40 protein-coding genes, 1 tRNA gene and 2 pseudogenes are annotated in these 43,128 nt (G+C 53.7%); 30 read left to right on the forward strand and 13 right to left on the reverse strand.

What is annotated here, in order from left to right; translation table 11 throughout:
• Positions 1-159 precede the first annotated feature (159 nt).
• Positions 160-1,461 carry a valine--pyruvate transaminase gene (locus IGQ16_RS03630; RefSeq protein ID WP_024124788.1) on the reverse strand — a complete coding sequence of 434 codons (1,302 nt, stop codon included), beginning with the start codon at positions 1,459-1,461 and terminating at the stop codon, positions 160-162.
• Positions 1,462-1,606: 145 nt separating this feature from the next.
• Between IGQ16_RS03630 and IGQ16_RS03635 the strand changes: the two genes are divergently transcribed.
• From IGQ16_RS03635 to uvrC, 11 genes are all read left to right on the forward strand, one after another.
• Complete coding sequence (locus IGQ16_RS03635; RefSeq protein WP_297060287.1) at positions 1,607-2,893, forward strand: efflux RND transporter periplasmic adaptor subunit; 1,287 nt, start codon at positions 1,607-1,609, stop codon at positions 2,891-2,893.
• A 3-nt stretch (positions 2,894-2,896) separates the two neighbouring features.
• On the forward strand, positions 2,897-3,322 hold the full coding sequence (locus IGQ16_RS03640; RefSeq protein ID WP_024124790.1) for a VOC family protein: 426 nt from the start codon (positions 2,897-2,899) through the stop codon (positions 3,320-3,322).
• Positions 3,323-3,377: 55 nt separating this feature from the next.
• Positions 3,378-4,871 carry a leucyl aminopeptidase gene (locus tag IGQ16_RS03645; RefSeq protein WP_024124791.1) on the forward strand — a complete coding sequence of 498 codons (1,494 nt, stop codon included), beginning with the start codon at positions 3,378-3,380 and terminating at the stop codon, positions 4,869-4,871.
• Between the two features lie 7 nt (positions 4,872-4,878).
• On the forward strand, positions 4,879-5,607 hold the full coding sequence (locus IGQ16_RS03650; RefSeq protein WP_041429090.1) for a 16S rRNA (uracil(1498)-N(3))-methyltransferase: 729 nt from the start codon (positions 4,879-4,881) through the stop codon (positions 5,605-5,607).
• A 56-nt stretch (positions 5,608-5,663) separates the two neighbouring features.
• Positions 5,664-6,068 carry a 30S ribosomal protein S12 gene (gene rpsL / locus IGQ16_RS03655; protein ID WP_011057584.1) on the forward strand — a complete coding sequence of 135 codons (405 nt, stop codon included), beginning with the start codon at positions 5,664-5,666 and terminating at the stop codon, positions 6,066-6,068.
• 69 nt (positions 6,069-6,137) lie between these two features.
• Positions 6,138-6,608, forward strand: a complete 471-nt coding sequence (rpsG, locus tag IGQ16_RS03660) for a 30S ribosomal protein S7 (RefSeq protein WP_024124792.1) — start codon at positions 6,138-6,140, stop codon at positions 6,606-6,608.
• Positions 6,609-6,682: 74 nt separating this feature from the next.
• Positions 6,683-8,758 (forward strand): elongation factor G, encoded by a 2,076-nt coding sequence (gene fusA / locus IGQ16_RS03665; protein WP_297060289.1) that lies wholly within the window; start codon positions 6,683-6,685, stop codon positions 8,756-8,758.
• Between the two features lie 17 nt (positions 8,759-8,775).
• Complete coding sequence (tuf, locus tag IGQ16_RS03670; protein WP_024124794.1) at positions 8,776-10,005, forward strand: elongation factor Tu; 1,230 nt, start codon at positions 8,776-8,778, stop codon at positions 10,003-10,005.
• A 101-nt stretch (positions 10,006-10,106) separates the two neighbouring features.
• Positions 10,107-10,421: a 30S ribosomal protein S10 gene (gene rpsJ / locus IGQ16_RS03675; RefSeq protein WP_024124795.1), complete on the forward strand. Its 315-nt coding sequence runs from the start codon at positions 10,107-10,109 to the stop codon at positions 10,419-10,421.
• A gap of 30 nt (positions 10,422-10,451) precedes the next feature.
• On the forward strand, positions 10,452-12,227 hold the full coding sequence (locus IGQ16_RS03680) for a M61 family metallopeptidase (protein ID WP_297060292.1): 1,776 nt from the start codon (positions 10,452-10,454) through the stop codon (positions 12,225-12,227).
• 12 nt (positions 12,228-12,239) lie between these two features.
• Positions 12,240-14,120 carry an excinuclease ABC subunit UvrC gene (gene uvrC, locus IGQ16_RS03685; RefSeq protein ID WP_297060294.1) on the forward strand — a complete coding sequence of 627 codons (1,881 nt, stop codon included), beginning with the start codon at positions 12,240-12,242 and terminating at the stop codon, positions 14,118-14,120.
• A gap of 55 nt (positions 14,121-14,175) precedes the next feature.
• Here the strand turns inward: uvrC and IGQ16_RS03690 are convergent.
• The 3 genes and pseudogenes from IGQ16_RS03690 to IGQ16_RS11720 all read right to left on the reverse strand — a co-directional run bounded on the left by IGQ16_RS03690 (position 14,176) and on the right by IGQ16_RS11720 (position 15,409).
• Positions 14,176-14,247, reverse strand: a tRNA-Gly gene (locus IGQ16_RS03690).
• A gap of 147 nt (positions 14,248-14,394) precedes the next feature.
• Positions 14,395-14,625 (reverse strand): annotated as a pseudogene (locus tag IGQ16_RS11715) (hypothetical protein).
• Between the two features lie 398 nt (positions 14,626-15,023).
• Positions 15,024-15,409: pseudogene (locus IGQ16_RS11720) on the reverse strand (YnfA family protein).
• Here IGQ16_RS11720 and IGQ16_RS03710 point away from each other — a divergent pair.
• The 5 genes from IGQ16_RS03710 to IGQ16_RS03730 all read left to right on the forward strand — a co-directional run bounded on the left by IGQ16_RS03710 (position 15,410) and on the right by IGQ16_RS03730 (position 20,348).
• Positions 15,410-16,417: a succinate dehydrogenase/fumarate reductase iron-sulfur subunit gene (locus IGQ16_RS03710; RefSeq protein WP_297060297.1), complete on the forward strand. Its 1,008-nt coding sequence runs from the start codon at positions 15,410-15,412 to the stop codon at positions 16,415-16,417.
• A gap of 53 nt (positions 16,418-16,470) precedes the next feature.
• Positions 16,471-16,629, forward strand: a complete 159-nt coding sequence (locus IGQ16_RS03715) for a chlorophyll a/b-binding protein (protein ID WP_024124800.1) — start codon at positions 16,471-16,473, stop codon at positions 16,627-16,629.
• Positions 16,630-16,632: 3 nt separating this feature from the next.
• Complete coding sequence (locus IGQ16_RS03720) at positions 16,633-17,706, forward strand: ABC transporter ATP-binding protein (protein ID WP_024124801.1); 1,074 nt, start codon at positions 16,633-16,635, stop codon at positions 17,704-17,706.
• A 94-nt stretch (positions 17,707-17,800) separates the two neighbouring features.
• Positions 17,801-18,772, forward strand: a complete 972-nt coding sequence (sds, locus tag IGQ16_RS03725; protein ID WP_011057594.1) for a solanesyl diphosphate synthase — start codon at positions 17,801-17,803, stop codon at positions 18,770-18,772.
• 286 nt (positions 18,773-19,058) lie between these two features.
• Positions 19,059-20,348 (forward strand): LCP family protein, encoded by a 1,290-nt coding sequence (locus IGQ16_RS03730; RefSeq protein ID WP_297039842.1) that lies wholly within the window; start codon positions 19,059-19,061, stop codon positions 20,346-20,348.
• Positions 20,349-20,370: 22 nt separating this feature from the next.
• Here the strand turns inward: IGQ16_RS03730 and IGQ16_RS03735 are convergent, their stop codons facing one another.
• Positions 20,371-21,027 (reverse strand): ATP-dependent Clp protease proteolytic subunit, encoded by a 657-nt coding sequence (locus tag IGQ16_RS03735; RefSeq protein ID WP_024124803.1) that lies wholly within the window; start codon positions 21,025-21,027, stop codon positions 20,371-20,373.
• 106 nt (positions 21,028-21,133) lie between these two features.
• Between IGQ16_RS03735 and IGQ16_RS03740 the strand changes: the two genes are divergently transcribed.
• From IGQ16_RS03740 to IGQ16_RS03770, 7 genes are all read left to right on the forward strand, one after another.
• Entirely contained in the window at positions 21,134-21,979 is an 846-nt protein-coding gene (locus tag IGQ16_RS03740) for a prohibitin family protein (protein ID WP_024124804.1), read from the forward strand.
• A gap of 73 nt (positions 21,980-22,052) precedes the next feature.
• Complete coding sequence (gene lysA, locus IGQ16_RS03745; protein WP_024124805.1) at positions 22,053-23,405, forward strand: diaminopimelate decarboxylase; 1,353 nt, start codon at positions 22,053-22,055, stop codon at positions 23,403-23,405.
• Positions 23,406-23,425: 20 nt separating this feature from the next.
• The gene (gene cdaA / locus IGQ16_RS03750) at positions 23,426-24,304 is read left to right on the forward strand and encodes a diadenylate cyclase CdaA (protein WP_024124806.1); all 879 of its coding nucleotides are present in this window, start codon (positions 23,426-23,428) and stop codon (positions 24,302-24,304) included.
• A gap of 22 nt (positions 24,305-24,326) precedes the next feature.
• Positions 24,327-25,076, forward strand: a complete 750-nt coding sequence (uppS, locus tag IGQ16_RS03755; protein ID WP_024124807.1) for a polyprenyl diphosphate synthase — start codon at positions 24,327-24,329, stop codon at positions 25,074-25,076.
• Positions 25,077-25,135: 59 nt separating this feature from the next.
• A complete protein-coding gene (upp, locus tag IGQ16_RS03760) occupies positions 25,136-25,798 on the forward strand; it encodes a uracil phosphoribosyltransferase (protein ID WP_024124808.1) in 663 nt (220 codons plus the stop codon).
• A gap of 3 nt (positions 25,799-25,801) precedes the next feature.
• Positions 25,802-26,707 (forward strand): homoserine kinase, encoded by a 906-nt coding sequence (gene thrB, locus IGQ16_RS03765; protein ID WP_024124809.1) that lies wholly within the window; start codon positions 25,802-25,804, stop codon positions 26,705-26,707.
• Between the two features lie 48 nt (positions 26,708-26,755).
• Positions 26,756-27,826 (forward strand): RuBisCO accumulation factor 1, encoded by a 1,071-nt coding sequence (locus IGQ16_RS03770; RefSeq protein ID WP_297060301.1) that lies wholly within the window; start codon positions 26,756-26,758, stop codon positions 27,824-27,826.
• Positions 27,827-27,833: 7 nt separating this feature from the next.
• Here IGQ16_RS03770 and IGQ16_RS03775 read toward each other — a convergent pair whose 3' ends face one another.
• Positions 27,834-30,044, reverse strand: coding sequence for a polysaccharide biosynthesis tyrosine autokinase (locus IGQ16_RS03775; protein ID WP_024124811.1), 2,211 nt, complete (start codon positions 30,042-30,044; stop codon positions 27,834-27,836).
• Between the two features lie 16 nt (positions 30,045-30,060).
• The gene (locus IGQ16_RS03780) at positions 30,061-31,197 is read right to left on the reverse strand and encodes a polysaccharide biosynthesis/export family protein (protein WP_297060304.1); all 1,137 of its coding nucleotides are present in this window, start codon (positions 31,195-31,197) and stop codon (positions 30,061-30,063) included.
• A gap of 160 nt (positions 31,198-31,357) precedes the next feature.
• Between IGQ16_RS03780 and IGQ16_RS03785 the strand changes: the two genes are divergently transcribed.
• Positions 31,358-32,080 carry an ABC transporter ATP-binding protein gene (locus IGQ16_RS03785; RefSeq protein WP_297040594.1) on the forward strand — a complete coding sequence of 241 codons (723 nt, stop codon included), beginning with the start codon at positions 31,358-31,360 and terminating at the stop codon, positions 32,078-32,080.
• 32 nt (positions 32,081-32,112) lie between these two features.
• Positions 32,113-32,397: a DUF427 domain-containing protein gene (locus tag IGQ16_RS03790; protein WP_297060306.1), complete on the forward strand. Its 285-nt coding sequence runs from the start codon at positions 32,113-32,115 to the stop codon at positions 32,395-32,397.
• Here IGQ16_RS03790 and IGQ16_RS03795 read toward each other — a convergent pair.
• Positions 32,351-33,310 carry a methylenetetrahydrofolate reductase gene (locus IGQ16_RS03795; RefSeq protein ID WP_297060308.1) on the reverse strand — a complete coding sequence of 320 codons (960 nt, stop codon included), beginning with the start codon at positions 33,308-33,310 and terminating at the stop codon, positions 32,351-32,353. The two genes, IGQ16_RS03790 and IGQ16_RS03795, sit on opposite strands and share 47 nt — an antisense overlap.
• A gap of 28 nt (positions 33,311-33,338) precedes the next feature.
• Positions 33,339-34,709, reverse strand: a complete 1,371-nt coding sequence (glmM, locus tag IGQ16_RS03800) for a phosphoglucosamine mutase (protein ID WP_024124816.1) — start codon at positions 34,707-34,709, stop codon at positions 33,339-33,341.
• 165 nt (positions 34,710-34,874) lie between these two features.
• Between glmM and rfaE1 the strand changes: the two genes are divergently transcribed.
• Complete coding sequence (rfaE1, locus tag IGQ16_RS03805; protein ID WP_024124817.1) at positions 34,875-35,897, forward strand: D-glycero-beta-D-manno-heptose-7-phosphate kinase; 1,023 nt, start codon at positions 34,875-34,877, stop codon at positions 35,895-35,897.
• Here rfaE1 and IGQ16_RS03810 read toward each other — a convergent pair.
• Positions 35,894-37,627: an N-acetylmuramoyl-L-alanine amidase gene (locus IGQ16_RS03810; protein WP_297060310.1), complete on the reverse strand. Its 1,734-nt coding sequence runs from the start codon at positions 37,625-37,627 to the stop codon at positions 35,894-35,896. The genes rfaE1 and IGQ16_RS03810 overlap by 4 nt on opposite strands.
• 399 nt (positions 37,628-38,026) lie before the next feature.
• Between IGQ16_RS03810 and IGQ16_RS03815 the strand changes: the two genes are divergently transcribed.
• Together IGQ16_RS03815 and IGQ16_RS03820 are read left to right on the forward strand one after the other, a co-directional pair.
• Entirely contained in the window at positions 38,027-38,251 is a 225-nt protein-coding gene (locus IGQ16_RS03815; RefSeq protein WP_024124819.1) for a hypothetical protein, read from the forward strand.
• Between the two features lie 68 nt (positions 38,252-38,319).
• Positions 38,320-38,598: a hypothetical protein gene (locus IGQ16_RS03820; protein WP_297060312.1), complete on the forward strand. Its 279-nt coding sequence runs from the start codon at positions 38,320-38,322 to the stop codon at positions 38,596-38,598.
• Here IGQ16_RS03820 and IGQ16_RS03825 read toward each other — a convergent pair.
• A complete protein-coding gene (locus IGQ16_RS03825; protein ID WP_297060314.1) occupies positions 38,595-39,797 on the reverse strand; it encodes an anion transporter in 1,203 nt (400 codons plus the stop codon). The two genes, IGQ16_RS03820 and IGQ16_RS03825, sit on opposite strands and share 4 nt — an antisense overlap.
• Positions 39,798-40,088 (reverse strand): hypothetical protein, encoded by a 291-nt coding sequence (locus IGQ16_RS03830; protein ID WP_071823297.1) that lies wholly within the window; start codon positions 40,086-40,088, stop codon positions 39,798-39,800.
• A 117-nt stretch (positions 40,089-40,205) separates the two neighbouring features.
• Between IGQ16_RS03830 and IGQ16_RS03835 the strand changes: the two genes are divergently transcribed.
• Positions 40,206-40,511, forward strand: a complete 306-nt coding sequence (locus IGQ16_RS03835) for a DUF3155 domain-containing protein (RefSeq protein ID WP_041429094.1) — start codon at positions 40,206-40,208, stop codon at positions 40,509-40,511.
• A gap of 646 nt (positions 40,512-41,157) precedes the next feature.
• Positions 41,158-42,003, forward strand: coding sequence for a transglutaminase family protein (locus tag IGQ16_RS03840; RefSeq protein ID WP_024124823.1), 846 nt, complete (start codon positions 41,158-41,160; stop codon positions 42,001-42,003).
• On the opposite strand, the gene cax is transcribed toward IGQ16_RS03840, so the two are convergent.
• Entirely contained in the window at positions 42,000-43,067 is a 1,068-nt protein-coding gene (gene cax / locus IGQ16_RS03845) for a calcium/proton exchanger (protein ID WP_297060316.1), read from the reverse strand. The two genes, IGQ16_RS03840 and cax, sit on opposite strands and share 4 nt — an antisense overlap.
• Between the last annotated feature and the right edge of the window lie 61 nt (positions 43,068-43,128).

The raw sequence follows: 43,128 nt of genomic DNA on the forward strand, positions 1-43,128 counted from the left end.
ATTGGCAAACTTACCTCAACCAGAAACAGCAAGACACTGCCCAGCATAGGCTAAGCGCCACCCCTTGCCCAGGGGTTGAATGTTACCCCAGAAGATTTAAGGGGATCTAGGGATAAGTTATTGGCCCATCAGTGCTATAACGACACGATAAAAAGACAACTACGCCAACATCTCAGAGTAGAAACAGTTAGGAGATGCTTGGTAAACCTGGGTAATGGTGGCGGCCAGTCGTTGCATGCCAAGGGCAATTTCCTCATTACTGGCGGTGAGACTAATGCGTAAGCACTCCTGTTTGTGGCGCCACGGCTCCGTTAAGCCGGGGAAAAAGGAACTGCCGGGAACAACAATCACACCTGCTCGTTTCAAGTGTTGATACAATTCCCAATCCGTCATGGGTAAATCCCGTAGCCACAACCACGCAAAAATCGCCCCTTCACCGCGATGCAAAAACCAAGGAATGTCGTTGGGTAAAGCACTGCGTAGGGCGTCTTCGAGAATTGTAAACTTGCGCTGATAGAAGGGGCGAATGACATTGACAGACACTTCGGCGAGGGCACCGTTGGCAATGGCTAAAGCGGCGATCGCCTGACCGTAGCGGGAGGCATGAATGCAGGCATTGGTTTGAAAGGCTTCAAGGACACTCAAAATCTCGCGATCGCCAATGGCAATCCCCACCCGTTCCCCCGGCAGCCCTGCTTTTGAAAGGCTGAGGCAGTGGACAATGTTCCCGCCAAAAACGGGCGCTAGTTCGGTAAAATTCAAACTGGGGTAGGGTGGCCCATAGGCAGCATCAATCAGCACCGGCACGCCATAGGGCACAGCCAAATCGGCAATTTGGCGCACCTCTAGGTCTGTGAGTACATTTCCCGTTGGATTGCAGGGACGGGAGAAGATTACACAGCCCGTGGTGTCGTCAATGTGCAGTTGTTGAAAGTCTGGACGATACTTAAAGGTGTGATCCGCTTCAAAAACCTCAAGGCGCGGACGATAGGCAACAACGGTATTGGGGGTAAGGCTGACGCCACCGTAGCCTGTGTATTCGGGACTTAAAGGAAGAACGACTTTCTTTAATTGACCGTTGGCGCTCAAGCCCCCAAAGGCATTGGCAGCAAAGAAGTAGAGGGCCTGACTGCCGGGGGTGACAAGGACGTTGCGCTCCGTCAGGTTCAAACCATAGCGGCGATTAAAATCATCGACAACAGCAGCAATCAACGGTTCATACCCTTGGCTGGCACCATAGCGGCAGACCACTTGGCCAAATTCTGGGCTGGCCATCAGTTCGTGGGTACAGTCACGCCACAGTTGCTCGACCTCAGGGAGAATGAGGGGGTTGCCTGCACTCAGGTTAATGAGGTCTTGGCCGCGATTCAGGCGCAGCGTCTCGATAATATCCTTCATGATTGCCCGGACTCCCGTCAGTTGGGACATTTGCTGGCCAATCTGGGAGAGTGCAGGATTCATAGGCAAAGGACATAGACAGTATTGGTTAGGATAGCATCTGCGCTTCTATTCAGGGACAGATAGAACCAATAGACACGGTCAATGCTGCTCTGCGGTAGGTCACTGTAACATAACGTTAGAATAGGTCAAGAACTGTAAGGGATTCATGGCAGCCTTTATCCCCTTCGTCGGCAAAGCTTCATCCCCGGGGCGATCGCTCGTGATTGGGGTGATTGCCGCGGGCCTAGTGGGCGGTGCTGGACTATTTCTCTGGCGATCGCGCCAAACGCCCCTTGACCTAGATCGCTACACCGTCTCCGTTCAAGACAGTCGCGATTTAGTTGCTCGCATCGCGGCCACGGGCAAAGTAGTGCCTGTGCAAACTGTCAATATCAGTCCAAAGCGAGCGGGTCTTTTGGCAGAACTGTACGTCGAACAGGGGGATCGGGTGAAAGCGGGTCAAATCATTGCCCGTATGGACAACCGCGATGAACAAGCGCAACTCGCCCAAGCCCAAGCCAACCTAGCGGACGCCATTGCCCGTCGCGATCGCATCGTTGCCGGGAACCGGGCTGAGGAAATTGCCCAAGCCGCAGCCCAAGTGCGAGCCGCCACCACCCGCGCTCAATTGGCAGAAGAACGCCTGAAACGCAATGAATTCTTGGCGGCGGAGGGGGCGATTCCCCGCGATACCTTGGATGAACTAAGAGCGAATCGCGATAGTGCGATCGCCAACCTCAATGAAGCCCAAAAGCGTTTGCAACTCTTACAGCGTGGCTCCCGCAGTGAAGACATCCGTCAAGCAGAAGCCGCAGTGGCTGCCGCCCAAGCCCAAGTCCAAGCCGCCCGTGCTGCCCTCGAAGATACCGTGATTCGTGCTCCTTTTACGGGGATCATTACCCAAAAGTACGCCAATCCAGGAGCCTTTGTAACCCCCACCACCACAGCCTCGGCGACAACCTCTGCCACTTCCACCTCCATTGTGGCGATCGCTGAGGGGTTAGAAATTCTTGCCGAAGTACCAGAAGTGGATATTGGCCAAGTGCTCGTGGGGCAACCCGTTGAAATCCGTGCCGATGCCTATCCAGGGGAAACCTTTCAAGGGCGGGTGCGGCTAGTAGCTCCCGAGGCAGTGGTGGAGCAAAATGTCACCTTCTTTCAGGTGCGGGTTTCCTTGGTGACAGGGCTAGAAAAGCTGCGTTCTGGGATGAATGTGGACTTAGATTTTCTGGGGCAAAAAATTAACAACGCTCTCTTGGTACCCACAGTGGCTATTGCCGTTGAACGGGGCCAAACGGGTGTTTATGTGGTGGGTGCAGACAAACGACCAAAATTCCGCCCCGTCACCATTGGCAGTAGCTGGCAAGATCAAACCCAAATTATCCGTGGTGTCAGTGTCGGTGAGCGCGTCTTTATTGACTTTCCTGAGCGGCTACGTCCGAAACAGGAGTAGCCTATGGCCTTCCACCATGTTTCAATTCGCACAGCCAATATCCAGCGGGCGATCGCCTTCTATGAATGCCTAGGCTTCACGATGGAGGTCCGCTTTACCACGGGCTATACCCTCGCCTGTTGGCTCAAGGGCTGGCACACCCGCCTTGAGCTTCTGCAAGTCCCTCAACCGAAGCCGGCGGCGGATTCCTTCCACGATGAGCACTACGTCGGCTACTACCATCTTTCCTTTGATCTCAGTGACCATCCTGACCCCCTTGAAACATGGCTCAATCAGGTGGGAGAAACCCTAAAGGCCCAGAGTTTACCCTTTCAGCTATTGCTGAAGCCAACTCAGCAAGTGATTGGTTCATCCCTTTATCACGTCGCCTTTATCCGCGATTGTGATGGCTTGCCCCTTGAATTTTTGCAGTGTCTGGGTTCCTGCTGAGGCCTAAGCGCCGATAAAATAAGGGGGCTGAGAGATTTTTGGGTCGTAGATAGGCATGCAACTGCAAACGGTTACTACAGCAATTCCCGACTGGTCGGGGGATTTACTGGCGATCGCTGTGTTTCAAACGGAAGGCACCCTCACCCTCACCGACCCCTACACGACCCTCGATCAACGCCTCAATGGCCTATTGCAGGAACTCATCAACGAAGGGGAATTTCAAGGTAAGTCTGGTACCTCCCTCCTGATGCGCCTATTACCCAACTTTCCCCTTAAAAAACTCCTGCTTGTTGGCCTTGGCAATCGCGAAGAATTTAACTTAGAAGCCCTCCGTCGCACTGGCGCCACCATTGCCCGCACTGCCCGCCGTGAACGCGCAAAAACCCTAGGCATAGCACTGCCCCATGAAACTTTAGAGGCGGCTGATGCCGCCCAAGCCGTTGCCGAAGGGGTTATCCTTGCCCTCCACAGTGATGTCCGCTTCAAGACTGACCCGGAAGCGCGCAAACTCTTACCCTATCCAGAAGTCGTGACCCTTTTAGGGCTAGGGGAACAAACTGCCGCCTTGACCCGGGCGCAGCGGATTTGCGATGGCGTGATTCTGGCGCGGGAACTGGTGAACGCCCCTGCCAATGAAGTGACTCCCGTCACCCTTGCAGAAACTGCTCAGCAACTGGCAGCCACCTATGGCCTGAGAGCCAAAATTTTGGAGCGCGATGAATGTGCTGCCCTTGGCATGGGTGCCTTTTTGGGCGTGGCCCAAGCCTCTGATTTGCCGCCAAAATTTATTCACCTTACCTACACTCCCCTCGGCAACGTACAGAAGAAAATTGCCCTCATTGGCAAGGGGTTAACGTTTGATTCCGGCGGCCTCAACCTCAAAACCCAAGGGGGCATTGAAACCATGAAAATGGACATGGGGGGAGCTGCAGCCGTTTTGGGAACGGCCAAGGTCATCGGTCAACTCAAACCCGCTGGCATTGAAGTCCACTTTATTATTGCTGCCACTGAAAACATGATTAGTGGCCGGGCGCTGCATCCGGGGGATATTCTCACCGCCTCCAACGGTAAAACCATCGAGGTCAACAACACCGATGCTGAAGGCCGCCTCACCCTTGCTGATGCCCTTGTCTATGCCGAAAAACTGGGCGTAGATGCGATTGTGGATTTAGCCACCCTGACAGGTGCCTGTATTGTTGCCCTGGGAGACAATATTGCCGGTCTTTGGAGCAATAACGCCGAATTAGCCCAGGCGCTGCAAAAGGCCAGCGATCGCTGCGGGGAAAAATTCTGGCAAATGCCCCTTGAAAATAAATACTTTGAGGCCATGAAGTCCCAAGTGGCTGACATGAAAAACACGGGCCCGCGCTCGGCAGGGTCAATTACTGCCGCCCTATTCCTTCAGCAATTTGTCGACCATACCCCTTGGGCACACCTTGACATTGCTGGACCAGTCTGGACGGAAAAAGAAGATGGCTACAACAATCCCTGTGGAACTGGCTACCCCGTGCGCACCCTGGTGGAGTGGCTATGCAGTCTCAGTGCCTAGGAACTAAATGCGATCGCCCCAACGGCTCATTGTTAAAGGTAGCCAAATTCTAGATCAGTGCGTTACCTTGACTGCCGAGCAGCAGCATTATCTATACCATGTGTTGCGTCTCAAAGGGGGAGATGAACTCTGGATTCTTGACGGTCAGGGTCAGCGGTGGCTTGGAGAACTCCAAGGGCACACCGTCAAGCTGTTACGCCCTGATTGCCGTGAGACGGAACTGTCCACTGAGATTATTCTCTGTCTGGCTCTACTCAAGGCAGCGAACTTTGAGCAGGTGTTGCAACAGGCAACGGAATTGGGAGTCAAGCACATTGTGCCCATTCAAACAGCGCGATCGCTCCTGCAACCCAGTATCAATAAATACCAGCGCTGGCAGCGCATTCTCCAAGAGGCCGCCGAGCAAAGTGAGCGTCTTTATGTGCCTACCCTCAGTGAGCCCCTGTCGGTTGCCGAAATGGTCAGTCTCACCCCCAAGGGCTACATTGCAAGTTTAAGTGCCCCGCAACTCCTGTGGAATTGCTTGCCCCAGATGAATCTTTCTGGGCCCATTTATCTAGCGATCGGGCCAGAGGGCGGATGGACAGCCTCGGAACTAGAGCAGGTCTTAGTTGCTGGGTGGCAAGCATTTTCCTTGGGTCGGCGTACCCTGAGAGCCGTCACCGCCGCGATCGCCAGCCTGAGTGTGGTGAGCCATTATGCTGAGAGACACTGCGTCAGCCCACAACAGCATTGACAACACAACAGCCACCTCGATACACTAGAGTTTCGGTGAAATTAACGTAAGCCCCAATGCCCACCATCCAGCAACTGATCCGCCAAGAGCGGGAACTGTTGAAAAGAAAAACAAAATCTCCTGCCCTCAAAGGCTGCCCTCAACGGCGTGGGGTATGCACACGGGTCTACACAACAACGCCCAAAAAGCCCAATTCTGCCCTGCGCAAAGTGGCACGGGTACGCCTGACCTCTGGCTTTGAGGTGACCGCTTACATTCCGGGAATTGGCCACAACTTACAGGAGCACTCCGTGGTCATGATTCGCGGCGGTCGTGTTAAAGATTTGCCCGGTGTGCGCTACCACATTATTCGTGGCACGCTGGATACTGCCGGTGTCAAAGATCGCAAGCAAGGTCGCTCCAAATATGGAGCCAAGCGTCCCAAGCCCGGTGAAGCTGCTGCTACCGGTAAGAAAAAATAATTTCCGTTCTCTTCCATCTTCTTGAGTCCATCCTTGAAACCTTAAACTTCACTAGAAAACAAAGCACCTATGTCTCGTCGCACTCGCGCTCAAAAACGGCCTACTGCCCCTGATCCGGTTTATAACAACGTGCTGGTGAATATGTTGATCCAGCGGGTCATGCGCAATGGCAAAAAATCCCTTGCCAGCCGCATTGTCTATGACGCAATGAAAACCGTCCAAGAGCGCACTGGTGAGGACGCCGTGCAAGTTTTTGAGCGTGCAGTAAAAAATGCAACGCCCTTAGTGGAGGTCAAAGCCCGTCGTGTGGGGGGTGCCACCTACCAAGTCCCGATGGAAGTTCGTCCCGATCGCGGGGTTTCCTTGGCCTTGCGCTGGTTAGTGCAATTTTCCCGCAAACGAGCCGGTCGGTCGATGTCAGCTAAGCTGGCCAATGAATTGATGGATGCTGCCAACGAAACAGGCAGCACCATCCGCAAACGGGAAGAAACCCACAAAATGGCAGAAGCCAACAAGGCCTTCGCCCACTATCGCTACTAAACCGTCACACGATCCAAGAGTTGGATACAATTACTTAAGAATTCTAACGTAATGCAACAAACAAGGAGGTAGCTGTGGCACGGACGACCCCGCTAGAGCGAGTGCGAAATATCGGGATTGCCGCTCACATTGATGCGGGCAAAACAACCACAACTGAACGTATTCTGTTCTATTCCGGTGTGGTGCACAAAATTGGTGAAGTGCACGAGGGTACCACGGTTACCGACTGGATGGAACAGGAGCGAGAGCGGGGCATCACCATTACAGCAGCCGCCATTAGTACCTCCTGGAAAGAACACCAAATCAACATTATTGACACCCCCGGCCACGTGGACTTCACGATTGAAGTGGAGCGCTCTATGCGCGTTCTCGATGGGGTGATTGCGGTATTCTGCTCCGTTGGTGGTGTGCAGCCCCAATCAGAAACCGTGTGGCGGCAAGCCGATCGCTACAGCGTCCCGCGCATCGTCTTTGTCAACAAGATGGATCGCACGGGGGCAAACTTCTACAAAGTCTATGACCAGATTCGCGATCGCCTGCGGGCGAATGCCGTGCCGATTCAGTTGCCCATTGGTGCCGAAGATCAGTTCAAGGGCATCGTTGATCTGGTGCGGATGCGCGCCAAAATCTACAAAGACGACCTTGGCAAGGAAATCGAAGACACTGAAATTCCTGCCGAAATGACTGAACTGGCGCAGGAGTATCGCACCAAGCTTATCGAGGCTGTTGCCGAAACCGACGACGCCCTCATGGAAAAATACTTTGAGGGGGAAGAGCTCACAGAAGAGGAAATCCGCGCCGCCCTACGCAAAGGGACGATCGCTGGCACCATTGTGCCCATGCTCTGCGGTTCCGCCTTCAAAAACAAAGGTGTGCAACTGCTCCTTGATGCCGTTGTAGATTATCTGCCCTCTCCCATTGATATTCCTGCTATTAAAGGTCACCTCCCCGACGGCACGGAAGTGGAGCGGGCTGCCGATGACGATCAACCCCTGGCAGCACTAGCTTTCAAGATTATGTCGGATCCCTATGGCCGCCTTACCTTCGTACGCGTTTATTCTGGCGTTCTGAAAAAAGGCAGCTATGTGCTCAATGCCACCAAAGGCAAGAAGGAACGCATTTCTCGTCTGATCGTGCTTAAGGCCGATGAACGGATCGAGGTAGATGAACTGCGAGCCGGCGATCTAGGAGCTGCCTTAGGTCTCAAAGAAACCTTCACAGGGGATACCCTCTGCGATGAAAGCTCGCCCGTGATTCTGGAGTCGCTGTACATTCCAGAGCCAGTCATTTCCGTGGCTGTGGAACCCAAAACTAAGCAGGACATGGAAAAACTCTCCAAAGCCCTGCAAGCCCTCTCTGAGGAAGACCCCACCTTCCGCGTCAGCGTTGATCCTGAAACGAACCAAACCGTGATTGCCGGAATGGGAGAGCTGCACCTCGAGATTCTTGTGGATCGGATGCAGCGGGAGTTCAAAGTGGAAGCCAATGTTGGCCAACCCCAAGTGGCCTACCGCGAAACCATTCGCAAGCCCGTCCGGGCCGAAGGCAAGTTTATCCGTCAAAGTGGCGGTAAAGGCCAGTATGGTCACGTTGTTATTGAAGTAGAACCGGCTGAACCCGGTACCGGGTTTGAATTTGTCTCCAAAATTGTTGGTGGTGTCGTACCCAAGGAGTACATTCCACCCGCTGAGCAGGGGATGAAGGAAGCCTGTGAATCGGGGATTTTGGCAGGGTACCCAGTGATTGACCTCAAAGTCACACTAGTGGATGGCTCCTACCACGAGGTTGACTCCTCAGAAATGGCCTTCAAAATTGCTGGCTCCATGGCCATTAAAGAGGCCGTGATGAAAGCCAATCCGGTACTGCTGGAGCCAATGATGAAGGTTGAGGTCGAGGTTCCAGAAGAATTCCTTGGGACAGTGATGGGAGACCTAATTGCCCGTCGCGGTCAAATCGAGGGACAAACCGTGGAAAATGGCATTGCCAAAGTGACGGCAAAAGTCCCTCTCGAACGGATGTTTGGTTATGCCACTGACATTCGCTCGAATACCCAAGGTCGGGGAATTTTCTCGATGGAATTTAGCCATTACGAGGAAGTCCCCCGTAATGTGGCTGAGGCGATCATTGCCAAAAATAAAGGGAACGCATAGTCTATACGAGGAACAACATGGCACGCGCTAAATTTGAACGAACCAAACCCCACGTTAACGTTGGTACGATTGGTCACGTTGACCACGGTAAAACAACCCTAACCGCGGCTATCACAATGGTATTGGCTGCCCAGGGGAAAGCCCAGGCTCGCAAATATGACGAAATTGATGCTGCGCCTGAGGAAAAAGCCCGTGGCATTACCATTAACACTGCCCACGTGGAGTATGAGACAGAAAAACGCCACTATGCCCATGTGGATTGCCCCGGCCACGCTGACTATGTGAAAAACATGATCACCGGTGCTGCCCAAATGGACGGCGCCATTCTGGTGGTGGCCGCAACCGACGGTGCAATGCCCCAAACCAAAGAGCACATTCTCTTGGCACGTCAGGTGGGTGTGCCCAGCATCGTTGTCTTCCTGAACAAAGTGGACATGGTAGATGACGAAGAACTGCTGGAGCTGGTGGAACTAGAACTGCGGGAACTGCTCAATGAGTATGAATTCCCCGGTGACGAAGTGCCCATCATCCGTGGTTCGGGTCTGAAGGCCCTCGAAGCCATGACCGCCAATCCGAAAACCCAGCGCGGCGAAAATGAGTGGGTGGATAAAATCTACGAGCTAATGGATGCTGTGGATAGCTACATTCCTACCCCTGAGCGGGATGTGGATAAACCCTTCCTGATGGCCGTAGAAGATGTGTTCTCTATTACTGGTCGCGGTACGGTGGCCACCGGTCGGATTGAACGGGGTCGCATTAAGCTTAATGAAACCGTTGAACTTGTTGGCCTGCGGGAAACTCGGACAACGACGGTCACCGGTATTGAAATGTTCAAGAAGAGCCTCGAAGAAGGGATTGCCGGTGACAACGCCGGTTTGCTGCTGCGGGGTTTGAAAAAAGAGGATGTGGAACGGGGGATGGTGATTGCCAAGCCCGGTTCTATTACGCCCCACACCAAGTTTGAAGGTGAAGTGTACGTGCTCACTGAAAAAGAGGGTGGCCGCAAAACCCCCTTCTTTGCCGGTTATCGTCCTCAGTTCTATGTGCGTACCACTGATGTGACTGGCACGATTACCTCCTTCACTGCGGACGATGGTAGTGCTCCTGAAATGGTGATGCCCGGTGACCGTATCAAAATGACCGTGGAACTGATCCAGCCCATTGCCATTGAGCAGGGGATGCGCTTTGCGATCCGTGAAGGCGGTCGTACCATTGGTGCGGGGGTTGTCTCCAAAATCATTGAGTAGTTGATGCTTGAGGCCGTTAGCCCGCTTGTGGGGTTAGCGGTCTTTTTTTGTCTTAATTTTTGTTTGGTGTTTTTGAACCTTGACAAGTAAGGAAGATTCCTATGGCTGCTTTACAACAGAAAATTCGTATTCGCCTTAAGGCCTTTGATCACCGATTGCTCGATACCTCCTGCGATCGCATTGTGGAGACTGCGAAAAGAACCGGTGCTTCCCCGGTAGGTCCGATTCCCCTACCTACACGCCGTCGAATTTATTGCGTCCTGCGATCGCCCCACGTGGACAAGGACTCACGGGAGCATTTTGAAACCCGTACCCACTGCCGTATTCTCGATATTTACCAACCTTCGCCGAAAACAATTGATGCCCTGATGAAGTTGGACTTGCCGGCGGGCGTGGATATTGAAGTGAAATTGTAAGCCTCGCCAAAGTTCACTACACTGAGGGATATGACGCATACGATCATCCATCCCTCCCCCTCTAGGTCTTCTTTTCAGCCCCCTGCCATGGCCTACCGCATTAACTGCCAGCAGGGGCAGACGCATCTTTTATGGGTGACGCTGCGGCTAACGGCACCCCAAACCGATGTCCTTGATCTGCATTTACCGGTGTGGACGCCTGGATCCTACCTCGTGCGCGAATATGCGCGGCATCTTCAGGACTTTACGGTGGGGACTGCCGATGGCATCCCCCTTGAGTGGTGGAAGTGTGCTAAGAATCGGTGGCAGGTGGCCTGCACGCCGGGTCTAGAACTTGAAGTGCGCTATGCCATCTATGCCCACGAACTCTCGGTACGCACGAACCATGTTGATGGGAGCCACGCCTATTTCAATCCAGGAGCGGTCTGCCTCTATGCGCCGGAGTATCGCGATCAGCCGCTTACCATCACGATTGAAGCACCACCAAACTGGCGGGTGACAACTCCCCTTGAGGTCTGGGGTGAGGATGGCTACACCTTTTGGGCTGCCAATTACGATCGCCTTGTGGATAGCCCCTTTGAGGTGGGTACCCATGGGATTTACACCTTTGAGGTGGACGGTAAACCCCATGAATTGGCGGTGTGGGGCAAGGGAAATTTTGATCCAAAGCGGGCGATCGCTGACATACAGCGAATTATTGAGACGGCGGCTAGTCTTTTTGGCGGACTGCCCTACGATCGCTATGTCTTTATTTTGCACCTTACCCACAAAGGGTATGGTGGTCTTGAGCATTTGAATAGCTGCTCGTTAATTTTTCATCGTTTTGGCTTTCAGCAGGCAGAGCACTATTGTCGTTTTCTCTGTTTAGTGGCTCACGAGTTTTTTCATCTCTGGAATGTCAAACGCATCCGTCCTCAAGCCTTCGAGGTCTTTGACTACGACAGTGAGAATTACACCACCAGCCTCTGGTTTGTCGAGGGGGTGACCAGTTATTTTGACCAGCTCATTCCCCTGTGGGCGGGGCTATTTGATGCACAGACCTATCTGAAACTGCTGAGCGACAGCCTCAATCGCTATTTCCACACACCGGGCCGCTTTGTCCAATCCCTGAGTGCCGCTAGTTTTGATGCTTGGATTAAGCTCTATCGTCCCGATGAAAATAGCATTAATTCCCAGATGTCCTACTACCTCAAAGGGGAGTTGGTGGCCCTACTGCTGGATTTGCGGATTCGCTTGAACTTTAATCACCAGCGATCGCTCCTTGATGTCCTGCGGCGGCTGTGGCAGCAGTATTGTGAAACGGGTCAAGGCTATACCCCCGATGAGTTGTGGGAAACAATTGAAACTGTTGCCGATGAAAACCTCAGCACCTGGCGCGAGCAATTCATTGAAGGAACGGTGGAGCTTCCCCTTCAGGAGTGGCTGACCAAAGTCGGGCTGGAACTGGTTCCCCAAGACGCACTGCCCTATACGGGACTTCAGTTTCAGCAGGAACATGGTTCTCTTCAAATCAAGGCCGTCCTGCGCGACTCCCCCGCCGAACAGGCAGGCTTAGGGGCTGGGGATGAAATCATTGCCCTCAATGGTTGGCGCGTCAAGGCAGAAGACTGGTCAGAGCAATTGCGGGAATACACAGCGGGAGAGATAATTCATCTGACATGGTTCCATGATCAGCAATTGCAGTCAGGGGATTTGATTTTGGGAGAACCCCAACCCCAGTATCGGTTGCAGTGTCGAGCCGATGCCACGCCGAGCCAGCGGGCACATCTGGAAGCCTGGTTGGGAGCAACCGCTACTCAGCTCTAGGGAAGTAGCCGCATGCTTCAGCCCTTAATTCAAGATCGCGATCGCTTGGAACAGGTCCTGCGGCAGTTGCCTTTGGCACCGGGGGTCTATTTCCTTAAGGATAAGACGGATCAAATTCTTTACATTGGCAAGTCCAAACGCCTGCGATCGCGGGTGCGTTCCTATTTTCGTGAACCCGCTCAACTGGGACCCCGCCTTGAGCTAATGGTCTATCAGGTGGCAGATATTGAGTTCATTGTCACCGATACGGAAGCGGAGGCGCTGGCTCTGGAAGCCAATTTAATCAAGCAGCATCAGCCCCACTTCAACGTTCTCCTCAAGGATGACAAGAAATACCCCTACGTTTGTATTACGTGGTCCGAACCCTATCCCCGTATTTTCATTACTCGCAAACGCCAATTTGGCAATGGGGGTGATCCCCGCAGTGATTCTGCCAAGGATCGCTACTATGGCCCCTATGTGGATAGCTTTCGCCTGCGCCAAACGCTAGCCCTGGTGAAGCGGCTTTTTCCGCTGCGGCAACGTCCCCGCCCCCTGTTTAGGGATCGCCCTTGCCTCAACTATGATATTGGGCGCTGTCCGGGGGTCTGCCAAGGTCTGATTTCTCCCCAAGAGTATCGGCAAACGCTACAAAGGGTAGCGATGATCTTTCAGGGACGCACAGGGGAACTGGTAGCACAGTTGCAGGCACAAATGGCACAAGCGGCAGCGGATCTCAATTTTGAATTGGCAGCCCGACTGCGAGATCAAATTCGCGGCCTGGAACATTTAGGCGTGGATCAAAAAGTTTCATTGCCTGATGACACTGTCTCTCGAGATGCCATTGCCCTTGCGGTGGGCGATCGCCACGCAGCCATCCAACTGTTTCAAATTCGCGCTGGTCGCTTGGTGGGGCGTTTAGCTTTCGTCGCCGATGCCCAAAGTGGCAGTGCCGGCACAATTTTGCAGCGGGTTCTTGAAGAGCACTATGCCCAAGTGGAGGATGTAGAAATTCCCAGTGAAATTTTGTTACAGCATCCCCTCCCCGAACCAGATTTCCTACGCAGGTACCTCAGTGAAAAGAAAGGTTGCGCTGTTAGCCTCACCGTCCCCCAACGGCAGGCAAAAGCAGAACTCATTGCCATGGTGCAACGAAATGCAGAATTAGAATTGGCACGGCTACAACAGGCTAGCGATCGCACCCAAACTGCCCTTGAAGATTTAGCCCAGCTCCTTGGCCTTGACACCCTGCCCCACCGCATTGAGGGCTACGACATTTCCCACATTCAAGGGTCTGACGCGGTGGCCTCACAGGTTGTCTTTATTGATGGCCTGCCTGCCAAGCAGCACTATCGCCACTACAACATCCGCAACCCCGAGGTAAAGCTTGGGCACTCCGACGACTTCGCCAGTCTTGCTGAGATTCTACGCCGCCGCTTTGCCCCCTACCTTGAGGGCAAGGGTGACCCCCTCGATGATTGGCCCGATGTGATCCTCATTGATGGCGGCAAGGGACAACTGTCCGCTGTGGTTCAGGTTTTGGAGCCACTCTTGGGCGATCTCACCCTTCTTAGCTTGGCTAAACAGCGGGAGGAGATTTTCCTACCCCACCACCGCCAACCTCTCCCCACAGATCCAGAGCAGCCAGGGGTGCAATTACTGCGCCGCGTGCGGGATGAGGCCCATCGCTTTGCCCTTAACTTCCACCGTCAGAAACGTGCCCAACGCCAACGGCGATCGTACCTCGACCAAATCCCCGGCTTAGGCTACCAACGTCAAAAGGAACTCCTCGCCACCTTTCGCTCCATTGACTATATCCGTATGGCCACCCCTGAACAGTTGGCACAGGTGAACGGGGTCGGCCCCCGCCTGGCGGAAAGAATTTACCGCTATTTTCATGCGGATACTGATTAGGGAAAAGCGAGCCGTTGGCCAGTTTTCCAAGGAGGAAGTTGCTTGCGACCTTAAGAGCGGGTAACGCGATTCGAACGCGCGACATCAACCTTGGCAAGGTTGCGCTCTACCACTGAGCTATACCCGCAACAGATTTTTAGTTTAAAAAATCAGGAGGCGTCTTGTCAAGCCCCATCAAAGTTACTACCCAATACATCCTTAAAAAGAGGGGATCACGCTGTGTTTGCCCCCCCGAGTTGTTGGTTTGCTGGTTAGGCCCCCTGCGCAGAGGAGTTCAGCAGCCCTCTGGACCAAAAAACTGTGGGCGTAGAGCACTTCGGCATCGTAGATGTAGGCAATGCCTGCATAGTCGTTGAAAAACTTGACTGCAACCCGATCCACAATTTTTTTCAGCCATTTCGCGGGTCTGGGTGAGTACCTCAAGCTTGACGTTGGCTTGGGTAGGGGAAATGTGGGGTTGAGCAGGGGAGCGCATATTGCGACGCCCTTTGGGGCCAGTTTCCATCACAGTGGAGCCGGTTATCCCCGCCTCTTTAATGACTTTAATAATTTGGAATGATTTGGACAATTTTTTTCAGGTGAACTTATAGATTAGATGGCATCAGAAATCTGGCGTTGACTGCCCAGAGCCCCCATGACTATGCCACCCGGCAAGAAACCAAGGGTGGGCGACTGTAATTACCTGACACAATCCTCCGAAACTGACCGAGAAAAGCCACAGTATTACTCCTCCTTAACCATCATGTGCTCATGTGCTGTCCAGCGGGCTGTACAGGCTGAAGTTGATAGAAGCTTATTGGGCGATCGCCCCCGCTGCATCCGTTGGTCTTTGATAAATATTACTTTCGAATAAATTAGATTAAGTCCAGCTTACAGAACAATTTTGGGGCGATCGCGATGCCGTCAATGGTTTCTTGGCGCATACATGATAATCAGCGTTCCTAGGAGGGCAACCCCGGCACCGAGCAGATCAAACTTATCGGGGCGCACTTTATCAATTCCCCAACTCCAGAACATAGCCACCAGCAGGAAAATGCCACTATAGGCGGCTTGAACACGACCGAAATGCGCGGGTTGAAGCGTCGGTACCATGCCATAGATAAAAAGTAGGGTTGCCCCCCTAAGGCATACCAAATGCTTTTATGCTCTCGTAGCCAGAGCCACACAAAATAGGCTCCCCCAAGCTCGAGGAGACCTGTGATGAAAAAGTAAATTAGGGATTTTGCAACTTTTATCATCACCGCAGTGCTTAGTATAGACTGGAAACTAGATTGGGCCAACACCAGCATATGACAATTCAGTTGAGGATTCGTCGCCAAGCGCCCGACAAGGGCGCCTATTGGCAAACCTTTGAACTAGAGATTGATCCTTCCCTGACGATCCTGGATGCCCTCATTCAAATCAAGGAATACCAAGATGGCACTCTTAGCTTTCGCAAAAATTGTCGCAACACCATCTGCGGCAGTTGCGCGATGACGATTAATGGTCGTTCTGCCCTTGCCTGTCAGCAAAGTATTCTTGCCGAGCTAGCCAACAGCCCTGTGCCCAACCAAATTGCGATCGCCCCTTTGGGGAATTTGCCTGTCCTCAAAGACCTTGTCGTAGACATGAGCAATTTTTGGCAAAAACTTTCAGCCGTCAATCCTTATGTGAGTGCAGCGTCACGGCAAGTACCTGAGCGGGAGTTTCTCCAATCCCCCAGCGATCGCGCCAAGCTCAACGCCGCCGGCAACTGTATCCTCTGTGGCGCCTGCTACGGTGCCTGCAATGCCGTGGAAGTGAATCCCGCCTTTGTCGGTCCCCATGCCCTTGCCAAGGCCGCTCGCCTTGTGGCTGATACCCGCGATAGCGAAACTGAGCAACGCCTAGACAAATACAACACCGCTAGCAGTGGCGTGTGGGGCTGTACCCGCTGTTTTAATTGCAATACGGTGTGCCCTGTGGGCGTGCAACCCCTTGATCGCATTAGTGAGATCAAGCAGGCGATCCTCGCACGCTCAACCCCAGCATCCCGCAATCAAGACCGTCCTTTGCGTCATCGTCAAGTGCTCTTGGAATTGGTGAAAAGAGGCGGCTGGGTGGATGAGCGGCAATTTGGCCTACGGGTGGTGGGCAATGGTCTGCGGGATGTCGTTGGAGTTATGAGCCTTATCCCTTTAGGGTGGCGGTTATTGCGGCGCGGCAAGTTTCCGCTGCGGTTTGAAAAGTCTGCCGGTCAAGCACAAATCAAGGCGGTCATCACAGCCTTACAGCAGAAACAAACCTATCCTAAAATAAAAGACCCAAAAAGGGGATGAAATGCTCAGGACCCTATGCCAATCTAAAGAAGTGGTTTTGCATTCCTAACACCATGAGTGAACCGACGCCCGATGATTTGACCCCCCAATTTGGCTGGTCGCGCTATGCAGAGCTGATCAATGGCCGCTTTGCGATGATTGGCTTTATCGCCCTGCTCGTGCTCGAGTGGGTGACTGGTCAAGATTTCTTTACGTGGCTGGGCTTGCGATAGGTTGTGACGGCAACACTGCGCCTAGAGGGAGTCACGCGACGATTTGCGCCGGGGGTGGAGATCGGCCCCCTATCTTTAACGGTACCGGCAGGGGAGTTTTGGGTGATTGTTGGGCCTTCTGGTTGTGGTAAATCCACCCTATTGCGGCTCATTGCCGGCTTGGAGCAACCCACTAGCGGCGACATCTATATTGGGGAGACCTGTGTCAATGGCCGCAGTGGGCGCGATCGCGATGTGGCCATGGTCTTTCAGAACTATGCCCTCTATCCCCACATGACCGTGGCCGAAAACCTTGGCTTTGGTCTGAAAATGCGCGGTGTTGATCCGACAACACGGCAGCAGCGAGTACTGCAAGTGGCAAAGCTACTGGGGATCGAGTCCCTGTTGCAGCGTAAACCACGTCAACTTTCTGGTGGTCAGCAGCAGCGGGTGGCCCTAGGACGAGCCTTGGCGCGATCGCCCCAAGTGTTTTTGCTCGATGAACCCCTCTCTAACCTCGATGCTCAATTGCGGGAGCAAACCCGTGCTGAACTGAAACAATTGCATCAACAACTGGGCATTACCACCCTCTACGTCACCCACGATCAGGTGGAGGCCATGACCCTTGGCGATCGCATCGTGGTGCTGGACCGCGGCCAAATTCAGCAAATTGGCACCCCTGCTGAGCTCTATGGCAGACCGGCTAATACAATGGTGGCGCGATTTTTTGGCACGCCACCGATGAATTTACTGCCCGCTCGCTGGGATGGCCGCCGTCTTTGGATCGCGCAGCAGTCCTTGTCCTGTCCCCATACCCCCCATTGGCCGCTGAACAATGAACAGAGCCTCACCATAGGCATTCGCCCAGAGCATTTGCATCTCGGCGAGCAGGGTTTGGGGGCGATCGCCACCCTCGTTGAACCCCTAGGCCGCGAAGCCATTGTCCGCTGTCGCCTCATGGATAGTGCTCAGGAACTGCTGTGGCTAGCCCCCAGTCACCAAATCCCTCAAAGGGGTGACCCTCTCCAGTTGCAGGTCAGCCATCTTTATCTGTTTGATTCCACGACCGGGGCGGCTCTCAATTCTAAGGCTTCCTGAAAATTCATCGGAACCCTTACCCAAGATTGGAGGGTTCGCTTAGAATACAACTAGGATTCTGTAAAATTTCGTAACTTATGCGGCCAGCCCGTCCATGACTTCGGTAACCTCTCTTTTTTCACCTGTCGAAGCGGATCTCTGTGTACTCACGGAGAACCTGAAGGCACTAATTGGAGCCCAACACGCCGTACTCTCTGCTGCCGCCGAACATCTTTTTGCCGCCAGTGGCAAGCGCATCCGACCTGCCATTGTCTTTTTGGTGTCGCGAGCCACACTCCCCGATCAGGGGATTACCCCCCGGCACTGCCGCTTGGCAGAAATTACGGAAATGATTCATACTGCCAGTCTCTTTCACGATGATGTGGTGGATCAAGCGCAACTGCGGCGCGGTGTGCCCACGGTCAACAGCGTCTTTGGCAATCGGGTGGCCATTCAAGCCGGAGACTTTCTCTTTGCCCAAGCCTCTTGGTACCTAGCGGATTTGGATAACCTGCAAGTGGTGAAGCTCCTCTCCCAAGTCATCAAGGACTTTGCTGAAGGGGAAATTCGCCAAGGCTTTAACCGCTTTGACACCAGCATTACCCTAGATGACTATCTGCTGAAAACCTACTACAAGACAGCCTCCCTCATTGCCAACAGTGCCAAGGCCGCCGCGGTTCTCAGTGAAGCGCCCCCAGAAACCATCGAAGCCATGTACACCTACGGCAAAAATTTGGGCTTGGCCTTTCAAATCGTGGATGACATCCTCGACTTCACCCGCTCAACGGCAGAACTAGGGAAACCTGCGGGCTCGGATCTGCGGGATGGCAACCTAACGGCGCCTGTCCTTTTTGCCCTACCCAAAGCCCCCTACCTGCACACCCTCATCGAGCGCGAGTTTAGTGAAGAAGGTGATCTGGAAACCGCCCTCAACCTTGTGCGCCAAAGTGGTGCGATTGAAGATGCCCGCAATTTAGCCAAGGAATATGCCCAAGCGGCTCTACCGGCGCTTGAAGTGCTTCCGCCGTCGGAACCCCGTCAGGCCCTTAGCCAATTGACGGATTATGTCCTTGAACGGCTCTACTAAGCTGACAGTGGAACAATTGCCAATTAACCAATTCCCAGCGCATAAATTTCAGGGACTGATCGAAAAGCAAAAACAAGCCCTCCTTGGGACAGTCCAAGACAGTCCAATAGGTAGTCCAATAGGTATAAGTGCGGGATCAGTAATCAATCCCCTACACTGGAGATAGGGGTTGCGTCCACCCGACTGTCCCACGATTCGTTTTTGTTTTGGGAGTGAATTTGTGGCACGAGGCGTTAAACAACGGAAACCAGTAAGTTCTCTTGGGGGTGGTCGGGGAAGTCAAAGCGTGTATCAAAAAAGCAGGGGTCAGCGATCGCATCCTTCGCCGTGGCGTACCCTAGGTTGGATTGCTGCCTTTAGTGGTGTGTCCCTGGTGTCAGCTTTTGCGGGCATGACGTTTGTTTTGATGTCACCCTTTCAGGGGACCAGCCATCGTCGGGATCTCTCTTGGCTGGAAATGATGGCACGGGGGTTCCAGTATGGCATGAGTCGGCCAGTGAACCTCTTGGTGCTGGGGGTGGATAACGTCTTGGATGCCCCCGAAGGCTCCGCGGCACGGTTCCGTGGTCGCACTGACACGATGCTGCTGACGCGGTTTAACCCTGAAAATGGCACGATTACGGTCTTGAGTATTCCCCGTGATACTCGTGTGGAAATACCCGGCTATGGTACCGGCAAAATTAACGCCGCCAATGTCTATGGGGATGTGGAGCTAACGGTGCGGGTGGTGAGTGAAACCCTCAACTATACCCCCATTGATCGCTACATTCGCATTGATACACAGGCATTTCGAGAACTGGTGGATCTGGTGGGGGGTGTTGAGGTCAATGTGCCTAAGCGGATGGCTTATACCGATCACACCCAAAAGCTCTACATTGATTTACAACCGGGGCTGCAAACCCTGAACGGGGAGCAAGCAGAGGGCTTTGTTCGCTTTCGTTACGATGAACTGGGGGATATTGGTCGTGCCCAGCGGCAGCAGATGCTGATCAAGGCGCTACAGAAGAAACTGGCCAATCCCGTCATGGTGACCCAGCTACCAAAAATCTATGGCGTCCTCCAAAAATATGTGGATACGGATTTAACCTTTGCCGAACTGATGGCGATCGCCCAGTTTAGTCTGCGCATTCCACCGGAGAATCTCCGCTTGATTTTGCTGCCGGGACACTTTAGTGGTGATGGCTATGAGGCGAGCTACTGGCTCCCTGACTATGACCGCATTGATCGGGTCATTGCCGCGCACTTTCGGGATCGCCCCTCAAAAGCGGTTGACCCTACGTGGAAGGAAACGGGTACGTTGCGCATTGCCCTGCAAAACGCCTCTGGCAGTCGTGAGGCTGCCCGAGATATGGCCGATTTCCTTGCCCATTACGGCTATACCAATGTGGTGATTGCTGAAGACTGGTACCAGGAAAGCCCAGAAACAGAGATTATTGCCCAACAGGGTGATCTTAGAGCTGCCGAAACCCTCCGCTCTACTCTTGGCATGGGATATGTCTCTGCCAATTCCACTGGCGTTCTTTCCTCCGACATCACCATTCGCATTGGCCGCGACTGGGCAGCCGTCTTACACTAAGTGACTCTTACACTAAGTGACATTAAGTGAGGGTTGCGGGTAGTTTCTTGGTCACCGCCTCGGGTTCAAGAATGCGGTCAATAATACCGTATTCCTTAGCCATTTGCGGCGTCATATAGAGCAGCCGATCCATATCGCGGGTGATCCGTTCCGGCGGTTGACCGGTATTTTGTGCCAAAATCTCCACCATCATCGCCTTATTGGCCAGCACTTCCTTAGCACGAATTTGGATATCGGTGGCTTGCCCTTGGGCATAGCTTTTGGTTTGGTGCAGAACAATCGTGGCGTGGGGTAAACTGGCGCGACATCCCTTGGTACCAGCCGAGAGCAACATGGCTGCCATCCCCATGGCTTGACCAATGCAGATTGTATGCACAGGCGGCTTGATGTAGCGCATGGTGTCGCAGATGGCAAAGGCTTCCGTTTCAAAGCCAATGGGCTCACCATCGTAGCGGGAGGTACCCGTCGAGTTAATGTAGATGCGGATGGGTTTTTCAGGATCGTCGTATTGCAGATAGAGCAGTTCCGCAATGATCAACTCCGTTACCGCCGGCACCAAAGGCATGCCAAGATAGACGATCCGCTCCTTCAACAGCAGCGAAGGGAGATCGGGAGGGGGAGTGCGATAGTAGGCATCACCATAGTAGGCCGCTTGGGCAGCAGTAATGGGCAACCGCATAGGACGCTCAGTAAATGACAGACTATCTGTACTCTAGCAAGGAATTGTCTTTAGGATCGGCGGGAAGCACACCCTATAATCAAACCAGAAATCAGGTTCGTTGGGCATGAATCAACTCCGCAGTTCACGGCTCACCTCCTCAGTGGTGGCGATCGCCATTGTGTTGCTGGTTGTGCTTTTGAATGCAGTGGTGATTATCAATCCCGGCCAAGCCGGGGTGCTGAGTATCTTGGGAAAGGCTCAAGATACCCCCCTCCTTGAGGGCATTCACTGGAAACCCCCCTTTATTGCCAGCGTGGATGTCTATGACGTAACTGTCCAGAAGTTTGAGGTGCCAGCGGAAAGTGCCACCAAAGATTTGCAGGACATTACCGCCAGTTTTGCCATTAACTTTCGCCTAGACCCTATGGCCATTGTGGATGTGCGCCGCACCCAAGGCACACTGGAAAATATTGTTGCCAAAATCATCGCCCCCCAAACCCAAGAGGCCTTCAAAATTGCGGCGGCGCGCCGCACGGCTGAGGAGGCCATTACCAAGCGGGACGAACTGAAGCAGGATTTTGATCGCGCCCTAGAGGAACGCTTGTCTAAGTACCACATTCTGGTGCTCGATACCAGTGTGGTTAACCTTGACTTCTCGGAGGAATTTTCCAAGGCGGTGGAGGATAAGCAAATTGCGGAACAGCGGGCACAGCGAGCAGTCTACATTGCCCAAGAGGCAGCTCAACAGGCGCAGGCGGAAATTAACCGTGCCCAAGGGAAAGCGGAAGCCCAACGCCTCCTTGCTGAAACCCTCAAAGCTCCGGGTGGCCAGTTAGTGCTGCAAAAGGAGGCGATCGAAGCGTGGCGCGAAGGCGGTGCCCAAGTGCCCCAAGTGATTGTGCTCAATGGCAAGGAAGGACTGCCCCCCTTTTTGCTGAACTGGAGCAGCCAGCAATCGGCAAGGGAGTGATGCCCAAATCCCCCTAGAATTGAGAATAGCAATTTGTCCTTGATTATTCTTTAGTTTCTCGCGATATTGACCCATGATCTCCACCCCTCTTGCTGCCAATCAACAAATTTTACCTTTGACTGCGCAAACCAATGCCCGCGGCCATCTCACCATTGGCGGGTGTGATGTGGTGGAGTTAGTGGCCCAGTTTGGCTCTCCCCTCTACATTCTTGATGAATTCACCTTTCGCACCGCTTGCCGTCAATATCAAGACACGCTCCAGCAGGCCTATAGCGGTGAATCTTTGGTGCTCTACGCCTCAAAGGCTTGGAACTGCTTGGCCACCTGCGCCCTTGCCCACAGTGAAGGTTTAGGCATTGACGTCGCCTCGGGGGGCGAACTCTATACTGCCTTGAGTGCCGGCGTCCCTGCCAGTCATATTTACTTCCACGGTAATAACAAGTCCCCCCAAGAACTCCTCTATGCCCTTGAGGTCAATTGCACGATTGTTGCCGATAACTGGCTAGAGCTAGAACGCCTTGCTGCCTACGTTGAGGAGCATGATCTGTCGACCCCACCCCGGGTCATGTTGCGGTTGACACCGGGGATTGAATGCCACACCCACGAATATATCCGCACCGGGCATCTAGACAGTAAATTTGGCTTTGATCCGCAACAGTTTCCAGAGTTGCTCCAGTTTGCCAAGGCGCATCCAGAACTAGACTGGGTCGGACTGCACGCCCACATTGGCTCACAGATTTTTGAGGAGCAACCCCACTTAGACCTCTGTGATGTACTGGTGGATTGGCTGGCTCAGGCCCGTGCGGCAATGCTACCCATGCGCGAATTGAATGTAGGGGGTGGACTGGGCATTCGTTATGTAGAATCCGATAATCCGCCGGCGATCGCCCACTGGACAAAAGCCATTAGCCATCAACTGAGCCAAGCCTGTCAGCAACGGTATCTTCCCTTACCAAAACTCATCTGTGAGCCGGGTCGCTCCATCGTTGGACCTGCGGCAGTTACAGCCTATACCGTCGGCAGTCGGAAGGTCATTCCTGAGTTGCGTACCTATATCGCTGTGGACGGTGGCATGTCCGATAATCCACGACCGATTACCTATCAGGCACAATATACGGCCCTGTGTGCCAACCGCATGACCACCGCAGTCACAGAAACTGTGCGGGTTGCCGGTAAGCACTGCGAATCGGGCGATATTCTGCTACCCCAAGTCACTCTACCCCCCCTGCAGGCCAACGATATTTTAGTGGTGGCCAGTACGGGTGCCTACAACTACAGCATGGCCTCCAACTACAATCGCGTACCTCGGCCAGCAGCGGTGATCGTCTATGAGGGTGAAGCCAACCTGATCCTGCAGCGGGAAACCTACGCTGATTTGGTGGCCCATGATGTCTTGCCCCTGCGATTGAGCACCCCCGCCCCCTAGGAGGTGACGAGTACGATGGGATGATAGGCCTCCTAGGTAACTTACCGTGGCTGCTGCTGTCGGCGGAGACACTGGCCAAGGTGCGAACAGTTGTGGATGTGGTTTTGGTCTTGGCCTTAACCTATGCTATTTTGCGGGTTGTGGCCGAGCGGCGAACCCTCTGGATGGTACGGGGCTTTATCGTCCTCCTTTTGGCAACCTCCCTCAGTCGTGCCATTGAGCTACAGTTTTTAAGCTTTGTTCTTCATAACTTAGTGATTGGTTCTGCAGTCGCCTTAGCCGTTATTCTGCAATCGGAAATTCGCATTTTTCTGGAACAGTTGGGACGGGGTCAATTTTTAGGCTTTATGCAGCCCGTAGCTGAGTCGAGTCTGACCAGGGATGCCGTTGATCTGATTGTGACGGCTGTGAAGGGCTTATCTCAGGCTCGTACGGGAGCACTCATTCTGTTGGAAACCCATACAAAGCTCAGCCCCGAAGATTTTACCCATGCAGGGATCGCCCTCAATGCCCGCCTTTCGCCAGAACTGATTACCTCCATTTTTCAGGCGAGTTCACCCCTGCACGATGGGGCAATTTGGGTGCGCGGTGCTGAAGTCATTGCAGCAAAGTTGATCCTGCCCCTCTCGGATCGCACGGGGCCGTGGCAGTTGGGCACTCGCCATCGCGCCGCCCTAGGGATTACCGAACGCATTAGCCACTGTGTCTGTGTGGTCGTCTCTGAGGAAACAGGGTCAATTTCCCTTGCCTTTAAGGGGGAGCTTCAACGTCCCCTCACAAGCAGTAAACTAGGGGAATTGTTGCGGCAATATGTGCAGGATCAAGGGACAGGAACTTCACAACCCCGTCAACGTCAGCACGGCTTAAAATTTTGGAAAACTGTATGGCCACTGCGCTAATTTCTGTCAGCAGGATGTATCCATGACTCTACAGCCCCATTCACTCATTGAGTTACCTGAGGATTTAGATCGCGATCGCCTACCGCGGCATGTGGCGGTGATTATGGATGGCAATGGCCGGTGGGCAAAGCAACGCAATTTACCGCGCATTATGGGGCATCAACGGGGGGTGGACACTCTCAAGGATTTGCTGCGCTGCTGCAAAGACTGGGGCATTGAAGCGCTGACCGCCTATGCCTTCTCCACAGAAAATTGGGGACGACCCCTGCCAGAGGTAGATTTTCTGATGACCCTCTTTGAGCGGGTATTGCGGCGGGAGCTAGCGGAAATGGTGGCCGAGGGCGTGCAAATTCACTTTGTGGGTGACTTGGCGTGTTTGCCAAAATCCCTGCAAGCGGAAATCGAGCGAGCCATGGCGGCTACGGCCAATAACCAAACCATTAAATTTGTGGTGGCAACAAATTATGGTGGGCGACGGGAAATCATCCACGCTTGCCGTTCGATTGCCGCCCAAGTAAAAGCTGGACTCCTTGATCCTGCGGATATTGATGAAGTGCTCTTTGAACGCCACTTATACACAGGTGGCCTGCCGGATCCCGATTTACTCATTCGCACCAGTGGCGAGCTGCGCATCAGTAACTTTTTGCTGTGGCAGGTGGCCTATGCGGAAATTTATGTCACTAAGACCCTCTGGCCAGATTTTGACCGGGCTGCTTTCCATGAGGCACTGCGGGATTACCAACAACGACAGCGGCGCTTTGGCCGTGTCTAAAAGGGACCAGTTTCGATGGACAATAGGAAAGCCCGCTGGGTATATGTTGGAGCGATACTGTGACCCCTCAATTGCGCGTTTATGTCCCCCCCCATCCGCTAATTCAGCATTGGCTGACCGTGGCTCGCGATCGCAACACACCCACGCCTCTCTTTCGCGTAGCCATGACCGAACTGGGTCGCTGGCTGGCCTATGAAGCGGCACGGGAATGGTTGCCAACAGTGGAAACAGTGGTTGAAACCCCCCTAGCCCCCTGTGGAGCCATGGTCGTGAATCCCCAAGTCCCCGTGGTCGTGGTACCAATTCTGCGGGCGGGTTTAGCCTTGCTCGAGGGTGCCCAAGGGGTCTTACCAACGGCAAAGACCTACCACCTAGGGATTGTGCGGGATGAGGCTACCCTTGAACCCAGTTGCTATCTCAATAAGTTGCCCCCTCAGTTTGACCCCCAAACCCGTGTCCTCATTAGTGAGCCGATGCTGGCGACGGGAGGTTCAATCATGATAGCCATGCAGGAATTGGTGCAGCGGGGGATTGACCCAGCTTTGGTGCGAATCATTTCCGTTGTCACTGCCCCCCCGGCTCTGCAGAAACTGGGTGCCTATTTTCCCGCAGCGCAAGTCTATGCAGCCACAATTGATGAGACGTTGAATGAGCAGGGCTTTATTGTGCCCGGCTTGGGGGATGCCGGCGATCGCGCCTTTGGTACTGGAGAGGAAACCTAGGCGATGATGACCGTGGTCACTGTGCCGGCGACAACGGCTAATTTGGGTCCAGGGTTTGATTGTTTAGGGGCCGCTTTGACCCTCACCAATACGTTTACCTTTTCCTTGAGCGATCGCCCCCATGTCAGCGTGCGGGGGACTGAGGCCGCCAGTGTCAGCAGTAGCCCTAACAATTTGGCCTATCGTGCCTACAGCCGTTTCTATGAACATCTAGGGCGTGAAGCACCACCCGTATATTTGGAGATTGACCTGGGGGTTCCCCTCGCACGGGGTCTAGGCAGCTCAGCGACAGCAATTATCGGTGGCTTAGTGGGGGCGAATCGGCTGGCGGGCTTTCCCCTCAATCATACCGAGGTTCTGGAATTGGCCATTGAAATGGAAGGCCACCCCGATAATGTGGTGCCGGCCCTACTAGGGGGCTGTCGTCTTGCTGTCCAAGAGGGTGCTGGCGGATGGCATTGGCTAGAGATTCCTTGGGATCAGGATGTGGTGCCCATTGTGGCTATTCCGGACTTTGAGCTAGCCACAGAAACGGCACGGCAAGTACTGCCCTGCCACTGTACCTATGGTGATGCCGTCTTTAATATCAGTCACCTTGGCGCCTTGTTGCGGGGGTTGGAAACAGGGCAACGGGAGTGGCTGCAACTGGCGTTGGCCGATCGCCTGCATCAACCCTACCGCCAAAGTCTGATCAAAGGCTATGCCGATCTCCACAGGGCGGCTCTTGAGGCGGGTGCCCACGGCCTCGTTATTAGTGGAGCAGGCCCAACTCTCTTAGCTCTTGGGGATCCCGTAACTGCTTCAGCCATTGCCACTGCCCTCAAGGAGACTTGGGCAACGTTTGATGTGCAGGCACGGGTGGAGATACTGGCAATTCAACGCCAAGGGACAACGGTGGGCGATCGCTAAAAATCATAGAAATCAATAAAATGCTTCCTGCTGCTAGGAGGTGATTTGATGACTCAAGAACCGGATGCCCTGACAACGGACCTGCTGCAACGCCTGCGCCGCAAAGAGGGAACTTGGCAGGATTGGGGGGCAGGATGCCGGCAACTGCAAAAACAGGGGCTCTCTCCCCAAGCCATTTTTGAGGCCACGGGCATTGAACCCATCCACCAAAATCAACTCATCATTGCCCTGCAAGTGAATCAGAGCCTAGGGGAAGCACCCGAATCGGTGCGTGCCTATTTTCAAACGCGGGGCAGCGATCTGCTCTATGAACTACGGGTCTTATCGGCGGGCGATCGCCTGGCAGTAGCGACGCTGATTGTCGAGAAACAACTGGATGTCACTGCAGTTCATGAGGTGTGTCGTGCCCTCAAAGCAGGCGGCTATCAAAAGGATGACAGTGAAGGCTTTAGTGAGAGTGTTGGCGATCGCATTGGTCGCTACTATTGGCAACTGGCACGGCAGCAGCGAGATTTGGCCCAGCGATCGCGCCTCATTGCCCAAGGGCTGCGCTTTGTCGAATCTGCTAGCGGCCGGCAGGCCCTAGAAAAATTACTCACGGACTTCACCGTTGTCCCCGCGGTCAATCAACCCCGCCTCCCCCTTTACCGCTTGGATACGGCTGAGGAAGTCCCCTACTTGGTTCCTGTGGCCGGTACCGCCCCCCTGACCGCTACTGCCTTTCAGCAGGTTCCCCGCCTGAGCTGCACCGAGGTATTTCGCGTGGTTGCTGTTCCCCAAGGAATGAGTCTTGTGGCTCTCCCCGCTTGGCAAGTGCTGCTCAATGCCGTTGATCCAGTGGCGATCCTTTGGCCAGCGGCAGACCTCCCTGCAGAATTACCGCCAAGCCCAGAGGGGCTGCCCATTGCCCAGGTGCTTCTGATTGTGGATCGGGGTCTGGCCGAGTGGAACCGCGATCGCTATCTGTTGATTGCTCCTAGGGCCTCTGACGCAGTTCAACTGGCTTGGTTGCCTGAACCGCCTACGGCTCCAATTCTTGGCCAACTTCTACTGGTGCTGCGCCCCCCCCAAGTGTTGGATGAGAGCCTCAATAGGGAACTCTGGTTTTTTGAGGAATAACCTAGCTTCAGGCGAGATTAACCACAACCCCCAGAGGGCTGACACTCCCTAAGCTGTAATCTGCCAAGGCTAAACCCACAGACTGCCGGGGCGCCTTCAAATTCACCACCACCAGAGTCTGATCCACCAGTCCCGACCAGAGTTTGGCATCAGCAAAGTTGGCCAAGGGCGGTGTATCCACAATCACCAGATCAAAGTAATTTTTGAGGTGAGCCATGAATTGCTTCAGCGTGTCTTGACTTAGGAGCCGCATCGGCTGCTGCCGCAACTCCCCGGCCGTTAAAATGGCAAGGCCGCGCTGAGTCTGGGCAACACTATGCCAATGTCGCCGCTGAATTAACCAATCTGCCAAGCCCTGTTCATTACTCAGTCCAAGATAGCGGTGAATCTTAGGTTGGCGCAAATCCCCATCAATGAGCAGAACCCGCTGACCCGTGCCTGCGGCAGCAAGGGAAAGATGGAGAGCAACCGTGGTGCGCCCATCGGTGGGTAGGGCTGAAATGATGGCCAATGACTGCCCCAGACCCACCGCTTGCAGGTTAGCCAACAGATGGTGAAAGGACTCTTGGAACTTCATTCCTTCCCCCACAGTGGGTAGGACTTGGGTCACCTGCCACAACCCTGCGTTGCCCTTGACGACGCGCTCTAGGCGCAGATTGATTTGGGGGGTTGCCTTGGGAATGTTGCCAAGGAGGGGCACGCCTAGGGTTTCTTCCACCTGGGCTGGACTGACAAACGTATGGTCAGCAGCATCTGCCAGATAAACGGCGAAAACGCCCAACAGGAGGCTGGCGATCGCCCCTAATACCAACAGCAGTAAGCGTGGGAATGTGGGTTGGACAGCAGGATTCTCTACATCCGTCAGTACTTGCCAGGCAAAGTGATTCTGTGCCAGTTGCAGTTGGACCGCCTGTCGGGCTTGATTGAGCATCTCTAAGGAGAGATTGGCCCTCCGAATCTGATTTTGAAGGCGCTCAATGGCGGGGAGTTGGCCACTCAGTTGTTGTAATTGTTGGGCAATTGCCGCTTGGGGAGCAGCCAGCTCAGCATCATAGCGCCGCTGGTTTTCGTACTCAATCCACGCCGTAATGTAGTTGGTAATGAGCGTTTGTGAGACTGTTCCCTGAAAGCCTAGGGCAGTGGGGTTATTCACTGGATATTGCTCACCAATCACTTGGCGGGCGATCGCCTGCAATTGCTCTAGTAAAACTCGGCGCTGTTCCTCTAGGGCTTGGATGATGGGTGTTCCTTCCCGAAAAATGGCTAAATTCCTGGCAATTTCTTGATCCAGCTCTTGAATGCGTGCCAGTTGCTGCTGATAAGCCGGAGAAGTACTCAAATTTGCTGCCGCTAGGGCTTCGGCGGGGGTCATCTTGAGTTGTTCTTGGAACCCTTGAAAACGACCGTAGGCTTCCACGGCCTTAAGGCGAGCGGCTTGGCGCAGGCTATGGATTTGGCGATACTGTTCCGTTAAAAAGCGCAGTTGCTCTGAGGGTTGCAGGCTGGTGCCTTGGGTTTCGCTGGCTTGGAGTTGCCGCTGTAGCTGCTCTAATTCTGCCAGGTGCTGATTGATGTCGTTGTCGAGTTGCTTTAGGGTGCGATTGAGTTGTTCTTGGCGATCGCGCTGACTGTAGTCAACAAATGCTTCGGCAACAGCCTTTAACACTGCGGTCACGATTTCTGGCTGGCGATCGCGATAGGCCACCTCTAGTACTTTTGTTTCTGTCGGGGCTTGCCCTGTTGCTGAACTAACCACTGGTTGAATTTCCAGATGCTCAGCTAAGACCCGTGTGGTCAAATGGGGGTACTGCTGTTGCAGTTTTTGGGCAATGGGCGCCAGTACTTTGTCACTTTCCAAAACAACAATCTGTGATCCCACATCTGTTTGCGGGAAGGGGGTGGGCAAACGGTCTGCGGGGAGCGTCCCCATAATGCCCTCCCGTGGTGGTGGCATTGGCGGAGTTTGTGGCTCACTCACGGGTTCCATCAAGAGGCGAAAGGAGGCCTTGTACATTTCGGGGTGCCAGAGAACATACCCACCCATGACCAAGAATGAGAACAAAACCGTACCTGAGAACAGTCGCCATCGTCGCCGACAGCGATCGCCAAAGTTCTGCACTCCACCCTTGGTTTGCCTCTTGGTGGTGCTGATGAACCCCGATAGATGGCGCTGGCGATCAACGACCCGTAAATTGGGTACCTTTTGTGGGAGTGACATCAGTCGTACACCATGCTTAATCAAATACGTTAACTAAGTTGAGGAACACTCCTAAGGTTCCTAATGCACCAATAGGACGCAAGGCATTCCCAATGGCATCCCCCACCTGCGTTAGCCCTGACCGTTCCACCACAATCACATCCCCCTCTTGCAATACAGGATTGTTGTTGGCATTGGGTTGGGCTGCCAAGCTAAAGGGAATCCGTCGCCGACTAACCGTGCCATCGCGATTGAGCCGCACCAGTGTCACCCTAGACATATTGGCACGTTGCACATTGAAGCCGCCCGCTGCCCCAATGCCCTGAGTGAGGGTGGCATTCGCTGGTACTTCGACCAAGCCCGGTCGCAATACTTCACCCACAACCTGCACCCGAATCACCTGCGGCGAAAAGGTGGCAGAGGCGACGCGAATCGCTTCAGCCGCATTCACTTCCTTTGCCTTGGGCACCACAATCACATCATCACTGCGCAGGGTAATATCTTGACTGGCATCCCCCGACTGAATCATCTCCCAAAGATTAATTTTCGTGACTGCCGTTTGGCCATTCCCCAGTTGGCGACGGATCTCAATGCTGCGAATATCGGCCTCTTGCGTAATTCCACCGCTTTGAGCAAGGACTTGGCTCAGGCGAGGCCATGTTAGGCCACCGGAAAGAAGGCCGATACCAGCGGCAGAAGCTGATACAGAAGTAAAAGGAACAACATAGGATCCTGGACGGCTCACCTCACCCGCCACCAAAATCTTCATGGGGCGCGGCGTCTGCAATGTAACCGTTACTGCGGGAAAGCGCATGACTTGACTGTAAGCGTTGAGGATCACCTGCTCCGCTTGAGGTAGGGTTAAGCCACCCACGATCACTCGCCCTGCCAACGGTAGAGTGACTGAACCATCCAGATTAACCGTGAATTGTCGCTGACTAGTAACACTTGGTGGAAGGTTAACCACTTCAATAAAAAGCACGTCCCCCGCACCCAAGAGGTAGTCCTGAAGGGGGTTAGTGCTGGTGAAACTGTAGGAGCTTGGGCTGAGGGGCCTTGGTTGAGCAGTAGCCAAGGGGGGTGTCAGAAGTGTCGCCCCAAGGGTGAGTCCACTAGCAGCAATCGCTAGCAGGATGGCCGTCTTTTGTCGCCTTGGCCCGGATCGATACCCCATCGTTGCTTCTCCCCACTGACTTCCCAATTTTCCAGGTAACCTACACCATTGTCCCCTGTTCTACCATACGTGTTTAACCTCCGTGATGGATGGCAGGATTGCCGCCCTAGTCTGAGAAAAGGGCTTAAAATGGGAGGGAATACTGCATCCCCAGTATGTCATGCCAGATCAACCGCTCATTTGTCTAGAGAACATTTCCAAGGTTTACGGCCAAGGGGAAACCGAAGTGCACGCCCTTAGGGATGTGAATTTGCAAATTCAGCGGGGAGAGTACTGTGCCATTATGGGGGCGTCGGGGTCAGGGAAGTCCACAATGATGAATATTATTGGCTGTTTGGATCGCCCGACCTCTGGCCGCTACTTTCTCGATGGCCAAGATGTGGCCTATCTCAGTGATGATGAACTGGCCCATATCCGCAATGCCAAGATTGGCTTTGTCTTTCAACAGTTTTACTTACTAGGGCAGCTAACGGCACTGGAAAATGTGATGCTGCCTATGGTCTATGCCCAAGTGCCTCCTAAGGAACGACGCGATCGCGCGATTGCTGCCTTGGAACAGGTAGGCTTAGGGCACCGCCTTGAGAATCGTCCCAATCAACTCTCGGGCGGACAGCAACAACGGGTGGCGATCGCCCGCGCCATTGTCAATCAGCCGTTGCTGCTGCTAGCCGATGAACCCACCGGTGCCCTCGATAGCCACACCACTGCGGAAATCCTGGCTATTTTTGGTCAACTCAATGCCGCCGGCATGACCGTAATTATGGTGACCCATGAACCCGATGTGGCAGCGGTCACCCACCGCATTATCCAGTTTCGCGACGGTCAAATTCGTTGCGATCGCCCCAATATCCCTAGCCCACTGGCGGCAGCTGCTTTATCTTAGGAAGGGGAATAGCGGAGAAAAAAGTAAAAATCATGGCAAAAGCAGCTTGGAAAGGTGCGACCTTGGCCGAGAGCGATCGCTACGAAGTGGTCGAGGGCAATGTTTACTTTCCGCCAGAAGCCCTCAATCAGGCCTATTTTCAGCCCAGCGATACCCACACCGTTTGTGGTTGGAAAGGCACAGCCAGCTACTACCCCATTGTTGTCAATGGCGAAGTGAATCGCGATGCGGCCTGGTACTACCCCGATCCCAAGCCTGCGGCAGCCAATATCAAGGGCTATGTGGCCTTTTGGCGAGGGGTGCAGGTGACGCGCTAAGGGGAGGAATTCCCGCACGGTTGAGAATTTCAGGAATCAAATCCTCACGGCGCACCGCCATTAAGTGCACCCCCTGACACAACTCCCGTGCTTGTTGGACTTGTTCAGCCGCAATAGTTATTCCTTCATCGAGGGGATCAGGCGCTGCCGCTAGCCGATCGATAATGTGCTGGGGAATCGAAGCCCCCGGCACCGCCCGATTGATAAACAGGGCATTTTTAGCAGACTTAAGAAGAAAAATTCCTGCAAGAATTGGCCGACCACAACCCGCTGCAATCTGATCCATAAACTTGGCTAGCCGCTCAAAGTCGGTAATCAACTGCGTTTGGAAAAACTGAGCGCCCGCTGCCAATTTACGCTCAAACCGTTGTTGCAGCCCCGACCAACTGGCAGACTGGGGATCGACGGCAGCACCGGCAAAGAAATGTGTCGCTCCATCGGCTAGGGGGCGATCTTCGCTATCTACCCCCTGATTGAGTTGGCCAATGACGCGCAATAGACGGACAGATTCCAAATCAAAGACGGGCTTGGCTTGGGGATGATCCCCAGCTTTGACGGGGTCACCCGTAAGTGCCAAAATATTGCGTAAACCAAGGGCGGCAATGCCCATGAGATCCGCTTGCAGAGCAATGCGGTTGCGATCGCGACAGGCTATTTGACAAATGGGCTCAAACCCCTGCTGTTGCAACAAATAGGCGGCTGCCCAAGAACTCATCCGCAGCACAGCGCGACTGCCATCGGTGACATTGACCGCATGAACTCTCCCCTTCAGATGGGCTGCTTGGCGCAGCATTGTACTGGCATCCCTACCCTTGGGGGGACACACCTCGGCGGTAATGAGGAACTCACCCTGCTCACAGGCAGCTTGAAAACGCGAGACTGACAAGGAAATGGCTAGAGCGCGACTAGGCAACTATCATACACACTCGTGGTGCCCCTTCCTAGGCGGCCAAATGGGCACTCACCGTCTGCACTAGTGTCTCCGTCCAATAATCAGCAATATGCTGCTGTTCTGCTTCCACCATGACGCGGATAACCGGTTCTGTACCGGAGGCACGCACCAAGACTCGCCCGCGATCGCCCATATCCAGTTGCGCTTTGGCAATCATCTGTTGTAGAGGTTCACACTCTTGCCAGTGAAGCCGCCGCTGACGATCCTCAACCCGAACATTGCGGAGAATTTGCGGGTAGGCAGTAAAACTTTGGTCTCGCAGTTGCGCTAGGGATAGACCAGAATCCTGAACTAGGGTCGCTAGGTGCACTGCCGTGAGCAGGCCATCCCCCCCCACGCCATAGTGGCGGCAGAGGATGTGTCCCGACTGTTCGCCCCCCAGCATGGCACCGTGGCGCAACATTTCTGCATGGACGTATTGATCGCCCACCGCTGCCCGTACCAGTTGTCCACCCCGCGCTTGCCAAGCCCGCTCAAAGCCCAGATTCGACATCACAGTGGCCACAATTAAATCCTTGGGCAGTTGTGCCTGCGACTGGAGTTTTTGTCCCCAGAAATAGAGAATGTGATCGCCATCAACCACCCGTCCTTGACTATCCACCGCCAGCACGCGATCGGCATCGCCATCAAAGGCAAATCCCATAGCAGCCCGGGTTGCACGGACAGCCTGCTGCAAGGGTTCCAGATGGGTGGAGCCACAGTTGACATTAATCCGATTTCCATCGGCGCGATCGTGGAGAGCAATCACCTCAGCCCCCAGGGCATGGAAGACCGTAGGTGCCACCGCCACCGCAGATCCCCAGGCCAAATCCAACACCACCCGCAGTCCTCGCAGGGGTTGACGATCCTGAAGGGGGGCTTGCACCGCATGGCGATAGCGCTGGAGCAGTTCGGGGCGATGATGCAAATGTCCCCAATGCTCGGTATGGGGGAGCGATAGGCCAGCATTTAAGTGGGCTTCAATGGCTTTCTGCAGATCAGGGCTCAGTTTGCTGCCATCACTGCCAAAAATCTTAATGCCGTTGTCGGCGGGGGGATTATGACTGGCGGAAATCATAGCACCCCCAATGGCTTCTGTGGTGGTCGTTAGGTAGGCAATACAAGGGGTTGGACACAGGCCCACATGCCACACCTCAAAACCAGCGGCAGTTAACCCTGCGGCCAAGGCGGTGGCCAACATATCACTGGAGTTGCGGGAGTCTTGACCAATGATAAAGGGGCGCTGGGGTGCATCTGTTGTTTGCCGCAGGACTTCCCCCACCCAGTATCCCAAGCTCAAGGCCAAGTTGGGGGTTAGCAACTCTCCCGCCCGTCCACGAATGCCATCGGTTCCAAACCGAATCGGCTGCTGCCCAGTCATGGTTAATTCCTCACGCCACACCAACACTCGCAATTTTCTAGTCGATTCCCTTAGCTATGCAGAGGAGGATTTGTAACATTTATTCACTATCTCTGGACTATAGCATCTCTATACACTTTCCCCCACAGGAGTATTCTGGATCAGCGGGAATTGAGGCGAAGCAAAATGTTACCACCCGACCTGCGCCAACAATTGCAATCTTGCCAAGGGCGACTCCTACACCTTTTGCAGTCCTTTTCTTCAGCAAGGGTACTAGTGGTGGGAGATCTCACCCTCGATGAATTCCTTACAGGGCAGGTGGAGCGCCTCTCACGGGAAGCCCCTGTGCTGATTTTGCGCCATGAGTTTACCCGCCAAGTCCCCGGCGGCGGTGCCAACGCTATCTACAATTTGGCCAAGCTGGGCGCTCAGGTGCAGGCCGTTGGTCTTGTGGGTACAGATCCCCAGGGAGAAGCACTCTGTGGCATTTTTCAGGAGGCAGGGATTGATACGCGGGGCATCTTGAAGGAGAGCGATCGCCCCACAGTGACAAAAACGCGTATTTCAGGCCATGCTCGCCAGTCGGTGACCCAGCAAATTGTCCGCGTCGATCGCAAATCCGATGATCTCCCCTCCCCGGCCCTTCAGGAAGCCCTAGCTGCCTTCATTCGCGAGCAGCTCGGAACTGCCGATGCGGTAGTTTGCTCCGACTATGGGGATGGTGTCTTTACGCCCCCCGTGATTGCCGCCGCCTTAGAGCATCAGCGCACAATTGTTGATACCCAACGGGATTTAGCCCGCTATCGCGGTGCTTTCCTATTTACACCGAACCTGCCAGAGGCAGAGGCAGCGGTGGGCTACCCAATTCGGACGGAGGCGGAGGTCCTGCAAGCGGGGGAAGACCTGCTGGATTTGACAGGGGCTAAATATATGCTGATTACGCGGGGGGATGCTGGTATGAGTCTCTTTAGCCGGGAGGCAGCGCCCTATCATTTGCCCGCCTTTAACCGCACAGATGTCTTTGATGTGACTGGTGCAGGCGATACGGTTGTGGCTGCTTTAACCCTTGCCCTTGTGGCGGGTGCTAGTCTTTGGGAGGCGGCAGTTTTAGGCAATTTAGCCGCCAGTATTGTCGTACGCCAGTTTGGTACAGCCACCACATCCACTGCAGAGATGGCGGCAGCCCTTCACTCTTTGCTCGAAGATTAGTGCCGCGTTGCCTGCTGCAACCATTCAAGAATGCCTTGGGCAAGGGTGCGGGCAAGCTCACCTTGGGCTTGGGGGTTAACAATCCACTCAAACTCTTCGGGGTGAATCATGAAGCCCAGTTCTAGCAACACCGCAGGGGCAATTGTCGGACGAGTCAGGGCAAGGTTATTCCAAAACACACCGTAGTGCTGCCGCCGCAGTCGCTGAGTTAAGTAACTCTCTAGGAAAACCGCAAGGTCGTGGCTTTGAGGGTGATACCAAAAGGCGCCAATCCCTTGGGTATGGCGGGCATCGCCAGCATCGGGAAGAGCATTGTAGTGCAAGCTGAGAGCAAGGGTGGGTTGGGCTGATTCAATGGCGAGACTGCGATCGAGCAAGTCCAGATCAATATCCTCTGTGCGCGTTAAAATGACCGTTGCCCCAAGGCGTTCTAGCTCCGGTGCCAGTTTTTTTGCCAGTGTTAATGTGACAACCTTTTCTGGGGTACCATCGGGACCCCGTGCCCCCAGGTCCTCAGGCCCGCCATGGCCAGGATCGATGAGGATTTTAATCCCCCGCAGGGGTTGTGTGCCCCGCTGGAGTTGTGGTGGATGGCGCAGTTGCAGCAGCAGCCGATTCCCTTCATAGGCGACGCGATAGCCCCACTGTTGGCGATGATGAAGCGTAAACCGATACGCCACCCGTTGCTGATCAAGGGGGGACCAATCAAGGCGCTGGATGACAGGATCAGCATCGAGGCGAATGATGTCGGTTTGGGGAATCGTGTTGTAGAGCGTCAGGGTGAACTGGCGATCGCCCTGCTGAATGGCAATTGGCACCGGCACATCTAAAGGAAAGCTGATTTCTGTCCAACCCGCCCGCTGACGACTGGTAATACTGCGAATGGTGGCTGTTGTCGGCAGAGCACTGGAAAGGAAGCGCACTTCCTCGGCGCGGATCCAACCCCCATAGTCCAGATGCAGCCAATCCCCCGTTTGTCCTCGCACCCGTGCTCGCGTTCCCACTGGCAGGGGCGTCAGCCGTGAATAATCGGTGCTCGGCCCAGTGCGTGCTACGCCCCCAAGGGAGCGGTTGACTTCAACAACGGGTAAGTGTGTCGGCTCAGCCACACGAATGCGGGCACCCAGTTGGCGCTGGCTTGCAAATCGCCATTGAATTGGGCCATAGTCCCCCACCTGGGTCAATTGCAGGCAGTTGCGGTACAAGGAAGGGCGAGTAGTGACCACATCGGCTTGATGAATCAGTGCAGCAAGATTAGAGGGCAGTTGCACTTGGGGGGGTAGGGGTTCTAGGGGCAGAATGCGCTGACCCACTTGAACTTCAACGGCGCGATCGCCGGGGGCAGCAGCGGTAAAGCAAACAATGTCATTGACTAGCCGCACTAAATCAGCTGTTGGCTCTAGGGGTTGTGGACTGGTCGGTATTTCGGGCACGGCGCGGGTAATGGCAAACTCAAGGCGTTGATTTCCCCCTTGGAGAATGATGCGATTCAATCCGGGTTGCAGAGGAAGACTGGGGGCAAAGTGTCCCGCTGGCGAGCGATCGCCAATCACTTGACCATTGAGCGTCACTGCGACCTGGGGTGGGGCTGTACCAATAAAGAAAATCTGGGGGGCACTGGTGGTGTGCTCCCGCGGCGGATAAACCACTTGTAGGGAACCCTGCGCTCTTGCTGGCTGGAGTGAACCCACCATGAGTGCACTCAGGAAACTCAAACTCAACCCATTCACCCCCAACCCTCATACCTTCCTTAACCTTTTCTTCAGATTACAGCTCTTTATCTAAAATGCGGGATGCCTATGAGGCTGTTTTACCTAATTGTGATCCTGCTTCATCCTTGTGGAAAGGACTGTTATAAAAGTCAATCACTTCTCAGACAAAGAGAAGAAATTCTCTCTTAGGCCACTTATGGAATCCTTTGATCCCTGTCAAATTAGCATATTTTTTAACATTGGGATCGTTGCCATCTCCGGGAAATCCATTCATAATAAAAAGCATCCCCTCTCATAAATTTTCTTAATGTTGCGCAACACTATTTCTTTGGTCTCGTTGTTTTGAAACGTAAGTTTGCGCAGCACTTTTTATCACAAGTCCGTGTCCATCAAAAAGAATTTAAGGATTATTTAACTATGGTTACCATGCAAACGATTCACTGTCCTCACTGTGGTAAATTGGCTCTCCGCCAGCGCTATGGTTCCGTGAGTCACACCCAATGTCCCCACTGTGATTACGTCCTAACGATGTGCGATCGCACGGGACGGGTCCTAGAGGCCTATACGCCGGAAATTACCCATGTCGGTCAGTATGGCGCCAATCTCACCTGCACCATAGAGTGGACAAAGGCACTTTGCTAGCAAGGATTTATTAGAAGAATCTAAAGATTGATGAGGGAAATCCTGAGAGTTGTTAAGATAGTTTACATATGGCTATCTTACTTCTACTGGTACTGGCATTGGTGCTGTGGTCGGTGCGACTCCTCCACGGTGCTTATCACCTTCGGGATTTTTCCCTACTGCTGGCCAGCGGCCTTGTGGCCATCTCAGCGGGAGGTGTCATTTTTGTCTATAGCCTGATGAATGGCTGTGTTGGCTATCTCAGTCAAGCTCAGCCTATTCCCGAATCTGATGCTGCTGTCATCATGTCTGATGTGGCCTATTTTGAGAGTGCCGCTGGAACCACAAACGTCACCTCTAGCCCCTAAGTTCGACTGAGAATCCAAACGGTGGCGATCGCCAGCGTGAACACCGTGAGTGGAGCACCAAAGCGCAAGTGCTGCCAAAAGGAAAACCGCTCCCCGGAGCTAGCAGCTGCCTCAACTGTAATCAAATTAGCTACAGCGCCAAAAAGGGTGAGATTCCCCGCGAGGGTACTCGTAGCTGCCAGGAGGTACCAGAGTTGATCGGCACCTTTGGGGATAAACTGCGCTAATAGCAGCACTGTCGGCACGTTAGAGATCAAATTCGACAGCAGTGCTGTAATCACCACGAGGGCCAAGGGCTGATTCACCCAAGGGCGCAAAGTGCCCAGTAAATCAAGGTTTTGCATACAGCGGGTCAGAATAAACAGACCCGCAAACAGAATCAATAGTGACCAATCCACCTGAGCAAGCACCCGCTCTGGCTTGAGACGGCGGGTGACCAGTAAAGCCGCTGCTGCCAATAGAGAGGATTCTGCTAAGGGAAAGCCCAGCACAAAGGCCAAAAACATCAGCCCAGAGACAATCAGGGTCTTGTGGAGTAACCCTTTTTGCACCGGCACCGCTTGGAGCGTAGCTAACGTAAAAGGTTGGCGCGATCGCACCTCCGGATAGAGCCAGCCCAACCAAATCACTTGCAGACCTAAGCCCAGCCCTGCAATGGGTACCATCACTTGGGCAAACGGAAGGTACCCCAACTCGGAAAACGATCCCACGAGAATATTTTGGGGGTTGCCGCTAAGGGTGGCTACAGAGCCGATATTGGTTGCCCCCGCGATCGCCAGCAGGTAGGGTACTGGATTCAAACCCAAGACATGGGTAATGCGCAGGGTTAAAGGCGTCGTTACAAGGGCAAGGGTATCATTCAGAAAGACCGCCGATAGTATTCCCGTCGCCACGGTGAGAAACACCAGCAACCCCAAGGGACTGCCACTAAAGCGCACCACGGTCACCATCGCTATTTGAAAAAAGCCGCTCAAGCCGAGATAGGCATTCACAATCATCATGCTGAGCAAGAACACGATGGTTTGGGGATCAATCGCTTGCCATGCAGTGGGTAGATCAATCGCCCCTACGGCAATCAACAGAGCCGCACTCACAAGGGCGATCGTGGCGCGATTCATGTCTAGCCCCGGCACCCCCCCAAGGGCCAAGGCACCGTAGCTGAGGGCGAGAATCAGGAGTTGCAGCAGAGACCCCAACACCTACTGTTGGGTTTGAATTTTCTTGGCCTCTAGGGCATCAAGCAATTCCCCAAGGGCCGCAAGATCATCGCCATCATATTCCCGCTTCCACAGCAGTTGGGAAATTTGGTTTTCAATAGCTGAGGTTAATACTTGGGTTTCGAGCACCCGTTGCACTAAGCGTTGGATCATCATAGGGGTTTGGCAGCTTAGACAGTTGTTCTCTAGGGTAGCCCATTGGCTGGGGGGGCAGGTAGGGGCACCGGGATCAGCAAAGCGTTGATCCGCAGCGGGGGATCGTTGTCCCGTCAATAAATCGTGTTGCGATAAATTAAGGAAAGTTGAAATTCTAGGATACACCAGATATACTAAAGGGCAACTTTTGTAAACTCAATCACAGTACTTTGAAGGCAAAGGAGGTAAGGCAACTTGGCCAGAAGACGGAAGCGGAAGAGCCGGCGGCGTCTCGAAGGGCGCAAAATCCTTGAGTGCGTACCTCAATATAGCATCGAAAGTGGCGAAGATAAACCCGTGACAGCGGCCCGAAAATTCATTCAAGCTAAGGGGATCACCCCGCCCGCTTTAGTTCTTGTTAAGCGGAATGAGCACACCACCGATCGCTACTTCTGGGCAGAAAAGGGCTTGTTTGGTGCGCAGTACGTTGAAGAAAACCACTTTTTATTCCCTAGCCTAAGGGAACTTGCAGAAGAAAAAATGGCAGCCACCACCCGCTAGGCTGTTTTTTACAAGCATCCTTTTTAGGGGGAGTCAGGACTTGCTCTTGGCTCTTTTTGCTTTGGTGGTGAGAGGCCCAAGCTTTGATCTTTTTGCGCCATTTACTTATGGCAATTTGGAAACTGTCCTCATAAAATAGAAATAGCGGAGACACACGTTTCCGTTCACTCCTCACACCACACCCCGCCTGGACAGTTATTGGTTCGGGCGGCTTCCTTTTTGTAAAGGTTTATAAAGGCTGATCACTCCCAAACGTGGTCAGGATCCCTGAGATAGTCCTTGACTTTGCCAAATCCGCTAGCTGGCTAAAGGGGCTGGTTTGAGCGTATTTTACTCATGTCTCTAAAAGCTCATATTCACTCAGTTGGCTTTGGGTAGAATACTTTACAGAATTGTACTTGTTGACCTTGGCAGCGTTGTCCTGCCCTGCTTGTTCAACTTTCAACTTTCTTCTCGGCTTCTTGAATTTTACACCAGCCTTCGCTAGCAGCGGCCGCTGCTACTGCTGGGAAGATGATAGGAATGATGAAAACCACAGTGATCCTTAAATGAGATGAGCGAGGAGATGTCCAACCATTACCACAAAAAGTGATAAAGTCAAGCCATAGAACAACAGATTTTATGTTTTTTAACCAAGAAAATTAAAATGCAATACCGCATTTATCATCAAACCACCTACACCTACAGCGCTGCCGTTGCTCTTGCCCCCCACGATTTGCGCTTGATTCCCCGCAGTGATGGCCACCAACGCCTGCGATCGCTCTCCCTGCAAATTTTACCGACTCCCCAAGGTCACAGTCCTGTCCTCGATGTCCATGGCAATCACATTCAGCGCTACTGGTGGTTACCGCAGCCCACTGCTTCCCTAACGATTCAGGTCACTTCTGAAGTAGAAACCTATTGCGCCAACCCCTTTAACTATTTGCTCGAATCATGGGCAATCACACTCCCTTTTAACTATCCGCAGCGGCTGGCAACTAGCCTGCATCCCTATCTATCACTGCCAGTGGATCCGGTTGCCTATGAACTGGCTTGGCAAGTTTTAGCCAGTGGCGATCGCCATGTCCTCACATTTCTCAGCGATCTCAATAACAAAATTTACCGTACGTGTCAGCACCAAATTCGTGAAACCGGTGCCCCTTGGCCCCCCTGTGTCACTTGGGCAAAACAAATGGGTTCCTGTCGCGATATGGCAGTCTTGTTTATCCATGCCTGTCGGGCGGTGGGCCTAGCGGCGCGGTTTGTCAGTGGCTATCAGGAAGGAGACTTGGATAATCCTGAACGGCACCTCCATGCTTGGGTGGAAGTGTATTTGCCGGGGGCAGGCTGGCGGGGCTATGATCCCACCCACGGCCTAGCGGTGAGCGATCGCCACATTGCCCTTGTGGCTGCCGCTGATCCGGCGGATGCTGCCCCCATTGAAGGTGCCCTACGGGGACAGGGGGTCACCTCAACCATGACCTATCAACTACAGATTCAGCGCCTCTCCTAGGTATGGAAGAAAAAGGCGGTGCCGAGAATCCCATAGGTGGCCAAAAGCAGCGCTCCCTCTAGCCAGTTGGAGCGGCCATCTAGGCTAATCACATTGGCAATTACAACCGCAATAATCACCGTCACCACCTCAAAAAGGCTAAAGTTCAAATCCATCGGCTGACCAATGAACTGGCCAATGAGCACAAGAACCGGTGCCACCAAAAGCGCCACCAAAAGGGATGAACCCAAGGCAATGGAAACGGACAGATCCATATTGTTTTTCAGGGCAACCCCCACAGCGGTCACATATTCCGCTGCACCACCCACCAATGGCAAGAGGATGACCCCAGTAAATAGGGGCGTCAAACCCAGTCCCGCCGTTGCCTCCTCGACAGCACCAACAAAGATTTCTGACTCAAAGGCTACCCCAATGGTGGCAATGATAAGAACAGTGATCCAAAGGGGTAGGTTGGGCCTTTCGTAGTGTCCTTCCACGCCCCCTAGTTCCACCTCACTAACATCGTAAAGATAGCTGTGGGTTTTCAGGGAAAAGAGTAACGTGAGCCCATAAACCAGAACCAGAATGATGGATACCACAACTGACATTTGGGAAACTGCGGTTGGCGGCACTCTATCGGAGGTGTAAATCACCATTGCTGGTAAAAGAATGGCAGCGATCGCCACCGTCATCGAGGAGGCATTCACCCGTGCCACCACTGGGGCAAAGGATTGTTCCTTGTAGCGAATGCCCCCCAGCAACATGGATAGCCCCATCACCAGCAAAAGGTTCGCCATCAGGGTTCCCGTAATACTGGCTTTGACAATATCCACTAAACCCGCTCGCAGCGCCACAATAGCAATAATGAGTTCGGTGGCATTGCCAAAGAGGGCATTCAAGAGGCCACCGATCGTCGGACCCGTGGCCAGCGCCACCTCTTCTGTGGCGGTGCTCAACCAAATCGCTAAGGGCACGATCGCCAGTGCTGCCAAAATAAAGACGGTGAGAGCGCCCCATTCCAGTTTTTCCGCAGCAACGGAAAGGGGAATAAATATCAAGAAACCAATCGAAACCAGTCGCCTCATGGGGGCACCCCTTACATGGTGAAAAAAGAAAAATTTTCTCTATCCTAGCCTGTGGTTTTAT

The organism is Thermosynechococcus sp. M3746_W2019_013 (assembly GCF_015296045.1).
Lineage (GTDB): Bacteria > Cyanobacteriota > Cyanobacteriia > Thermosynechococcales > Thermosynechococcaceae > Thermosynechococcus.

Coding starts and splice junctions, on each gene's coding strand:
- IGQ16_RS03770 (WP_297060301.1), top strand. CDS start 26,756: ATGACTCAAGAACCGGATGCCCTGACAACGGACCTGCTGCAACGCCTG.
- cax (WP_297060316.1), bottom strand. CDS start 43,067: ATGAGGCGACTGGTTTCGATTGGTTTCTTGATATTTATTCCCCTTTCC.
- IGQ16_RS03840 (WP_024124823.1), top strand. CDS start 41,158: ATGCAATACCGCATTTATCATCAAACCACCTACACCTACAGCGCTGCC.
- thrB (WP_024124809.1), top strand. CDS start 25,802: ATGATGACCGTGGTCACTGTGCCGGCGACAACGGCTAATTTGGGTCCA.
- IGQ16_RS03710 (WP_297060297.1), top strand. CDS start 15,410: ATGACAATTCAGTTGAGGATTCGTCGCCAAGCGCCCGACAAGGGCGCC.
- rfaE1 (WP_024124817.1), top strand. CDS start 34,875: ATGTTACCACCCGACCTGCGCCAACAATTGCAATCTTGCCAAGGGCGA.
- IGQ16_RS03815 (WP_024124819.1), top strand. CDS start 38,027: ATGGTTACCATGCAAACGATTCACTGTCCTCACTGTGGTAAATTGGCT.
- uppS (WP_024124807.1), top strand. CDS start 24,327: ATGACTCTACAGCCCCATTCACTCATTGAGTTACCTGAGGATTTAGAT.
- glmM (WP_024124816.1), bottom strand. CDS start 34,709: ATGACTGGGCAGCAGCCGATTCGGTTTGGAACCGATGGCATTCGTGGA.
- IGQ16_RS03820 (WP_297060312.1), top strand. CDS start 38,320: ATGGCTATCTTACTTCTACTGGTACTGGCATTGGTGCTGTGGTCGGTG.
- IGQ16_RS03785 (WP_297040594.1), top strand. CDS start 31,358: ATGCCAGATCAACCGCTCATTTGTCTAGAGAACATTTCCAAGGTTTAC.
- uvrC (WP_297060294.1), top strand. CDS start 12,240: ATGCTTCAGCCCTTAATTCAAGATCGCGATCGCTTGGAACAGGTCCTG.
- sds (WP_011057594.1), top strand. CDS start 17,801: ATGACTTCGGTAACCTCTCTTTTTTCACCTGTCGAAGCGGATCTCTGT.
- rpsL (WP_011057584.1), top strand. CDS start 5,664: ATGCCCACCATCCAGCAACTGATCCGCCAAGAGCGGGAACTGTTGAAA.
- IGQ16_RS03740 (WP_024124804.1), top strand. CDS start 21,134: ATGAATCAACTCCGCAGTTCACGGCTCACCTCCTCAGTGGTGGCGATC.
- IGQ16_RS03640 (WP_024124790.1), top strand. CDS start 2,897: ATGGCCTTCCACCATGTTTCAATTCGCACAGCCAATATCCAGCGGGCG.
- IGQ16_RS03630 (WP_024124788.1), bottom strand. CDS start 1,461: ATGAATCCTGCACTCTCCCAGATTGGCCAGCAAATGTCCCAACTGACG.
- IGQ16_RS03635 (WP_297060287.1), top strand. CDS start 1,607: ATGGCAGCCTTTATCCCCTTCGTCGGCAAAGCTTCATCCCCGGGGCGA.
- IGQ16_RS03680 (WP_297060292.1), top strand. CDS start 10,452: ATGACGCATACGATCATCCATCCCTCCCCCTCTAGGTCTTCTTTTCAG.
- IGQ16_RS03715 (WP_024124800.1), top strand. CDS start 16,471: ATGAGTGAACCGACGCCCGATGATTTGACCCCCCAATTTGGCTGGTCG.
- IGQ16_RS03780 (WP_297060304.1), bottom strand. CDS start 31,197: ATGGGGTATCGATCCGGGCCAAGGCGACAAAAGACGGCCATCCTGCTA.
- IGQ16_RS03790 (WP_297060306.1), top strand. CDS start 32,113: ATGGCAAAAGCAGCTTGGAAAGGTGCGACCTTGGCCGAGAGCGATCGC.
- IGQ16_RS03650 (WP_041429090.1), top strand. CDS start 4,879: ATGCGATCGCCCCAACGGCTCATTGTTAAAGGTAGCCAAATTCTAGAT.
- IGQ16_RS03775 (WP_024124811.1), bottom strand. CDS start 30,044: ATGTCACTCCCACAAAAGGTACCCAATTTACGGGTCGTTGATCGCCAG.
- tuf (WP_024124794.1), top strand. CDS start 8,776: ATGGCACGCGCTAAATTTGAACGAACCAAACCCCACGTTAACGTTGGT.
- lysA (WP_024124805.1), top strand. CDS start 22,053: ATGATCTCCACCCCTCTTGCTGCCAATCAACAAATTTTACCTTTGACT.
- rpsG (WP_024124792.1), top strand. CDS start 6,138: ATGTCTCGTCGCACTCGCGCTCAAAAACGGCCTACTGCCCCTGATCCG.
- cdaA (WP_024124806.1), top strand. CDS start 23,426: ATGATAGGCCTCCTAGGTAACTTACCGTGGCTGCTGCTGTCGGCGGAG.
- IGQ16_RS03735 (WP_024124803.1), bottom strand. CDS start 21,027: ATGCGGTTGCCCATTACTGCTGCCCAAGCGGCCTACTATGGTGATGCC.
- rpsJ (WP_024124795.1), top strand. CDS start 10,107: ATGGCTGCTTTACAACAGAAAATTCGTATTCGCCTTAAGGCCTTTGAT.
- IGQ16_RS03645 (WP_024124791.1), top strand. CDS start 3,378: ATGCAACTGCAAACGGTTACTACAGCAATTCCCGACTGGTCGGGGGAT.